Source organism: Undibacterium sp. JH2W (assembly GCF_049340425.1).
Lineage (GTDB): Bacteria > Pseudomonadota > Gammaproteobacteria > Burkholderiales > Burkholderiaceae_D > Undibacterium.
Map to the genome: position 1 here is coordinate 56422 of NZ_JBMPOT010000005.1, position 57671 is coordinate 114092.

Genomic DNA, 57671 nt, shown 5'->3' on the forward strand with positions numbered 1-57671 from the left:
GAAGTTTTCGGCATCAAGTTCCAGTATGCGCTGAAATTTGTCCGTCTCCGGTACACCCGCTTCTATTAATGCCGCATGCACAGCATTCAGGACTGTCTCCTTGAATAGCAGCGATTTGGGCTTGCAAACAGTGATGGTAACCAGGGGCATGATGTCTCCTTTCTACTCAAACTGCGACGTTCAAAAAGCATATCTCCATCTTAGCAAATTAATTAGTACTTTGAAAATTTATCTATCATTCGTGGCAATATCAGGACTGTTCTTTTATGTCTCCGCTCTTGCGCATATTCGCTTAACAAATCCTTACTTTAAGATGCTATGCAAGCCAAGCCTTGCAAAGGTATGATCCGGCCATTCTTTCCGCAAAAAAATTGCATGCAAGACAAGCCTCCTTCCCTTATCCAAAGCTGTAGCCGCATTGCGGTGCTTTTACTTTGCCTCTGCTGCACTGCAGTCGCTCACGCTAAAACTATCCTGCCATTGCTGCTGGCAGAAACTCGTGATGAAAATGGCGAGATTGCTCCAATACGTCCCGAAAATCAGAAAGTCATCGCGTATTTTGAACGCACCATGGATATACAGTTCGACATACGTCGCTACCCCTTGCCACGCGTAGTAGAAAACATAGGCAAGGGTGAAGGTTTGGGCTTTGGTCTGTCGAAAAGCAGTGAAAGGCTCAAGACCATGCGTTATTCCGAGCCAGTTTTCTCAGACTTTGTCTGGGTCGTAGTCAGGGATGACTCCAGGATGCGGTACTCAGGCATACAGGATTTGCAAGGAAAAGCCGTAGGCATCGTCAGGGGTATACGCTTTGGCGACGAAATAGACAAAATGCGTAATGTGCTGTTCAAGGTAGAAGAAGATCAGCCGCAAAGCAGTTCGCGACTGAAGAAACTCTTGTCAGGACGCATGGACGTCATGCTGGTTAATTCACGCCTGACAAATGCCAAAGACCTGGAAGCAGAACTGAACCACTACCTGGATGAAAAGAACTTGCGTAGCGAAACCCAGATGAATTTTGGTGTCAAGGTTTTTGCCAGGCCCCTGCTGGTCGACCCCATCCATTTCACCTCAGGCATCAATAGCAGGGCCGAGGTCATCAACAAGATCAATGCAGCCATCATCAAGGGCAGAAAGTCCGGGGATTTGCCTGCCCTGTGGAAAAGCTGAAATCAGCTTTCACTTAACAGGCTCAAGACATTACCCTGATCGGGGCGGGCAGCGCCACCCAACATATCTTCATACACCTGGCGTACCGCGTCCTCTCCATGGCCGTGGATGACGTGCATCCAGGGTTTTTCTGCCGCCATGACAGGTTGCATGAAAGCTTGCCAGGCTACAGCCAGGCGCGTTTGTACCCCATTTGGCCCCCAGTCTGCCATGCGCTTCTTGATTTGTGCTGGTGCAAAAAACAGGGTTGGCCGGGCTCCGGGCAGGTTTGATGCACTACTCAATTCCTCCCAATGGGTACCGCCGACGGCGCAACTGTATTTCATGTTGTCGTTAAAGTGATGATGCAGTTGGCTACGTAATTGCCCATTGCCCGCCATGTCTACATAGACAACACCCTGGTCAGCCGCCAAATCACTTACCTGTTCATAGCTGATGACCTCGTCGTAGAGCCCCATATTCCTGACGAATTCCAGATTAGCAGTTGAGGTCAGGCCTATTGTCTTGCAAGCCTTGTCCTTGCGCTGCGCCAGCATGAATGCCAGGCCATATGCAGTCTTGCTGGAAGCACTGGAGATCAGGACGGTCTGCGCACCAAAGAATTGATTGTCATCGAGAAAATCATCAATCATGAATGAAGTGATGAACAAGGGACGCAACAAGACCTGCGCATCTTCAGATTCTTTGCTGTAGCCAGGATCAGCACTGGTCCTGACATAGTGATTGTACAAACCATGCATGGCCTGTCTGTGCTCTGCACCATCAACAAAACCACCAGGGGACACCCGGGTCGCCTGCAGCCTCACATGGGTCGCCATGGGGAAGTAACCATAAAAACGCTCGCCGACCTCGACACCGTCGGCCTTCGATGCCAGCACATCACCAAAGCCCCAGACCGGAATATTGCCCCACCCCTCATCCGTAGGAAAAAAATTCCAGTAATGCATGGCCGTACCAAAGGCAGCATACGTGACGTTATTCGACGTAAAGGCAAAACGCTCCACCTGCAAAACCACTTGCCCCTCTTGTAACTCTGTTTCAGCAGGCACATGCAAGGGCTTGAATCTGGATTCCAACAAATTGCTTTTATTAACAATAAATTCTTTGGCTGGGGTTTTCATGGTCTCGTCGTTTTATTGGGGAATTTACAATTAAAGTCAAGTATTGCACGATTCGGGATTTTTTTCTCGGCTTGCCAATATTTCTATTTATGTAAAACCTCTGGCACAACAACCCCATCCATTCGCGCCATTTTTACTGCTGTTCACGGCAAACTTTCCTGTCTCGTCGCATCTGCATTGAGGCTAAGGCTGCCCATCTTTATTCTTCGTCCTGTCGCAAGAGCACATCACATTTAAACAAACAGGAGAACCACATGCGCGCATTTCATCTCAAGGGCGGTAAAAAATTTCTGTTGGCGAGCGGCCTGATGCTGGCATTCACTACTCAGGCCATGGCATTTTCTGAGCCAGAGTTTAAAACTGCCTTCCAGCAATTTACCCAATCTGGCAAAGGTAGTGAAGAAGCTGCCGCTAATGCCTTCAATGAATTGCTCAAGCAAGACCCCACCAGCCCCCTGGTCATGGCCTACGCTGGTGCCAGCACAGGCAGGCTGGCAGTGACCACCATGTTCCCCTGGAAGAAAATGTCGTATGCGGAAGATGGCATGGCCATGCTGGAAAAAGCCCTGCAACTAGCTGCCGCCAATGAAAATGCACAAGGCCATGGCAGCACACCAGTGATACTGGAAGTTAAATATGTCGCCGCCAGCACTTTCCTGGCTGTGCCAGCTTTCATGAACCGTGGCCCGCGTGGTGCCAAACTCCTCAATGAAGTGCTGGAACACAAGCAGTTTGACAAGGCCGAAGCCGGCTTTCGTGGTTCTGTATTGATGCGCGCCGCCAGTCTGGCAAATGAACAAAAACGCCCTGAAGATGCCAAGCATTACCTGAATGAAGTGGTCAGACAAAATGCGCCACAGGCAGAAGCAGCCAAGGCCATGTTGAAAGGTATCCCATCATGAGCCTGCCGCCTGCCATAGAACTGCACGCAGTTCATAAGGCTTATCAACTCGGCGCCCATGTCGTCAAGGCCTTGCAAGGCGTGGACTTGACACTGGAGCGTGGTGAATTGCTGGCCCTGACCGGTCCCTCCGGCAGCGGCAAAAGCACGATACTTAACCTGTGCGGCTTGATAGACCATGCAGACGCAGGCGACATCTTGCTGAACGGTGTCAACATCAAGCTATACAATGAAACGCAAAAAACCCTGCAAAGACGCGACACCATAGGTTTTATCTTCCAGAGCTTTAACCTGGTGCCTGTCATGACAGTGGCAGAGAATGTCGATTATCCGCTCTTCCTGACAGGTGTGCCAGCGGCAGAAAGACGCGAGCGGGTGGCAGCACAATTGAAAGCCGTTGGCCTGCATGAACATGCCCAGCATTTGCCAGATGCCTTGTCTGGTGGTCAGCGTCAAAGAGTTGCTATCGCCCGCGCACTTATCAAACGCCCCAGCCTGGTGATTGCCGATGAACCCACGGCCAGTCTGGATTCACATACCGCCGACCAGGTGCTGGACCTGATGCGTGAACGTGGTCATGCCGAAGGTGTGGCCTTCATCATCGCCAGCCATGATAACCGCCTGACTAGCCGCAGCGACCGCATCGTGTCTCTGCTGGATGGGAGATTGCAATGAAACTCAGTTGGCTCAAATTTGCCTTTTACAATACCCTGCGCAACCGCCGCCGTTCTGGCATTACCGTCGTCATCGCAGCTCTCGGCACAGCAGCTATCCTGCTGGCTGGTGGCTTTGCCTATTCCACCTATGAAGGTCTGGCGCAGATATCTGCACGCAGCACAGGCCACCTCATCATAGGTAAACCCCAGCACTTCACCAGCGACCAGGATGTGCCCCTGCAATATGGCCTGGAAAATGCCGCTGCACTGCAAAGCAAACTGCTGGCGGACCCAGCCGTGCGCTACGTCTTGCCGCGCATAGAATACAGCGGCCTGATCAGCAATGGCGACAAATCCACCATCATGATGGCAGTGGGTATAGACCCGGATGCTGAATTCTCGGTCAAGGGCCCTACCCTGGCATTGAAAGAAGGCGAACTCCTGCAAACCGAATCAGCAGAAGCTGAAATCGTCCTGGGTGACGCACTGGCACACAGCCTGAAGGCCAAACCCGGCAGCAGCCTGACACTGATGGCCAGCACTACCGACGGTGCTTTGAATGCGGTTGATGTCACCGTCAAGGGCCTGGTATCCACAGGTGTGCCTGATCTGGATAAACGCCTGGTGTATTCAAATATCAAGACCGCGCAAAAACTCTTGAATACCCAGCGCATTTCCAGCCTGGGTGTGTTCCTGAACTCCATGGATGCGACCTTGCCTGCACAAGCCAGACTTGCCAAAACATTCCCTGGACTGACGGTACAAAACTGGCTGGAGCAGGCTTTCTTTTATAAATCTGTACGTGATTTGTATAACCGCATATTTGGTGCCCTGGGTGCCATCATCAGCGTCATCGTGATATTCGTGGTTGCCAATGCCATGGCCATGGCCATCATAGAACGCACCCGTGAAGTCGGCACTTTGCGCGCCATGGGTACTCTACCCGGGCAACTGATACGCAGCTTTTCTTTTGAAGGAATGATACTGGGTGGTACAGGTGCCATAGTCGGCGCAGTTCTGGCTATTACGGTCGCCCTGCTGCTGACCATATTCCCGGTAGAAATGCCTCCACCACCTGGGCGCTCCAGTGGCTACCCTTTGCTAATCACGATAGACGCCGCCATGTATGCCATCACCGTGTTCATGATGATTGCCTTGTCCATGCTGTCGTCAACCTTCATCGCCCGCAAGACCCTGCGCCAACCCATTGTCGATGCGCTGGCACATAACTGAGATAGAGAGAATAAAAATGAAAACAACTATGCACATTGCCATCTTATTGCTGGTAGCAACTACAGGTTTCGCCCGCGCAGATGAAGTCAATGACTTGTTGAAAGCAGCTGATCAGTTTCGGGTAGGTACAGAAAACATGCAGGTGGAAACCGAGATCACTACCTTTGCCAAGGATGGCAGCAAGGAAAAAGAAAGAAACTATCTGGTATTTTCGCAAGCCAACCACCAGTCCCTGGTGTTGATGAAAAGCCCGGCAGAAAAAGGGCAAAAGGTCTTGATGCTGGGGGATGATTTCTGGATGCTCTTGCCCGGCAGTCAGCGCCCACTACGCATCACGCCCATGCAAAAGTTGCTGGGAGATGCCTCTATCGGTGACATTGCCACGATGAGCTGGTCGCAGGATTACACAGGCAAGATCGTTGCAGAAGAAAAATGTGATGACAAAGCCTGTGTGCATCTGAGTTTGAATGCCTTACGCAAATCAGTCGCCTACCAGCGCATAGAGCTGTGGCTGGGCAAGACCCGTCATGAACCCCTCAAGGCGGACTTGTATGTACAGTCAGAAAAACTCGCCAAGCAAGCCAGCTTCGTCTTCGACAAGCCACAGGCGCCGGCTACCGTGTCTGAAATGCTGTTACTGGATCAATTGAGCAGTCATAAGGAAACGCGCGTACGTTACCTCAGCCGTAAGCAAAAGACCGTGCCTGAACAATGGCTGAACCCCATGTTCCTGGCCAAAAATCCCAGCCTGGAGTAAGTATGTCTGCTATTAAAAATCCTGCATTAGGTGTGTTGCTAACTGCATTATTCTGCACGCCTGGCTTTGCCATCGCTGAGGATATAGATTTCAGTGGTCAGTTGCGTGGCCTGGTCAATAGCTATGCCAGTAATAGCGCCAGTCAGTTGGCAATCGCTAACCAACTAAGCCCAGGCATAGGTAACAAGGATACACAACTGGGAGTGATGGAAACCGAATTGCGTGCCAGTGGCAAAGGCATTACGGCAGTTGCCACTTTGCAGGGACAGATAAACGATAGTGGGCGCACACAAGCCACTGCCTGGCTGAATGAATTGTATGGCAACCTCGGTGACGGCGCATGGCAGTTCAGCGCTGGTAAAAAGACCATCGCCTGGGATGTAGGTTATGGTTTTCGCCCGAATGATGTGATAGCGCAGGAAAAGCGCCGCTCACTGATCAGCACTACTGTGATAGGCAAGCCTTTGGCCAGCCTTGATTATTTTAATGCGAGCACTTCGGCAACGATGGTCTGGGTTAATCCCGGCCATACAGCAACGACGGATATAACAGATGAACAGGCACTGGCAGCGCGGGTCTATCACCGTGCTGGCGGCGTCGATTTGCATGGCTTTGGCCGTTATGGACAAAAGAGTGGTGGCAGCCTGGGTGCAGCCGCGTCCTGGGTGGCGACAGATGAAATGGAAATCCACGGATCGATACGCTTCATGCAAAAAAATACAGGCTTGCGCATGAATACCGATACCACTCTGCTACAGCGTACCAGCCCTTGGCAAAGCAGCACGCAAAACAATGTCATGCAAGCCATGCTGGGTGCAAACTACACGACGGAATCGCAGCACAGTTTTTTCCTTGAAGCCTGGTGGGATGCTACAGCCTTGTCAGACCGGGAATGGCAAGACTGGAACAGGCGCAATCTGGCTTTGCAGGGCAGCGTTAATTATTTGCCACAGATGCGGCAAGTCATCGCTTATAACCTGGCCTGGCAAAACCAGGCGCTGTCTGCCTCTGGCAATATCCGCCGCAAGAATGTCTTTGCCCGCTGGAGCTGGCAAGAAAATACCTGGCAACCTTCGCTGGATATATTATGGACGCCAGAAGACCATGGCCGCATCATCACCGCAGCACTGGGCTGGCAGGGTGACCGCATCAGCATCAATGGTGGTTTGCGGGTTTATGGAGGCCCCAGTAAGGCGATACTGGCGCAACTGCCAGACAGCAAAACGGCCTACATTTCTGCTACCTGGGCATTTTGAATGCAGGGATGGGCAGTTTCAGCGAAAATTTAAGCGATAATATCGGCTTGCTCCAAATCGCTGAAAGCCGCCCCATGTCAAAATCCCATGTTGATGCCAATTACCGTTTCATCGCCGCCAACCAGGAAGTCAATACTCGCATAGCACAAAGACATCAGGCACTGGCCCTGTATGTGACCCTGGTGGTCAGCCTGCTGGCTGCGCTGGTGGCCTTGAAACCGGGTGAGCCCAGCAGCAAGCTGCCAGTCGAATGGCTGGTCATGGGTTTTCCCGTGGCATCGATTTGCCTGACATTCTTGAATTACAAAGCGGAACGCTCGATCACGAATTTGCGCCATTTCCTGGCCACACTGGAAAGACTGGAAGATGCCCACCTGCACCTGCCCAGCTATAACACTGACCCACGCTGGGCCAAAAGTGCCAACAAGGCCAGGCGCTTCCAGGATTATGCCTGTGCCGTACTGGTGGCGGCAGCAAATGCCATAGGCCTGGGTGCTGTCATCCATATCTATCCTGAGCGCATCGCGGCCAACCAGTTTGTCATCTGGATCAGTGTCATCACAGCACTGGCATCGCTATTTGTATTGCTGTTCATGCCAGCCTGGAGTTATCGCCCTGACAGTGAGCTGGAGAAGCAGATCATCGTAGAGGATGAAGGCACAGACACCGCAAGCAGTTCTGATCAGAAAAATTGAATTCAGGCCTTATCTTCCCGAGCCACGCGCACTGCATTACGCCCGGAAAGCTTAGCTGCATACAGCATGGCATCGGCACGCTGAAACCAGGCTTGCCCTTGTTCTTCGGCCAATTTCCTGGCGACGCCTATGGAAACCGTCACAGGATAATCGCGCAATAGTTCAGTCTTTTCGACCAGGGCACGCAATTCTTCGGCAAAACGGGCGGCGGTAAATTCATCCACCCCCATGGCAACGACCACGAACTCTTCTCCGCCATAGCGAAAGAAACTGTCCGCATTCCGTATGCGTGAGCGTAGCAAGGAACAAAACTGTATCAAGACCTGGTCGCCTACTGTGTGGCCGAATTGGTCATTAATTTTTTTAAAATGATCAAGATCCAGTATCAATAAGCAGGCATCTGTCTGAGGTTCGCCCTGTTTGCATAAACTTTGCAATTGACGATCAAAGGCACGACGATTACCCACACCCGTCAAAAAATCTTTTTCTGCCTGTTGATTCAATTCAAAATGCTGCAGACTGGTGCGGTCAGAAAAGATATAAGAAAACAGGTTGATCAATATCAGGGTCACGACCACGCTGGACAAGTCCAGCAAGGGCATGGCGTCATGCAAAATAGCTAACAGACACAGCAGAGATACGCTATTGATCATCAGGGCTTCTTTAGCCCTGAGTATGAAGAAAGCGGCGATCATGGTGGGATAAACCCAGAACACGATGGAAACGCCTTTGACATATACCGCGGCCAGCATGCCCAGCGAATAAAACACCGTGACCGCGATACCCGCAAAACGCACACGCCTAGTGCGCCAGACGAATACCATGATGCACAACATGCCAAGTACGATCAGCAAATCAACTGTGGCAAGTATGAGGTTGCCCTGAAACAAACGGACTATCCCAAAAGGAAGGATGCTAGGTATGCTGAGGCCGCAAAGCAGCAACAGTACCACCTCTTCTTTTGAGCGTTTTAACAACATGCGTTTTTCCTGGCTGTCACAAACAAATGGATTGCTGGGTATCTCAATATGCAACTACACATTCAAGCCCCCCCCCGGGCTGCACTGCCAGCCTAACTCAAGCCACAAGCATATGTCCAACACTACGCGCCAGGCTTTGCGTGAAAAAAACAGTATTACTCCTCCGATATCAAAATCTATTTATTTAGCGACAAGCTCAGGGTGTATCAGCGCATATATCCAGAAATTGCCAGGCTTGCCACGTACCATGCGAAAAGCCCGTAAATAACCTTCACGCTGAAAGCCCATACGCTCAAGTACCTTGCAGGAATTGCTATTGCTTTCCAATACCGTCGCCTGTATGCGATTGTATCCAGCCTCATGAAAACCCCATTCACACAGCGCAGTGGCGGCGAGCCGCATGATGCCCTTGCCCCAATATTCTGGCGCCATGTCATAAGCCAGTTCGGCACTGCGATTCAGGTCTGAGACGGTATGAAAACCTACTGTACCTATGAGCTGGTCATCGGCTTGCGTGACTATGGCAAGTCGTATGGAAGAGTTGGGTAGATCGCCTTCAAAACTACTCAGTTGGGGTAACAAATCATCAACGCTACTGAGGTTCCAGCTGGTATGCCTGATCACATCAGGATTCTTGAGGTAGGCATACCAAATTTCGGCATCGCTGCTACGTATATTGCGCAGGGTTAAACCGGGATAAGGAAGTTCCAGTGATTTGTCTATCTGCATCGTCAGGAAATAAAAAATAAATCAGGGTTGTTATTGTCTGGCAATTAACTTACGCACGACTTCATTGAACATTTCCACCATCTGTGGATCAAACTGGCTTTCAATATTGGCATTGATTTCGGAGATCGCGCTTAACACGCTGCGTTTGTAGCTACGATCCGAACGCTCATTAGTAATAGAGCAAAAGGTATCGACAATCGCCAGCATACGGGCACCGGCATGTATTTGCTGCCCCGTCAAACTGTTAGGATAGCCATAGCCATCAAAGCGCTCATGATGATCAAGGACTATGCGCGCAGCTTCATCCCAGCCACCAAACCGCAATAAAATCTGGCTACCCGTTACCACATGCTCCTGCACTATTTTCAACTCCTCGCGCGACAAGCCCCCTTCTTTGTTGAAAATATTATGCGGAATAAAACTCATTCCTACATCATGCATCAAGGAGGCTGCCTGTAATTGCCTGGCATCGACAGGAAAACCCAGGGCTTCGTTCAGGGACTCTGTCAATTGTGCCGACTGTTCACTGCGATTTTTTCTGTAGATGCTCAAATTGTCGATTTGCTGGGCAAATTTGTGCATCAGCAACATATCGTCCGGCAACTCCAGCACAACCCTGGGTGATTTACTGACAGGCTCTTTACTAGCTGTCTTGCCATCCAGCAAGGCAATCGCATCCTTGAATTGCTGGGATTGAAAACCCTGACTGCTGGTCTTTTGCAAAGTGTCACACAAGTCGTATAACTTCTTGCGTCTGACGTCGCTGGTGCTGCCATTGGCAATCAAGTCATTAAGCAAGTCTTCCACTTCATCAATGGCCAGCAGGAGAAACTCGCCCAACTCACGAAAATAAGGGTCTTGCTCAGCTCTGACTCTGGCGACTATCTCTTCAACCCGGTGCAATAATTCGACAAAGGGTGTCAATCCCACCATCTGGCAATTGCCTTTGAGTGAATGCATGGCGCGGAATAACCTGTGCACATAGGCCGCGCCACCGTCATTATTAAGTTCTTTGACGCAGGCTTCTGCCTCTTCGCAGGCTTCGCGAGTGCAATCGACAAAATCATCGATGATAGTGCGCTCCATTGCCAGAAATTCAGGACAAGTGAAACTGTCAACGCTATTGGCTGTATTCATTTCAAAATGTCCCTGGTTGTCGTAGGTCAATATTATTAAAAATTATAGTACCAACATCTACAGGATATGCAGATAAATACGCAGATGCATAGGTATCTGTCTATCTCTTTGCCGTCACCAGCCTGCCACTCAAATAATAGCGTGAGCCATCATGTGCATCTGAATCAGTGTTCGCATCATAATTGCCAGCCACAAAACTGCTGGCATCGGCAGCTTCCAGCAAGATCACTTTATTCAGGCTCGAATCTCTATAGTAAACCCGTTTATTATCTTTAAAATAAGACCGCTCCAACAACGTGAATGTAGCAGGATCGGCATCCTTGACGATTTGCAAAGGTTCAATCGCTCCAAAAAACACTGCATACAAGAATTGTCCATCCGTGGCATAAACAGCCAGATCCTGGTTTGACAGTAAACGAAACTGCGCAGTGGGCGCATTCAACTTGCATGCCTTGTCGAAAACAAATACCTGCTTGTTATCTTTGGCCATGTCAGGGCTAAGCAATTGAAAACTAACCATGTTCGCGCCCTGCAGGACTTGCCAGCCATAGTAGACCTGCTGACTATCACTAGCATAACGACCACCTAAATGCCGGAACTCTACAGGTTTAGCACCTGACAATACCCGCCCCTCCAGATAAACATGGGCCCGGTCTTTCCAAAACAAGGGGGAGCGCTCGTCACCAGCCTGATTTCTGGGATTGCTGACGCCCGTAAAGCTGGCGGCATCAGCCCCTTCTATCAAGCGGCCATCAAAATAAACATGCTTTTCATCCGCGGCATAGCGCGCATATTGTTCGCCTATGGTCTTGAAGGTGGATGCCTGCGCACCAGTCACAGGCTTGCCATCGTAATACACACTGTCTTCTTTCACAAAATAGCCGTTGCCCGATATACCAGCAACGACGTTCATGATGAAGCGCGGATAGCCAAATACCAGCGCCACCAGCACCGTCAGCACGACACTCGCTAGCAATGCCCGGTCCGCAGGAATGCGAAAATAAGTCATTCCAAACAGCTTGTAACAGGCAAAGATAATGACGGGATAAAAGATGATGAACAGCAGAAAAGCCAGATTGGATTTACTGTTCTCTGAACCAGGCGCATCAAACAACATGGGTGACATCATCATGAGCAAGGGCCATATCAGCAAGGCCAGGGTGCTCAAAATATCCAAGAATAATTTCATTTTCACTTTCAAAGCCTTAGGGCCGCTTATCAACTCAACATGCAATAAATTTATCATCAATTTCGGGAAATAGCAGAAAAACACGCCACTACCCAGCGTTTCAAAGACACATCAAGTTAAAAGCCCGGCGATCGCTAACGATAGCCGGGCTTTTAACTTAAGATTTTATGAGGACTTAATGCATTTATTTTTACTCGGCAAATACCTGTTGTACAGGCAAAATATTAATTGAACTTGCCTTGATGTTAAGCTTGCGCTGACCTATGACCCTGTCTTCCTCCAGCAATTCCTTAGGTTGAGCGACATCATACTTGATAGGCAAAGGCCGATCAGCCAACAAGTGCTCTTTCAAGTTTTCCGCATCCTTGGCGACCATAACGATAGACATGTTTTCCGCATTCAAATGTCGTTTGATCGCTGCATTCACGTCTTCCACTGTCAGCTTGCTCAATTGCGTGCGCATCATCTGGGTGAATTCAGGTGTCCCCAGCCATTGCGCATCCAGGGCATAAGCCAGTTGCTGATCCTGGCTCGCCATCATCATGAAAACATTCTTCATGAGGTAATCACGTATCATTTCAAATTGATCCTTACTGAGCCCTTGCTGTATCAGCTTGTCGAGTTCACTCAAGCTGATGCGCAATGCCATTTCTGCATTTTCAGGCAAGGTTGGACGTATCCAGATTTCAAATAACTGCGCTTGACGGGCACGATTGGCAATAGGCAAAAACTCGAACATTCCCCTGGGAAAGGCTTCAATATAAGCATAAGTGCCATAGTTCAGGCCACGTACTTCACGTATGCGTTTGGTCAAATATGCCAAACTGGAACGATGCTCGCCCAGCCAGGTCTTGACCAGCCAGAGTGCAGCAAAGTCAGGATGCGAGCGCGTTACTTCTATGGGCAAGCCCAGGGAAATGGCAGTAGATCGATTATCTTTTTGTATGATCTGCACTGCCAAACCCGCATGGCGCGGGATGACTGGCGCAGCAAGCCTGGTAAATCCCTGACCTTGCGGCAATTGATTCAAAGCCTGTTGCAGGCTGGCCAGCATGGATGTATTGACATCGCCAGCAATGCCCGCATGGACTGCGCCCTTAGTATAAGCTTGCCTCCAGAACTGCCTGACATCATCCAGCGTGATGGCATCCAGCCCCTTGATCGTGCCCAACACTGGATGAGCAAAAGCCGAGCCCGAAAAAGCCATGCTTTGCAAAACTTCTTTGGCCAACTCCTCGTCGTTATTATTCTTTAAATCTCTTAGCAAGGCATTCTTTTGCGCATCTTTGAGACGGAGAAAATCCTCCTCCCTGAAGCCAGGCGTCAGCAATTGTGGCATGGCCGTGCGCATCAGGGTTTCCCAATTATCCTTGTGTACGGTCCCAGTAAAACTCGTCATTTCCTTATCGGTCTGCACTGAAAAACTGGCCGCAAGAGGAGACAGCATCTGCCTGATTTCATCTACTTTGCGCTCTGTCGAATCAGCAGATGCAAGCATGGCGGCCGTCAACGCAGCCAGGCCTTCTTTACCCACGGGATCATGCACTGAACCAGCATTGAATATCAGTTTGAAACTGACCTGTGGCAGGCTGGAAGCTTGCACCAGGATATTGAATTTGCTGGCAGAACTGGTTTTATTAAAGCTGTTCAAACCTGGCAATTTCTCCACGCCTGCAGGCAAGGCAGCATCCGACATGGTCGTGACTACCATGCCTTCATCACGCAAATATTTTTTTGCCGCTGCCAGCAAGTCAGCCGGAGTCAATTCATCTATGATTTTCTGGAACTGATCGAAGGTAGCATAAGAACGCTGATAATGAATATAGAGCGCTAAAGTGCTCGCTATTTGTTCTGTGTTATCAAGGCTGCGTATCAGTTCATATTTGTGTTTAGTCTTGGCATCTGCCAATTCTTTTTCCGAAACAGGGTTTTGTACAATATCTGCCATCTTTTCCAGAATGGCATTGCGCACATAAATGACGTCTCCAGGCTTTTTAACGCGGGCAATTACAGTCACCAGACCAGGGTCCGCGTTCGACGTTGTACGGTCAAATAATTCATCCACTTTTTGCTCTTGCTGCAGCAAACGATTACGCAATTCTGAATCCTCCCCAAAGACCAGCGAGAACAAGACCTGCAGCGCAGCATGATCTTTATTTTCGACTGAAAAAGCGGGAGCATGAAAAGACACGGACACATAAGGCAGTGTGGCGCCCGACCAGATCACAGGTTTGTAGACTGGCGCAGTCGGTGCTGGCTCGACAGGAATTTTTACCCTCTCTTTGCCTTGCTGCCATTTACCCCAGTATTTTTCAACCAGAGCAATAGCCTTTTCCGGGTCCACATCACCTGCGATGACGATACTAGTATATTCGGGCCGGTACCAACGCTCAAAGAATACTTTGGAATAGGCATACAGATTAGGCATATCCTCTATATCCTTGAGAAAGCCGATAGGCACATGCCGATAGGGATGTTTTTGAAAAGCGGCTTCGCGCACATCCGCCACTAATCTGCGTATGGCATGATTGCTATTTTTATTGTATTCACCAAGTACAGCCTTGGCCTCGGTCCTGAAATCATTTTCGCTGAACGACAAATTCTGGAAGCGATCTGCCTCGATTTTCAGCATGGTTTCCAGGTCGTCCTTAAAAAAAGTCATATGAAAATTAGTCAGGTCGTCACTGGTGTAAGCGCTGGGCCGAACACCAGCGCGCGCCAAAATTTCTCCGTACTTATCCGGGGGAAATTCTTTCGTCCCACGAAACATCATGTGTTCAAAAAAATGTGAAAATCCAGACTTGCCTGCTTCAAACTCATTGCGAGCACCAGTTTGAACCGGAATTTGCAGCGATATCAAATTCGGCATACCAGTGGGTATGATGATTACTTTCAAGCCGTTCGGTAACAGTTTTTCCGTGGCCTTAAATGGCAAAAAGTCTCTTTTCTCTTGTGCAGGCAATAATTTTCCACCTGCCCCGCTATCAGCAGTCGCGCTGGCGAGCACGGGAAACATCGAGGAGATAAGCACAGCCAACAAACCCAGGCGCATCGAAATTTTCATATTTAAGCCATTAAATAGTGTTATTTAAAAGGAGTTAGAATTATATGACGGCAAAAACAGCGAATAAGTTTCAAAATACTTCAATTAAAAAATTGCAACTATTTACTGCCTGATCGTTAGGGTGATAAGAACGATGCCTACGACCTCGCTGAGACCACTCTGCATGCAAACAACACGCATTTGCGCCAGAAATTGATGCCCACAAAAACACGAAAACAAAATAAAACTAAAAAAACCCTGCAATCTCGACAGATAGCAGGGTTCTTCAGCATCACAAAAACTACCCGATCTTATTCAGCAAATACCTTGCTTGCAGGTGTGATAGTAACGGCCTCATCCTTGATATTGAGCTTGCGCTTGCCTATGACCTGATCTTCATCCAGCAATTCCTTGGGTTTATCAGAATTGTATTTGATCGGTGATTCAGCATCGGCCACCAGCTTTGCCTTCAGGTCGACAGCATCTTTGGCGATGATGACGACGGACAGGTTTTCTGCCGACAGATGCTTTTTGATGGCTGCATTGACATCTGCCAGACTCAACTTGCTCAGGTTATCACGCATCATCTTGGTGAATTCAGGCGTATGGTGCCATTGCGAATCCATGGCATAGCCTAGCTGCTGGTCCTGGGTGGCCGTCATCATGAAGACATTTTTCATCAAGTACGCACGCGTGATCTCGAACTCTTCCTTGCTCAGTCCCTTGTTGACCATTCTGTCGAACTCGGTAATAGCGACACGTATGGCCATCTGGGCATTTTCCGGCGCGACCGGGCGTATCCAGATTTCAAACAATTGCGACTGACGCGCCCTGTTGGCAGTCGGGAAGAACTGGAACATACCGCCAGGGAAGGCTTCAATATACGCATAGTCGCCATAATTCATGCCGCGCACTTCGCGTATACGCTGGTACAAATGGGATGAGCTGGCACGGTGTTCCCCCAGCCAGGTCTTGGCCAGCCACAGGGCGGCAAAGTCAGGATGCGCACGCGTCACCGTGATAGGCTGTCCCAAAGAGATAGCGGTTGCCCGCGTATTCTTTTCTATGATCTCCACTTCCAGCCCTTTGCTGACTTTGCCCACAGGTGCAGCAATGCGGGCAATACCTGCGCCTTCTGGCAATTTCGCCAGGGCTTGTTGCAAGGACGCCTGCATTGCTTCAGTCACGTCACCGGAAATACCGACCTTCAGCGCACCCTTGGTGTAAGCCTGTTTCCAGAACTGTTTAACATCATCCAGCGTAATCGCATCTATGCCCTTGATCGTACCCAGCACAGGGTGAGCATAGGGTGACGCTGCAAACACATTGGTTTGCAGGCGTTCTTTGGCGAGTTCTTCTTCGTTGTTGTCTTTCAAATCCAGCGCCAGGGCATTCTTTTGCGCATCCTTGAGACGGCGGAAATCTTCTTCACGGAAGCCAGGTTCCAGCAACTGCGGCAAGGCGATATTGATCAGATCATCCCATTTGTCTTTGTGGACGGAACCGCTGAAAGTCGTCATTTCCTTGTCGGGCTGGCCATTGAAGCTGGCCGCCAGCGGGAACAATGTCTTCTTGATTTCATCAATCTTGCGCTCTTTGGAGCCAGCCGCATCGACCATGGCTGCTGTCAGGGCTGCCAGACCTTCCTTGCCTGCCGGGTCATTGGCGGCACCGGCATTGAACACCAGCTTGAAGCGTATCTGTGGCAAGGCTGATTTTTGTACCAGCATGTCGAGTTTGCTGCCTGTGCTCTTGTCGGCAAAGCTGGCCAGCTTGGGCAACTGGCTGACCTCGGCAGGCAAGGCTGTATTCGACAATGTGGTGACGATCATGCTGTCATCGCTCAGGTATTTTTTTGCTGCGGCCTGCAAATCGGCAGGCGTCAGACTATCTATGAGCTGATAGAACTGATTCATGGTCGCGTAAGAACGCTTGTAATGGACAAAGCGCACCAGGGTAGAGGCGATTTGCTCGGTATTATCCAGTGAGCGTATGACACCGTATTTGAGTGCAGATTTGGCGTCGGCCAGTTCTTTGTCGGACAATGGCTTGGCGGTGATGCCAGCAACGGTTTTCAGGATGGCATCACGTACATACACCACGTCTTCCGGCTTCTTGACGCGTGCACCTATGGTCGCCAGGCCAGGGTCAACATTGTCTGGCGTAAAGTCAAACAACTGATCGACTTTTTGCTCGTCCTGCTGCAAGCGCTTGTTCAGGGCCGAAGTAGAACCGAAAGACAGGTTCAGCAGCAGACGCAGGGCCGCGTGTTCTTTATTCACTTCAGAAAAAGCTGGCGCATGGAAAGCCACTGTCACATACGGCAAGGTAGGACTAGGCCATGGCACATGCTTATAGATCGCACCTGTCGCTAGTGGTTCTGCCGGAACGGCAGGCTGCACCTTGCCACGCTGCCACTTACCCCAGTATTTCTCAACCAGGGCAATGGCTTTCTGCGGCTCTACATCACCGGCGATGATGACGGTGGTGCGCTCAGGGCGGTACCAGCGGTCAAAGAATACCTTGGAATAGGCATATTGATTGGGCATGTCCTCAATGTCCTTGAGAAAGCCCATGGTGGTGTGCTTGTAGGTATGTTTCTGGTAAGCCGCATCGCGCATGACTTCAAACAGCTTGCTGATGGGGTTGGCGCTGTTCTTGTTGTATTCACCCAGTACTGCGCGCGACTCTGTCTTGAAGTCTGCTTCGCTATAGGACAGGTTCTGGAAACGGTCTGCTTCTATCCTCAGCATGGTTTCCAGGTCCTCCTTGGAAAATGTCGTGTGATAGTTGGTCAGGTCGTCGCTGGTATACGCGTTTTGTCGTGCACCAGTGGCCGTCAATATATCTTTGTACTTGTCTGCCGGGATTTCCTTTGTGCCACGGAACATCATGTGCTCAAAGAAATGGGCGAAACCAGATTTACCCTCTTCTATCTCATTGCGTGAACCCGTCTGTACCGGAATGTGCAGCGAGATGATGTTTGGCAAACCAGTCGGCACGATGATGATTTTCAGGCCATTGGGCAAGAGTTTCTCTGTTGCGTGAAATGGCAGCAGGTCTGCCGTTTTTTGCCCTGGCTTGCTCGCCTTGATAGTAGTCGCTGGAGTTGCAGCGGCTTTATCCTGTGCATGAACAGAAATAGCCGGGAGAAATGCAGTTGCCAGCGCAAGGGCCAGCGTGCTGCGTACAAAGGTTTTCATGGTTGCACCACCTGTAATATTTTATTGTAAGGGAGCTTGATCAGATTTTATGGAGCTACTTTTGACCAACGCGCAAAGATAGCTCAAAAAGCAGCAATTTGACTATCGTTTGCAGAACAAGTTCATGGAACCACTGATTAAGCTACTGCGCGACGCGATTTTGAACCTGCTGTTCTTGCAAGTTCGTCGCCGTACCGAAGTATGACTGCGCTTCCGGGTTTTCAATGCGTCAAACTAGCGCCGCTCGCTACGCTTAGTCAGCGGTTCCTAAAAGACGGATACAAAAAAGCCCTGATGCTTTTTATGCATCAGGGCTATCTTTACAGCAAATTCACTTACTTTTTGCGTTGCGGTGGCAAGTCTGTACAGACGCCTTTGTACACTTCAGCCGCCATGCCTATAGACTCACCCAGGGTGGGATGTGGATGGATGGTCTTGCCGATATCAACTGCATCAGCACCCATCTCTATCGCCAGGGCGATCTCACCTATCATGTCACCGGCATGTGTGCCGACGATGCCGCCACCGACGATGCGTTTGGTTTCTGCATCGAACAGCAACTTGGTGAAGCCTTCGTCACGGCCATTTGCCACTGCACGGCCAGAAGCCGCCCATGGGAAGTGGCCTTTTTCAAGCTTGACGCCCTTGGCCTTGGCTTCATCTTCTGTCATACCTACCCATGCGACTTCAGGGTCGGTGTAGGCAACCGATGGGATCACGCTGGCATCGAAGTAGGCTTTTTCACCGGAAGCTGCTTCTGCTGCCACATGGGCTTCATGCACAGCCTTGTGTGCCAACATGGGTTGGCCAACCAGATCGCCAATCGCAAAGATATGCGGCACATTGGTGCGCATTTGTTTATCGACATTGATGAAGCCACGGTCAGTCACGGCAACGCCTGCCTTGTCAGCGGCAATTTTCTTGCCGTTGGGGCTGCGGCCTACTGCCACCAGTACCAAGTCATAGACTTGTGGCGCAGGTGCAGTTCCACCCGCCTCAGCGGCTTCGAATGTGACCTTGATGCCTTCAGGCAGGGCTTCAACAGCAACCGTTTTGGTTTTCAACATGATGTTGTCAAAACGTTTTTCATTGAATTTTTGCCAGACCTTGACCATGTCACGGTCTGCGCCCTGCATCAGGCCGTCCAGCATTTCAACGACATCAATGCGTGAACCCAGGGTGGAATAGACAGTCGCCATTTCCAGGCCTATGATGCCGCCACCGATGACCAGCATGCGCTTTGGTATCTGGCGCAATTCCAGCGCGCCTGTACTGTCAACAATGCGTGGGTCTGCCGGTACGAAAGGCAGGTTCACGACAGAAGAGCCAGCTGCAATAATCGCCTGTTTGAACTGTACGGTTTTCTTGCTGCCATCGGCCGCGGTGACTTCAATATTGTTAGGACTGAGGAACTGGCCTACGCCCTGCACTACATTGACCTTGCGGGCTTTCGCCATACCATTCAGGCCAGTCGTCATTTTCTTGATGACGCTTTCCTTGTAGCCGCGAAGTTTATCGATATCGATTTCTGGCTTGGCAAAGCTCACGCCGTGTGCAGCCATGGATGCAGTTTCATCAATCACCGCTGCCACGTGCAATAGTGCCTTAGATGGGATACAACCTACATTCAGACAGACACCGCCGAGTGTGGAATAACGCTCGACCAGCACTGTATTCATGCCCAGATCGGCAGAACGGAAGGCTGCAGAATAACCGCCAGGGCCAGCGCCCAATACCATCATGTCGCATTCAACATCGACCTTGCCGGTGTAACCGGAAGCGACTGGTGTGGGGACGGCAGGAGCTGTTGATGCGGCAGTTGCAGCAGCAGGAGCAGCGGCAGCAGGAGCAGATGCTGCCTGGCCTGCGGCTTCGACCAGCAACAGCAAGCTGCCTTCAGCAACCTTGTCACCAACCTTGACCTTGATTTCTTTTACCGTACCGGCATGGCTGGATGGAATTTCCATACTGGCCTTGTCGGATTCAACGGTAATCAGCGACTGATCTACCTTGATGCTGTCACCAACCTTGACCATGACTTCGATAACTTCAACTTCCTTGAAATCACCAATATCAGGGACTTTGACTTCGATGATGCCGACTAGTCCGGCAGGTGCTGCAACCACAGGAGCAGGCGCATCGGCAGCAGTAGCCGGTGTTGGGGCAGCCGCAACTGCGGGAGCTGCCTGAGCCGCAGGTGCTGCACTTGCCGCAGCACCCTCAGCTTCAATCACCAGCAACAAACTGCCTTCGGCAATCTTGTCACCGAGTTTGACTTTCAATTCCTTGATGACACCGGCATGGCTGGATGGGATTTCCATGCTGGCCTTGTCGGACTCTACTGTCACCAGTGATTGATCAACCTTGATGGTATCACCCACCTTGACCAGCAATTCTATGACTTCAACTTCCTTGAAATCACCGATATCGGGTACTTTGACTTCGATAGTGCTCATAGTCTGGTCTCCGTTCACAGCAAGGTTTTACGCAGATCAGCCAGAACATCAGCCAGATAAGCGGTGAACTTGGCAGCCATGGCACCATCAATGACGCGATGGTCATACGATAGCGACAAAGGCAGCATCAGGCGTGGCTGGAATTGCTTGCCATCCCACACGGGTTTGATACTGGATTTGGACAAGCCCAGGATCGCCACTTCAGGGGCATTGATGATAGGCGTGAATGCCGTGCCGCCGATACCGCCAAGTGAAGAGATCGTGAAGGTTGCGCCCTGCATGTCAGCAGGTTTCAGTTTGCCATCGCGTGCCTGGGCAGACAACTCGCCCATTTCGACAGCGATTTGCGACAGGGTTTTCTGGTCTGCGTTTTTAACGACAGGCACCACCAGGCCGTTAGGCGTATCTGCTGCAAAGCCGACGTTGTAATACTGCTTCAGGATCAGGTTTTCACCGGTCGCATCAAGCGAAGAATTAAATGCCGGGAATTTTTTGAGGGCAGCAACACTAGCCTTGATGACAAAAGCCAGCATCGTCAGTTTGACGCCGGACTTAACCAGCGCTTCGTTCGAGGATTTACGGAACTCTTCAAGATCGCTGATATCCGCTTCATCAAATTGCGTGACATGCGGGATCATTACCCAGTTGCGGTGCAAATTGGGGCCGCTGAGTTTTTTGATACGTGACAAAGGCGATGTCGTGGTCGTGCCAAACTTGCTGAAGTCCAGCGATGGCCATGGCAATACATCGAGGCCGACGCCACTGCCATTTTTTGCCGGAGCAGAAACCGCAGCAACGGCAGTGCTGCCCGCCATGATGCCCTTGACGAAGTTTTGTACGTCTTCTTGTGTGATACGGCCTTTTTGGCCGGAACCGGCAACGCGGCTCAGATCAACACCGAGTTCACGCGCAAACTTGCGTATCGATGGAGAGGCATGGGCCTTGCCTGCGCTGGCAGTTGCTACTGGTGCTGCTGTAGAAGCTACAGGAGCGGCAGCAGGTGCTGGAGCCGCTGGTGCAGGCGTTGCCGCTACTGGCGCGGGAACTGCTGCCGGAGCAGCCGCAGGTGCTGGTGCCGCCGCTGCACTTGCCGCAGCATCAACCACGACCAGCAAAGAACCTTCAGCAACCTTATCGCCGACCTTGACTTTAATTTCTGTAACTACACCAGCATGACTGGATGGAATCTCCATGCTGGCTTTATCTGATTCTACGGTGATCAGTGACTGATCCACCTTGATGGTGTCGCCGACTTTGACCATCAACTCAATGACTTCAACTTCCTTGAAATCACCAATATCCGGTACTTTGACTTCTACGCTACTCATAGTTTTCTCCATTGTCGCCCTGCGCTGTCACAGGGCGGTTGGGGTGAAGCCAGGTTTTGACTCTGTCTTCACGCTCATCGTGCCCCTCTCTAAAAATGAAAGAGGCAAGAAATGTTAGTGGGTGTCAGACGTAAAATTACACAGTAACCGGATTAGGTTTATCTGCATTGATACCGTATTTGGCAATTGCCTGCGCCACTACGGATGCAGACAGGGCACCTTCATCAGCCAGTGTCTTCAAGGCAGCGATGACGACGAAGTAACGGTTGACTTCAAAGAACTCACGCAATTTGGCGCGGGAATCAGAACGGCCAAAACCATCTGTACCCAAAACTTTGTAGCTGCGGTTTTTAGGTATGAAGGCACGTACCTGTTCAGCAAAGGTGCGCATATAGTCGGTTGCGACGACGATAGGGCCAGCAGTGTCTTTCAGGCACTGGGCGATGTAAGGCACGCGAGGTTCTGCAGTCGGGTGCAGCATGTTCCAGCGTTCTGCATCCTGGCCATCGCGGGCCAGCAAAGTGAAGGATGGTGCAGACCAGACATCAGCAGCAATACCCCAGTCGTTTTGCAGCAACTCAGCACCGGCGATCACTTCACGCAAGATGGTGCCTGAGCCCATCAGTTGCACGCGGTGCTTGGTGGTTTGCTCGGATTTTTGCAACTGGTACAGGCCCTTGATGATGCCCTCTTCCTGACCAGCTTTCAAACCTGGGTGGCTATAGTTTTCATTCATCAGGGTGATGTAGTAGAACACATCTTCCTGATCCGTCACCATGCGACGCAGGCCATCATGCATGATGACTGCCACTTCATGCGCAAAAGTCGGGTCGTAAGGAATACAGTTGGGGATGGTAGACGCCAGTACATGGCTGTGACCATCTTCATGCTGCAAGCCTTCACCATTCAGTGTCGTGCGACCAGCGGTACCGCCGAGCAGGAAGCCGCGTGCGCGCATGTCGCCAGCAGCCCAGGCCAGGTCGCCAATACGCTGCAGACCAAACATCGAGTAATACGTATAGAACGGGATCATGACGCGGTTATTGGTCGAATACGAAGTCGCCGCAGCGATCCATGAACTCATACCACCGGCTTCATTGATACCTTCTTGTAAAATCTGACCGGCTTTATCTTCGCGGTAGTACATGACCTGGTCTTTATCGACAGGCTCATACAACTGACCGACCTGGCTGAAAATACCGATCTGACGGAACAGGCCTTCCATACCAAAGGTACGCGATTCATCGACCATGATAGGTACCACGCGCTGACCCAGGCTGGCATCACGCAGCAAGGCGGTCAGGATACGTACATATGCTGCTGTCGTGGAAATCTCACGACCTTCAGCCGTTGGTTCCAGCATAGCCTGGAAGGCGGTCAGCTCTGGTACAACCAAAGCCTCGTCGGCTTTTTGACGGCGTTGTGGCAGGTAGCCACCGAGTTCTTTACGGCGCGCATGCAGGTATTGCATTTCTGGCGTGTCGTCAGCCGGTTTGAAGAATGGGATGGCTGGCAATTCAGAATCTGCAATCGGCAACTGGAAGCGGTCACGCATGGCCTTGATGGCTTCATCGTCAAGCTTCTTGGTATTGTGCGCAGTGTTGCGCGCTTCGCCGGATTTGCCAAAGCCAAAGCCCTTGATACTCTTCGCCAGGATAACAGTAGGCTGGCCCTTGTTTTCCTGGGCGACTTTGAATGCAGCATAAATCTTGTGTGGGTCATGACCGCCGCGGGTCAGGCGCCAGATGTCGTCATCCGACATTTTGCTGACCATCTCCAGCAATTTTGGATGCTTGCCAAAGAAGTTGGCGCGTACATAGGCACCATCCTTGGCTTTGTAGTTCTGGTATTCGCCATCAACGGTTTCCATCATGACTTTTTGCAGGATGCCGTCTTTGTCTTTCGCCAGCAACTCATCCCAGCCGCTACCCCAGATGACTTTGACGACATTCCAGCCAGCACCACGGAAATCAGATTCCAGTTCCTGGATGATCTTGCCATTGCCACGTACCGGGCCATCCAGACGTTGCAGGTTACAGTTGACAACGATGACCAGATTGTCCAGCTGTTCGCGGCCAGCCATGCCGATTGCGCCCATGGATTCTGGTTCATCCATCTCACCGTCACCACAGAATGCCCAGACCTTGCGTTTTTCAGTGTCAGCAATACCGCGCGCGTGCAGATACTTCAGGAAGCGTGCCTGGTAAATCGCCATCAATGGGCCAAGACCCATGGACACGGTAGGGAATTGCCAGAAGTCAGGCATCAGTTTTGGATGCGGATAAGAAGACAGACCCTTGCCATCAACTTCGCGGCGGAAATGCAGCAACTGGTCTTCAGTCAGGCGGCCTTCGAGGAAGGCGCGTGCATAGATGCCAGGAGAAGAATGGCCCTGGATGTACAGCAGATCGCCACCGTGATCTTCCGTCGGCGCATGCCAGAAATGGTTGAAGCCTATACCCAGCATGTTTGCCAATGAAGCAAAGCTGGACAGATGACCACCAAGGTCGCCATCAACGCGGTTAGCCTTGACCACCATGGCCATCGCATTCCAGCGCATATAAGAGCGCAGGCGCTCTTCAATTTCCAGGTTACCCGGGCAATGCTCGCCCTGGTCAGCCGGAATGGTATTCACATAGGCAGTATTGCTGGAAAACGGAATATGGGCACCACGGCGGCGCGCCAGGTCAACCATGCGCTCCATCAGATAATGTGCGCGTTCAGGGCCTTCGGCCTCTATGACGGATTCAAGCGCATCCAGCCACTCATTTGTTTCAACTACATCGGGATCATTTACGGCCTGGGCCAGCACCTGGTCTATCTGGGGTGACATAGAAGGGGTCTCCTGTTGGTGCGCGTTAGGGTGAAACGCGCGGGGCGAATCGACAAATTACGGCTAGTTTTTTGTTCTCGCAAGTATTTTAACAGGACTTTTTAATTTTTCAAATAGCGATAAATGATTTCACATTATGAAATTTACGCCGCAACGCAGCAATTACCTCAACAAACTTCCTTGACCTATCCATAAGACTTCTAGAACGGGCAGCTAAAAGCACTTACTGTGCGGTGCAAAATCGGCTTAAAAACGCACTGGCATGAATGTTGCTTATAAATACTGCTCCTTTACCAAGTTTTTCTACATGAAGATGAATAATTCTGTTTTTTTCAGCGAGCAAAAAAAAAGGGCGATGAATAAATCATCGCCCTCTCAATCGCCTTAATCAGCGTAACAACTTATTATTTGAATTGATATTTCAAACCAAGTTTGAAGTAACGGCCAACTGCGCCACTACCGTCCATAGGGTTGAAGCCCATAGAACCGTAAGTCAAAGGATCAAGTGGTGCAACTTTGTCAAACAAGTTGGCGATAGAACCAAAAATTTCCAGATTCTTCATTGCCTTGTAGCGGAAAGACACGTCCAGAGTAGTGAAGGAAGCCAGTGTGCAACCTGCTGGCGCTTCAGTGCCGTCAACAAACTTGTTGGCGCATGGCTGACCTTCTTCAGGAATGTTTTTCAGGGAACCACGGTAGCTGACGACGCCAGTTACGTTCCATGGGCCTTTATCCCAACCCAGCACAAAGTTGACTTTGTCTTTTGGTGTACCTACGCAATTGGATGTATCGCAGTTACCATGAGTACCAGCATATTGATGTTGAACTGCACCGTCAACACGCAACCAGGAAATCACGTGTGTCCAGTTCAAGTCAGCATTCAGCTTGCCGTATTCACCCAGGTTGAAACGCTGTTTCGCGTTGAAATCCACGCCCTTGACTTCCGTGTAGCTGGAGTTGGCATAAGGCGCTGCACCACCAATGATAGTACCTGTACCTGGCGTTACCACACCATTGATGGTCAGGTTATTATCCTGACGCAACACACCTGGCAAAGCAGCCGCTGTCTGGAACGGCATGGAATTGATTTCGTTGTTACGACGAATCAACCAGCCATCAACAGCCATGCTGGTATCTGGCAGCGGATCCCACACCAGCCCCAAAGTGTAGCCTTTGGATTTTTCAGGTTGCAGATTAGGATTGCCAACCTTGAAGCCGGTGAAAGATGTTGCGCAATCAGAAGCCTGGGCACCTGGTAATGCTGTACCGTTAGGGCAACGAACCGGATCGCGAACAGTAGCTGTACCTGCACTAAAGCTGTCTGTACCGGATTCTGGTGCACTAGGTGCACGGAAGCCTTCTGAGTAAGTACCACGCAGAGCAAAAGTCTTCACTGGTGTCCACTTGGCACCTACTTTAGGCGTTACAGAGGAGAAGTGAGAGTATTTGTCGTAACGCAGCGCACCCGACAATTCCACGGATTTAATCACCGGTGCCAGTAACTCGGCGTAAATAGCAGAAACTGTTTCATCACCTTTAGCTGCAACATAGCTGCTGTTAATGGAACCATCGATACTACCATCCAGGGATGGCATATTATATGACTCTCTGCGGTACTCAGCACCCACCGCCAGACCCATCATACCGCCAGGCAAGGCCGTCAATTCACGCGAAGCCTTGAAGTCGACGATGTCCATTTTGGTAGGAGCATCGATAGTTGCTGTCTTCACCATTGCTGCATACAGTGAAGCAGGATTCTTACCAGCCTGAGCACCTATATAGTATGGGAAGTACGGGCTCTTAGGATCGCCAAGGGCCGCCTTCAACACATTCATATTGATCATGTTGGTGTAGTCGAGATGCAACTTGGATTCAGAATGCAGGATTGCAGTATCAAAATCCCAACCTGCCATCGTACCTTTCAAACCGACTACAGCACGATAGAATGAGTTGTCGGCGATACGACGATTGGCACCGACGTCAAACATGGAATAACGGAGACGAATGTCTGCGCCATACGGATTTTGTGGATGCGACGCCGACATTAAAATAACGTTACCGTAATTGATGTTACCAGTCGGGTTAGCTGCGTTTGGCGGGAAGAATACGCTTGTAGACGTAGACGGTGGCGTTACAGTAAACGCTGCCTTGCGCTGCGAGTATCCAAATTCAGCGTACGCTTGTAAATCATCATTCAACTGCCAGGTACCGCGGGCAAACAAGTTCACGCCATCGATTTGCGGCAACATAGTACGGAACTGATCCGCATACCAGAGACAGCCGCCGCCTGGGTCCTGCACTTTTGTTGCAGACAATGATGAACAACCAGGCAAGGATACATAGTTCAGCGATTTTGGATCACGCAGGGAACCGGCAGGATTGGGTTGCGCACTATTATTACCGGCAATATAGCCGGAAGTGAAAGACGCAACAGTCGTCATGGGGTAACCCCAACGACGCCAGTCGCCAGTACCGATCCAGTCACGGTCATAGCGCTGGCTATTCATCAACTCATTGGACTTGTAAGCCTCAGCATTGACGATGATATTGTACTTGTCTTTTTCCAGGTTACCAAAACCTGCAGTAATCGAAGCTTTTGCCTGATTTGCGTCACGGGAACCAGATGTGCCGGCAGTAGCACTGACGGTCACGCCTTCATAATTCTTTTTCAGGATGATGTTGACAACACCAGCAATTGCATCTGCACCATAGATGGAGGAGGCACCATCTTTCAGGATTTCGATACGATCAACCACTTCCATAGGAATAGTGGAGATATCTGTAAATGCTTTTTGTCCATCATCTGCACGACCGAATTGCGCCATACGGCGGCCATTCAGCAAAACCAGAGTAGATGTAGCACCCAGGCCACGCAGGGAAATTGCGGTAGAACCAGCAGCAAAACCGTTACCAAAGCTGGTAGGCAAAGAACCAGCACCATCGGAGGTCAAAGTTTGCAGATATTCAGCAACAGTAGTCTTGCCCGCTTTGTCGATATCAGCGCGGCTGATGATTTGTATGGGGGATGCAGTTTCAGCTTCAGCACGTTTGATACTGGTACCTGTTACTTCCACCCTTTGGACTTTGGCTTCGTCCTGCGCGAATGCTGGCTGAGCCAACATACCCGCAGTCACCATCAAGCCCCCTGAAAACATGATGCGCAGGGATCTTGAAATTACTTTTTCCTTCAACATATATCTCTCTCCTTTGAATTATCTTTAGTATTGCTTTGCAGCATATGCGCCATTATGAAAAAGACTTTGAAAATTAATTTTCACAGCTGTTATGAAGCCATTCTTGAAATTTGAAGTCAATCACAAGTCATGGAATGCAGTCAGAAAACAACAAATGTCAGCAAACCCATAACCAAATGAGAGAAACAATTTACGCAACCGTAATATTAAAATCAACATACAATTGATTCAATGCAACATTTTTTAAAAGAAATCCTGCAAAAAGTGCTCCCTGTGTCGCAGTACATTAGCCCTGATGCCTGCATCATTTATAATCTTGGCTTACCTATCACTAACGAAGCCGAATATGACTGCCCAAATTATCAGCGGAACCCAACTCTCTCAACAAATACGCGCCGATGTCACTCAGCGCGCGGCTAAATTGACAGCTCAAGGCAAGCAACCTGGCCTGGCAGTCATTCTGGTTGGTGAAAATCCGGCCTCGCAGGTGTATGTGCGCAACAAGGTCAAGGCTTGTGAAGACTGTGGTTTTTATTCGGTTTTGGAAAAATATGATGCAAATTTGACCGAAGAAGCATTACTTGAGCATATCGCCCGGCTGAACAATGATGCAAAAATCAACGGCATTCTGGTGCAACTGCCCTTGCCAGCTCATATCAATGCCAACAAAGTTATAGAAGCCATCGCTGCTGAAAAAGATGTAGACGGTTTCCATATCAGCAATGCAGGTCTTTTGATGACAGGCCAGCCACTATTTCGCCCCTGTACCCCTTATGGCGTCATGAAAATGCTGGAGTCGATAGATTATCCAGTGCGCGGTGCCAATGCCGTCGTGGTAGGTGCCTCCAATATCGTCGGCAAGCCTCAGGCCATGTTGCTCTTGCAGGCGGGCGCTACTGTCACCATTTGTAATTCCAAGACCCGTGATCTGGCAGCACATACGCGCAATGCAGACATTCTGGTAGTGGCTACCGGCAAGCGTAATATCGTCACGGCAGACATGATCAAACCTGGCGCAGTGGTCATCGACGTGGGCATGAATCGCGATGACGAAGGTAAGCTCTGCGGTGACGTTGATTATCTGCCAAGTAAGGAAGTTGCGGGTTATATTACGCCAGTACCTGGCGGTGTCGGTCCTATGACCATCACCATGTTACTGGTCAACACCATAGAAGCTGCAGAAAGAATTTAATATGACCACAGACAATCCTTTGCTCGACTTTAGCGATTTACCGCGTTTTTCAGATATACAGCCCATGCACGTCAGCCCGGCCATTACTGCCTTGCTGGAAGAAAACCGGGCAGTAATAGCTGCATTAGAAAAAAACACAGGCCCAGTCACCTGGGATCAGTTTGTAGAGCCGTTGGAAAATGCCACAGAAAAATTGGGGCGGGCATGGAGCATAGTCGGTCACCTCAACGCAGTAGTTGATACACCAGAGATGCGTGCTGCCTACAATGAAAACCAGCCAGCCATCACGGAGTTCTGGACAGAGCTGGGACAAAACCTCACCTTATTTGCAGGCTATAAAGCCTTGCAACAGGCACCTGAATTTGCCAGCCTGCCACAAGCCAGGAAAACCATTATCCAGAATGCCATCCGCGATTTCCGTCTCAGTGGCGCCGAACTGGCTGAAGACAAGAAATTGCGCTATGCCGACATCCAGGAAAAACAGGCAGCCTTGTCGACCAAATTTTCTGAAAACCTGCTGGACGCCACCAATGACTATGGCCTGCTCATAGAAGATGCGGCTGAGCTAAAAGGTTTGCCTGAAGACGTATTGCAGGCCGCTAAATCCGCAGCAGAAGCTGACGACAAAACGGGCTATAAATTTACCCTGCACTTCCCTTCCTATTTCCCGCTGCTGCAATACGCAGAAAACCGTCGGATCCGCGAAACGATTTACCGCGCGAATGCGACTAAAGCTTCTGAACTGGGGGCAAAAACCGAATGGGATAACAGCGACATCATGGCGGAGCTTTTGCGTCTGCGCAAAGAGGAAGCGTGCTTGTTGGGTTATCAGAATTTCGCAGAAGTATCTCTGGTCAGCAAGATGGCGGAGTCTCCAGCTCAAGTCAACCAATTCCTGGAAGACCTGGCAATGCGCGCTCGCCCATATGCAGAAAAAGACCTGGCAGAATTGCGCGCTTTTGCTGCCGATGAACTGGGCATCAGCGACATGCAAGCCTGGGATACTACCTATGCATCCGAAAAATTGCGCCAGCAACGCTATGCTTTTTCTGAGCAGGAAGTGAAAGAATATTTCCCTGAGCACAAGGTCATTGATGGTTTATTCCGCGTCATCCAGACCCTGTTTGCCGTCGACATCAAACCTGACCAGGCCACAGCCTGGCACAAGGATGTGAAATTTTACCGGCTTGAAAAAAATGGCGCGCTGATCGGCCAGTTTTACCTTGACCTGTATGCCCGTAATGGCAAGCGTGGCGGTGCCTGGATGGATGATGCCCGTGGCCGCAGATTGACCACGCATGGCGTACAAACCCCGGTTGCCTATCTGACTTGTAATTTCAGTGCTCCTGTGACCATGAATGGCGTGGCAAAACCTGCCCTGTTCAGCCATGATGAAGTGATTACCCTGTTCCATGAATTTGGTCATGGCCTGCACCATTTACTGACCAAGGTAGATGATCTGTCGGTATCCGGCATTTCTGGTGTTGAATGGGATGCGGTTGAGCTGCCTTCGCAATTCATGGAAAATTTTTGCTGGGAATGGGATGTGTTGCAGCACATGACTGCTCATGTTGATACTGGTGCAGCACTGCCAAGAGCACTGTATGACAAGATGATTGCAGCTAAAAATTTCCAGTCTGGTTTGCAAACCCTGCGCCAGGTTGAGTTCTCCTTGTTTGACATGCGTCTGCATGATGCCTTTGAACCGAATGGTACGCAAAGCGTGCAAGACATAGTCAAGGAAGTGCGTGCACGGGTGGCAGTCATGCAGCCACCAGTATTCAATCGCTTCCAGCATTCTTTCAGCCATATCTTTTCTGGTGGCTATGCAGCAGGTTATTATAGTTACAAGTGGGCCGAAGTTTTATCTGCCGATGCCTATGCGGCCTTTGAAGAGCATGCGTCTGTATCGGGTAGCACCTTGTCGCGCGCAGTAGGCGAGAGGTTTCAGACCGAAGTCCTGGAAGCTGGCGGTTCCCGCCCTGCACTGGCTTCGTTCAAGGCTTTCCGTGGTCGTGAGCCGAACATTGATGCCTTGTTGCGTCACAATGGCATGAGTGCCTGAGTATTGAGGAGAAAATCATGAAATTCAATAAAAAAATCCTGGCCTGCAGCCTATTCTCCGCCGCCTTCATGGCGGTGACAGCACAGGCACAATTATATAAATCGGTGGGGCCGGACGGTAAAGTCACCTACAGCGACCAACCGCCGAGCAACCAAAAACAAGTGGAAAAGAAAAAATTGCCCAGCATTGCGGAGAACAATAATTTCCCTCCGGAACTTGCTTTGGTAGTCGCCAAAAATCCTGTGACCCTATATACCGCAACTGGATGCACTCCATGCAATGACGGACGCAATTTATTGAAAACTGCCGGTATCCCGTTTTCAGAAAAAACCGTGAATACAGCAGCGGACCAGGAAAAACTCAAGCAAGTCAGTGGCGATATACAAATGCCTTTGCTGGTCATTGCCAACGTCAAGTTCCGTGGTTACAGCTCAGATCAGTGGAAAGATGCGCTGGATAAAGCAGGCTACCCATCTACCAATAAACTGCCCAAGGATTATCGCTATCCAGCAGCAGAACCAGCTTCGCCACCGCCGCCACCAAAAGAGGCCGAACCAGCCACACCGGCTCCAGAAGCGCCAAAGAAACCTGACAATGGTTTTAAATTTTAAGCCAGCATGACACGCATCGATTTTCATAGCAATGTGGCGGACAAGTTCAACTACACTTGCCGCCTTATACGCAAAGCCCATGCGGCCAATTGCAAGATGGTGGTGTATCACCAGGATCGCGCCTACTTGCAGCAACTCAATGAAGCCTTGTGGACACTCGCCGAAGCTGACTTCCTGCCACATGTCATGCTGAGCGATCCCTTGTCTGCCATCACGCCCATCATTCTCACACATGATGAGCGTGCCGCCTGTCCGCATTATGAATTATTGATCAATCTGACTGCCGCAATGCCAGCCAATTTCGCGCAATTTCAGCGCATGATAGAAGTCATTTCTGCGGATGAGGCTGACAAACTGGCCGGGCGTGAACGTTATCGTCTTTATCAGCAACAAGGCTATACCCTTACCCACTCTGTGGCGAAATAAAATGAATAATCAAATCGATGCCAGTATTCCCGTCTTGACAGAAGTCATTAAACCGGAAGAACTGCTTACTCCCGCCAGCACACCGGCAGCCATACCAAAACCACCTATCCCACTTGACGCTACGCCGCTGGAGAATGATGGCCTCAGCATCAATTACCCCGGTAAGCTGGAAGAAGACTGGCAGGCGCTGGAGCAAAGCCTGAGAGAAAACGTATTGCGCCAGGTGTTGACGCGCATAGACTTCGTGCTAGAACACAGAATCAGGGACAACCTGGCAGATGTCTTGCAAATCGCCGTCGCAAATTTATCAACCGAAATACGCTCGGGCTTGCACAAAACCCTGGAAGAAGTCATCACTCGTGCAGTAAGCCAGGAAATCACTAAGGCAAAGACGTCGAAATAATCAAAATAATTAAAAATATTTTTATTTTTAAACACAAAAAATATAATTTCGTTTAAAAATAAAAATATAAAAGGCATTTCTGATTACCTGAGAAAGCAAAGTATTTCTACAATCTCCCTCATCACATACAAGATGAAAAACAGGAGATTTACCCCATGAAAGTCATCGTTCTCGGTTCAGGCATAGTCGGCACTTCCTCCGCATGGTTTTTAAAAAAACAGGGACATGAGGTCATCGTCATTGATCGCCAGCCTGGTGCTGCACAAGAAACCAGTTTTGCCAATGGCGGCCAGATTTCTGTCTCTCACGCCGAACCCTGGGCAAATCCATCCGCACCGATGAAGGTCTTGAAATGGCTGGGCAGAGAAGATGCACCACTATTGTTTCGTCCACGTGCAGAATGGCTGCAATGGTTGTGGGGCTTGAATTTCCTGCGTGAATGCACGCCGGGCCGTACTGCAGAAAATATCCGTCAGATCGTTGCCATTTCAGAATACAGCCGCCTGACCTTGCGCAGCCTGCGCGAAGAAACTGGCATACAGTATGACAACCTGAGCAAAGGCATACTGCATTTTTATACCGACCAAAAAGAGTTCGATATTTCTCTGCCTGCTGCAAAACTCATGCGTGACCTGGGTTGTCCACGCGACTCCATCGACGCTGACGAAGTGGTGCGCAGAGAACCTGCTTTGGCTGGCATACGCGATAAAATCGTCGGTGGTGACTATACCGAAACCGATGAATCCGGCGATGTCTATCAATTCACTACGGGCCTGGCCGACAAAGCTGCTGCAGCCGGCGTGCAATTCCAGTTCAACACCACAGTCACCAGACTCCTGACTGAAGGTGCAGGTGCCAGCGCCAAAATTACCGGCGTGGAAATTATTGATGCTGCAGGCCGCCACAAGACCTTGCACGCCGATGCCTTTGTGGTGGCGATGGGCAGCCATTCACAGAGCTTATTGAAACCTTTGGGTATTTCGCTGATGATTTATCCTGGCAAGGGCTATTCGGCAACTTATCAAATTGCCAACCCAGACCAGGCGCCCATCATTTCCTTGACTGACGATGGCTATAAACTCGTGGTATCACGCCTGGGCAACCGACTGCGAGTAGCTGGCACTTGTGAAATCAATGGCTATGGCCGCGAGCTCAATACTGCGCGTTGTGAAGCGATCACCAGACGCACACGCGAACTGTTCCCGCATGCCTGTGATTACGACAATCCAGTGTATTGGACCGGTTTGCGTCCATTGACACCGTCTAATGTTCCTTATATAGGCAAATCCCGCATCAGTAATCTCTACTTGAATACCGGACACGGCACCCTGGGCTGGACCATGGGCGCAGGCTCTGGCCGTGCCATTGCAGACATCGTTTCGGGTTTGCAGCCAGATGTCGATTTTGCGTTTACTGGCATGGAAAGAAAATTGGACAAAAATATCCTGTTGCCAGCCTGAAGCAAAGGCACACTCTCCCCAACAAGCAGGTACAGTCAGGACCTGCAAGTCCAGGCACTCCTGCCGGAAGTGCCTGTCCACCAGTTTCCCCTCACGCAAGTTGCCAGATAGTATTTCTATCTGCAACAACTTGCGTTCTTTTTGTCATCCATTCTTTCTGGCAAGGCGTTTACTGGGTAAAACGGCTCAGTTCATTTGCCTCTGGTGCGTACAGGTAACTCTTCTGCCTTTTCATCAAACGCAATCCGTGTCGTAAATTTGGCACGCTTCATAGGAAAACGCGAATGAAAATGCCTTACATTGCCAGAGCCGGAAATGGCGCGCCGCACAAACTGGTAATAGGCATCCATATCTATGATATGGACAACCAGGAAATAATCATACTCCCCAGATACAAAATAGCATTGCATGACCTCGGCTTCCTTGTTCATACGTGCCTCAAATTCACGCATGAATTCGTCGGATTGATTGATCAGCGATACTTCCAGAAAGGCCAGCATGCCATAGCCAAGAGCAAAGCTGTCGACCATGGCCACTTCAGCGCTGATGACACCTGCTTCGCGCAGTTCACGTATGCGGCGCAGGCAGGTAGGTTGAGAGATATGCAGCTTGTCGGCCAGTACCCGGGTCGGGGTCTGGTTATCTTTTTGCAGGAGGTTCAAAAGCTTGCGATCGAGCTTGTCAAGGGTGCGATATTGGGGCATATAAAAAACGTCTGTTTTAAGAAAAAACCACACAAAATAGCTTTGCGAAATATTTTTTCTGTTGTACCTTCTTGCTGTTCAGTTATCTGAATAAGTCAGAGATGCAGTACTGTTATCCTACTTTTTAATCCTTAGGAGTATGTTCATGTCGTTCAAAACTAAAATGATTCCACTGGCTGGCGCAATTGCTTTCGCTTTCGCTGGTGCTGCGGCAGCTCAAGATCTGGTAGTAAAAATCGGTCACGTTGGCCCTATCTCAGGCGCAATCGCCCACTTGGGTAAAGACAATGAAAACGGCGCCAAAATGGCGATCGAAGAACTGAACGCCAAAGGCGTGATGATCGGCGGCAAAAAAGCCAAATTCGAATTGCTGGCTGAAGATGACGGTGCCGATCCAAAACAAGGCACAACCGTAGCACAAAAACTGGTAGACGCGAAAGTAAACGGCGTTATCGGTCACTTGAACTCTGGTACAACCATCCCAGCTTCCAGCATCTACAATGCTGCTGGCATCGTTCAAATTTCCCCATCTGCAACCAACCCTAAGTACACACAACAAGGCTTCAAAGGCGCGTTCCGTGTAGTGGCCAATGATGGTCAACTGGGCGGTACACTGGGCCGTTTCGCTGTGCAAATCAATAAAGCGAAAAAAGTCGCTGTTATTGATGACAAAACAGCCTACGGTGAAGGTGTAGCTGCTGAGTTTATCAAAGGTGCCAAAGGCAAAGGCGCAGAAGTTGTTGTGCAAGAACATACAACAGACAAATCTACAGATTTCAGCGCCATCCTGACCACTATCAAAGCTAAAAACCCTGATGTGATCTTCTTCGGCGGCATGGATGCTGTTGCTGGTCCTATGCTGCGCCAAATGAAAGCACTCGGCATTACAGCCAAATTCATGGGCGGTGACGGTATCTGTACAGCCGACTTGGTTAAACTGGCTGACACAGGCATAGGCGAAGGCCAGGTTGTTTGTGCTGAAGCAGGCGGTGTTCTGGATGCACAGAAAAAAATCAATGATGACTGGAAAGCTGCATTCAAGAAAAAATTTGGTGTAGAAGTCCAGATTTATGCACCATATGTCTATGATTCCGTCATGGTCATGGTAGAAGCAATGAAAAAAGCTGGCTCTGCTGAACCAGCGAAATATTTGCCAGAACTGAAGAAAATCCATTACAAAGGCGTAACAGGCGATATCGCATTTGATGACAAGGGCGACATCAAAGACGGCACGCTGACTTTGTACACCTACAAAGGTGGTAAACGCGAACTGCTGCAAGTTGTTAAGTAATAGTTGAAGCATGAAAGGATGGCCAGTATCAAGGCTATCCTTTCAAAACAACTTGTTTGGATAAAAAAACCTGGCAATTGCCAGGTTTTTTTATTGATTGCCATCCATCAATACATCAGGAATGCAGAGTTTATTTCAAACTCAAAATCCATTTCACCAAAGTCTTGGCCTCTGCTTCACTAACCTGAGCGTTGGCCGGCATGGGAATCGTACCCCAGACGCCCGTGCCACCCTTAATCACTTTTTGCACCAGCTTGGCTTCCGCTGTTTTATCAGTGGCATACTTCTTCGCTACGTCTTTATAAGCAGGTCCCACGACCTTGCTATCAACAGCATGACAACCCATGCAGTTTTTGGCTTTTGCCAAATCCGCATTCGCCATTGCAGAGCCTGAAACCATGATTGCCAACGTAGCACCTACCAACAAAGAATATTTCATTGCTTCCTCCAGGTTAAAAACTATACGCATTTTACTGCCTTTTGAAGATTTTAACGTTTATCCACATGCAAGGGTTGACCTGCAGTAAAATTAGTAAAAATGATTAAAATGGGTGAGGGTCTGCCTTAAGCTATGAGTAGATGATGGAAAAATGCTTTAGCGCATATTCTCTACATCTTGCTGACAAAAATATATGCTTACGAGATGGCTTGATGCGTGCCTGGCTAGCAAGCTTTTTTACATATCTCCCAGAAGTTTTTCTTAGGTTTTTTGTCCTGGCACGACATCCTTGGCAAACTAATTTGCAATCACGCCTATAATCGAATAAATAAAGACTTAACCCGAACAGAAAGCATTTATGTTTATCATCGTACCTTTATTCATCGCGCTAGTCTTGAAAGTCGCAGATATCTGGATATTTGCATCAATTTCATGGTGGTGGATAGTCGGCGCGGCCTGCGCAGCCTTTGTCTGGTTTGAAATTCTTGAGCGCATGCTTGGCCTGGACAAACGCAAAGACCATGCACACTTTGAAAAAATTCAAAAAGCCAGGGTAAAGCGTGCTTTTGAAAAGAAAAATAATCGCCGCTAGATTCAGGGTTACGACCGAATCCCCTGATTGATGTGCTGCGACTGGTAAGCAGTACTGGCAACAAACCTCCGGTTAACACTGCACAATGTCATTACCAGAACTAAGAAACCTAGAATTGCGACAGTTGCGCTATTTTCTCGCAGTAGCCGAAGAAATGCATTTTGGCAAAGCAGCAACGCGCCTGCATATGACCCAGCCTCCCCTGTCGCAAGCGATACAAGCGCTGGAAGCTATCCTGGGTGCAGAACTTTTTATACGTAACACACGCAATATCTCGCTATCATCCGCAGGTCAGGCACTGCTACCCGAAGTCAGGCGCTTGCTGCTGCAAGCACAAGCCCTGCCCAAGCTGGCGCAAAGAGCTGCCAATGGTAGTTGTGGTCATTTGTCATTGGCCTTTGTTTCGATTGCCGATTACAGTATCCTGCCGCCTGCATTGAGGGAGTTTCGCCGTCATCATGCCGATGTACACATAGAGCTGCGGGAAGCCACCACCGACGTCCAGCTGCTGGCCTTGGAAAATGCCGAGATTGATGCTGGCTTCCTGATACCACCAGTTCCAGAAAAACTACAAGGCTTGCTCAATTATAGAAAAGTCTTGTCTGAGCCGCTGATGCTGGCCGTACCCGAGAGCCAGGTCAAAGGACGCAAGCAATTAGGACTCAGCGACTGCGCAGACTTACCGCTGATCCTGTTTCCCCGCAAAATAGCGCCAGCCTTGCATGACGCCATCCTCGGCTGCTTTCATGCGGCGGGGTTGACGCCAGTGATAGGCCAGGAAGCCATACAGATGCAAACCATCGTCGGCCTGGTCTCTGCCGGCATGGGCATCGCACTTGTGCCACAATCCGTGTCAAATTTACAGCGCCCAGGCGTGCAATATTTTGATTTACCCGAAGCAAGTGCCACCGTCGAAATAGGCCTGGTATGGCGTCAGGATAATCATTCTGCCGTGCTGGCCGCATTTGCCCATCTGTTTAACCAAACATTTCATTCATGCTGACCCATCCCAATCCTGATCCCGTCGCTTTTCATCTAGGCCCCATCTCCGTACATTGGTATGGCATCATGTACCTGCTGGCCTTCGCCCAGTTTATTGCACTTGGCCGTATCAGGATCAGGCAGCCGCATATAGCCGCGCAGGGATGGACGCGCGAACACATAGACGACATGCTGTTTTTTGGCGTGCTCGGCGTCATACTCGGCGGTCGACTGGGCGAAGTTTTTTTCTATGGCTTCTCTTACTACATGGAACACCCTCTGGAGATTTTTGCCGTATGGAAAGGTGGCATGTCCTTCCATGGCGGCTTTATCGGCGTGTTGATTGCCATGTTCCTATGGGCGCGCAAGGCCAAATTCCACCTGGCAGATGTGTATGACTTTATCGCTCCTCTGGTTCCGCTGGGGTACGCGGCTGGCCGCTTGGGTAATTTCATCAACCATGAGTTGCCGGGTCGCATAGCATCACCCGATCTTCCCTGGGCCATGATCTGGCCCGGCATCAATTATCCAGTCCATCCTTCACCGATATACCAGGCTTTGGTGGATGGGCTATTAGTCTTTGTCATACTATGGATCTATGCAGCTAAAGCCAGACCACGGCTGGCTGTGGGTGCCTTGTATGTCACCTTGTATGGCTGCACCCGCTTCTTTACCGAATATTTCCGCACTCCAGACTATGAAGTAAACGTCCTGGGGATGACAATTTCTGCTGGGCAAATGCTGTCATTCCCGATGATTATTGCAGGTATTTTTTTATTGACGCTTTCTTATAAATTTAATAAAAAATAATCTCCGTCAAAATCGGCTGGTTCCTCTTGCAAATTCATATAAACTTCAGGCAGGCTGGGGTAAGGAAATGGGTATAAGCGTGTTCAAAGCACTCGCTCCTTTTTAGACATTCTTTATCCCAGTTAATCTTTCTGTGTTCAAATGAAAAGCAAAACTTGGACTATGCATAAAATCTGCTTAGCACTTCTATTATTGTTTTGCCTGTGCTGGCGAAATTCTGATGCTGCCGAAATGATCAAGGTCTATAGCTATCACCTGAAACCGCCATTGATATTGGATCAGGCGACTGGCAGAGGCTTATATAACGATATGCTGAGTTACCTGAATAAGGAAAACACCGCTTATCGTTTCGAACTCATCTATTTGCCACGACGCCGTCTGGACTTGCTGGTCAACTCAGGCCAGCTAGACGGTCTGGTCATCGGGGTTAATCCTGTCTGGTTTAACGATAAAGACGAGCAGAAATTTCTTTGGACCCTGCCAGTCATGAACGATATTGATGATGTAGTTTCATCAAAAATTCACCCTTTCGAATATAACGGAGCAAAATCCATGTCTGGCATGCGCATAGGCCTGGTGCTGGGTTATTACTATTTTGGTGTGAATGAACTCATCGCCGAAGGGAAAATTCTGCGTGACGATGCCAGCAGCGAAGAACATAGCTTTCGTAAATTGATGGCGGGCCGTATAGATGCGGCCATCATCAGCCGCTCCAATTACGATTATGCAATGAAGAATCACCCCGAATTGCAGGGTCTGTTTTACATCTCAAAAAAACCGCATGACCAATATGACAGGCAAATTTTAATCCCCTTGCATATGCCCAAGGTCCAGCAGCAAATCAATATCATTTTGAGGAGTGCTGCAAACGATCCTATCTGGCAAAAACTGATCAATTCATATCGCTGAATCTTGCACAATGTTAATCAAGCAAAAATTTCGCTTGACGGATGCAGGCAATTTCTCTTACAGTCTTCATATGAACTACTTTTTGACATCGACATCTGCAAGAAAAACTGCTGACAGCGCCAAGCTGCAAGCAGCGCCGGTGTCTGCGTCTGCCTCTCTAGTTCTACTACCATCTCTAACAAGCTCGCTACTATAAGTTGCGTCTTGTCCAGTTTTAAGCGGCATACCTGCCAGCCTGAAACACCAGTATCAAAAATTACCTTTATACCCCATTAGTACCCAGCACAGGCTTCCTGACATCAGGAAAAACAGCATGACACCATCAGGCACATCAGCAAAGAATTCAGCAGACGCAATCAGCGTCATGTCTGGCTTTGCCCGCCCACAGTCTGCGCTGTCACTTGCTCACAACCTGCTTAATCACATGCTGCTAGCGCTACGACTACTGATCGGTTAACCGGCCTCGCGTATCTCTGTGGCAGCCGGTTAGCTTAACGCCGCCACATCAGCATCCATTCAACAAATTGAAAAATATCAGCGCCTTGCTGAGGCACTGCGCCAGCCCAAGGAAAAACATCATGATGAGTAATCCAGCTAAAAAATATCAGGCCTTCCCTACTATCGCTTTGCAGGACAGGCAATGGCCCAGTCGCAGCATCAGCAAAGCCCCCATCTGGATGAGCACGGATTTGCGTGATGGTAACCAGGCGTTGATAGAACCTATGGATGCGAAGAAAAAACTCAGGTTCTTTGAAATGCTGGTCAAGATAGGTCTTAAAGAAATTGAAGTCGCCTTCCCTTCTGCATCAGAAACTGATTTTGCTTTTGTCCGCAAACTCATAGAAGAACAACGTATCCCGGATGATGTGACGATAGAAGTATTGACGCAATCCCGCGAAGACCTGATACGCCGCACCATCGATTCCGTGCGCGGCGCCAAGCGCGCGATCGTGCATTTGTATAACCCGATCGCCCCAGCATTCCGCCGCATCGTATTTGGCAAGTCACGTGAAGAAGTCAAACAAATTGCTACTGACGGCACTCGCCTCATCAAGCAACTGACCGATGCCATGCCTGAGACAGAATGGGTATTTGAATATTCACCAGAAACCTTCAGTATGGCCGAACTGGATTTCTCCAAGGAAGTGTGTGACGCGGTTGCCGCCATCTGGCAACCTAGTGTTGAGCGCAAGATGATCATCAACTTGCCGACCACCGTCGAATGCGCCACGCCAAATGTGTATGCCGACCAGATAGAATGGATGGACAGGAACCTGGATCAACGTAATGCCATTATCCTCAGCGTGCATCCTCATAATGACAGGGGCACGGCAGTCGCCGCCGCAGAACTTGCGGTCATGGCTGGTGCCGACAGGGTTGAGGGCTGTTTGTTTGGCAATGGTGAACGCACCGGCAATGTCGACCTCGTCACGCTTGCATTGAATTTATATACCCAGGGTGTTGACCCTGGGCTGGATTTCTCTGAAATCGATAGCGTCAGGCAGTGCGTGGAAGAATGCAATCAATTACCTGTGCATCCACGTCACCCTTATGTCGGTGATCTGGTCTTTACGGCATTTTCTGGCTCACATCAGGATGCCATTAAAAAGGGTTTTGCCCAGCAACAAAAAAACGCGATATGGGAAGTACCTTATTTGCCGATAGACCCAGCTGACCTTGGCCGCAGTTATGACGCCGTGATACGCGTCAACAGCCAGTCCGGCAAAGGCGGCATGGCATTTTTGCTGGAGCAGGAATATGGCATCAGCATGCCAAGGCGCATGCAAATTGAATTCAGCCGCGTCGTGCAAACGGCAGCCGACGACAGCGGCAAGGAAATGACAGCACAACAGATACGCCAGATTTTCAGCGACAGCTATCTGGCGCCAGTAACACCCATCAGTTATCAAGCTCATCATGCAAACCCAGTCCTGCATCACAGGACATCACCATCCGATCCGGCACAAGTATCCTTGCATGTCGATCTGCTGCATCACGGACAGCCACAAGCTATCCAGGGTACAGGTCATGGTATTGTTGAAGCACAGATCAATGCCTGTCAGGTACTTGGCTATCAAGTCAGGATCATCGACAAGCAAGAACAGCAAGTGACGCAACATGGCCTTTCACAGTACATCAGCATCATAGAAGCACGCGTCAATGATGGCAGCAGCCAGCATGGTGCGGGCATAGCTGACGATGCGGCAACGGCCAGCATGCGCGCCATCATCAGTGTCATTAACCGCCATGCAAACGCAGGCAAGGCAATGCGGATGATTGCTGCCTGATCGCTAATGAGCAGCTTTGAAGAGCGTAGCCAGCTTGCTGACGCTGCGCTCTATCTCAGTACAAGTCAAGGAAGCAAAACCCAGTAACAGGCCGCCAGGACTTTCTGCCGGTCTGTTTGTTTTCCCAGGCACATCGGCATAGTGACCGAGGCCACGCAATTCCAGCCCGATTTTTTGTCCTGCTTCTATGATCTGCTCTTCATCATAAGCCTGTTTGAAATACACAGCCAGATCAAGCCCGCCATCTTGCGCGCCACAGACCAATTCACCTCCCAATTCCTTTTGCAGACAAGCCACCAGACTAGCCTGGCGTTCGGCATAGACTTTTCTGGTGCGCTTGATATGCCTGCCGAAATGGCCTTCTGCAATAAAATCGGTCAGTGTCATTTGCGGCATGATGCTGGTATGTTTATCGATGACAGCCTTGGCTTGCATCATCGGTTCCAGCAATTTTTCCGGCAAGACCAGGTAGCCTAACCGCAGGCCAGGGAATAACACCTTGGACAAGGTGCCTACATAGATCACACTCTGATGTGTATCCAGACTCTGCAGGGATGCCAGTGGTGAACTGCCAAAACGGTATTCGCTGTCATAATCATCTTCGACTATCCACACTGCATTTGCCTGCGCCCACTCCAACAAGGCCATGCGCCTTTGCAGGCTCATGGTCATACCCAGGGGCATCTGGTGCGAAGGTGTAACGACGGCGACTTTCGCATCGGGATAATGCATCGCTGCATGTGCAACATCCATGCCTTCATCATCAACTGGTACAGCGCAGATGTCGGCTTGCACCGCATGCAAAGCCGCTGTCGTGCCGCGATAGCAAGGATATTCCACCACGGCTCTATCACCAGGATCAAGCAACATGGTGCTCAGCAAATATAAAGCCTGTTGCGAGCCCGATGTAATCAGGATTTGTTCCGGTGCGCAGTTCACACCACGTGCGGCCTTCAGATACACCGCCAGCAATTCACGTAAAGCCAGATGACCGGCAGGATCGCCATAGCCTAGTTGCCCTTTGGGGTGACGGCAATGACGCGCTTCTAATCTAGCCCAGATGTCAAACGGGAATAAATCCAGGTCAGGCATGCTGACCCTGAATGCTCGCGCGTTACCCTGATGAAAGCGCGTGCTGCCGCGTGGGTCTATATGCTGTAGTCCACGTTTTGAAATTCTGTCCAGCAGCTTTGTCGCTGGTATATCGCTGACCCTTGCTTTGCCACGGTCCGCAATTGCAGGCAAATCTTCATTCACAAAAGTTCCCTGCCCGACTGAGCCACGCAAATACCCTTCTGCCAGCAATTGATCGTAGGCATTCAAGACAGTTTGCCGGGAAATTTGCAAGGCCTGACAAAACTCTCGACTGGGTGGCAACTGCATGCCTGGCAGCATCTGGCCTGCCAATATGCTTTTTCGAATTTCGGCGTACAACTGCCTGTACAAGGGCTGGCTATCTTGTCTGTCCAGGACAATCCCGGCAATCATTTGAGAGATATGCATGTTTACATTAAATTGGTATTTTTATTTTTTATAAAATTGGCACTTTCAAATAGCCAATACCAGGAATAAGATTAACGCATATTCATGACGGTGGAGTAAATAAATGCATCAATACCAGGCAAAAATCTTATGGGAGCGTGGTGAACAAGCTTTTAGCGACAATCGCTACAGCCGTGCGCATGCATGGGAGTTTGATGGTGGCCTGGTGGTGCCGGCATCTTCATCCCCTCTGTCTGTCCCCGTACCGATGTCGGAAGAAAAGAACGTCGATCCTGAGGAAGCACTGGTTGCTGCCCTGGCATCTTGCCACATGCTATTCTATTTATCTTTTGTCGCCAAACGCGGCTATGTGCTGGATCAATACCGTGACCTGGCGGTGGGCATCATGGATAAAGATGCCAAGGGAAAACAGGCCATTACCCGCATCCATCTGCGTCCGCAGGAAAATTACAGTGGTGACAAGCAACCAGATTTACAGGAACGCGAAGAGCTGCATCACAAGGCGCATGAACACTGTTATATCGCCAATTCCATCCATGCCGAAGTCATTATAGAAATCGAGTAGCCCATGTACATGCCCAGTCATTTTGCTGAAGAACGTATTGAAGTCTTGCACACCCTGATACAGGCGCACCCGCTGGCTGCGCTAGTCAGCTTGCAAGATGGCGAGCTGGAAGCAAATCACATTCCCTTCATCATCTCGCCACCAACGGCAGATGCACCGTATGGAGTATTACGGGGCCATGTCGCCCGCAATAATCTGGCGTGGCAAAGCGCTGGTAAGGGCCAGGACGCCTTGCTGATTTTTCAAGGGCCACAAGCCTATATCAGCCCACGCTGGTATGAGGAAAAAAAACGCAGTGGCGAAGTGGTGCCTACCTATAACTATGCCGTGGTACATGCGCACGGCCCCATGCGCGTCGTCGATGACAGGCAGGAATTCCTGCAATTGCTCAGCGACCTCAGTGACAACTTTGAACATCGATTCGACAGTCCCTGGAAAGTCGGCGATGCACCAGCCGAATTCATAGACAGGATAATGGATCTGATCGTCGGCATAGAAATCCCCATACGCCGTATCAGCGGTAAGTGGAAAACCAGCCAGAACAAAAGCACACAGGACAGAGTCAACATGGTGGATGGCCTGCGCGAAAAAAATGACTCCAGCTCCCAGGCTCTGGCAAATCTCATGGAACAGCAGTTATTTGAAACCGATAAGGAAAATAAATGAGTACAGTCGTCGTACGCGCCATCACCAAAGAAGATTTTTCTCAATGGTCAGTCTTGTGGGAGGGCTACAACCATTTCTATGAGCGTAGCGGCCCCAGTGCTTTACCAGAAGCAGTCACACTCAGCACCTGGGACAGGTTTTTTGCTGCTGATGAACCAGTACATGCTCTGGTTGCAGAGCAAGATGGACGCCTGGTCGGGCTGGCGCATTATCTCTACCACAAGACCACCAGCCGCATAGAAGCCAGTTGCTACCTGAATGACTTGTTCACCAACCCTGATAAGCGTGGTCAGGGTGTGGGACGTGCCTTGATCGAGGCCGTGTATGAACAGGCAAAACTGGCTGGTTCCAGCGTTGTCTACTGGGGAACCCATGAAACCAATGAGACCGCACAAAAACTATATCGTCAGGTAGCAGACCGGTCAGGATTTATTCTCTACAAAAAAATCCTGGCGTCATAAATAAAAGAAATCCATTTATATACAAGAGCAGTGCAAGTGGGCAATATGCAAGTGATTGATACTCGCCCTGCTCTTTCAATGAAACTGCTTTTATTACTCTTCTGGGTACTTGGTCTGACTTATGGCACAAGCTTATTGCAAGTAGCCTTGTGGCCTAAAGTGCAAGTACGTGTCCTGAGGACCAGACAAGAGATCACTGGCTACGATGATGGCAGTGCTACTGGCTGGCTACATGCAAAGCTTGAGTACTGGCATCAATCACAAAAATACCAGGTTCAATGGCGTATTGACCTGATGCAGCACAGGCATTTACCGGATGCCTTGTGGATGGCTATCGCGCCGTCCATGCCAGAGCGACTTCATCTTCCCATTTCTATCATCAAGCCACTTGCGGTATTGACTGTCAGCATGATCTGCCTGGCTATTCCATTAACCAGTCTATTTTGATATTGATTTCAAGCTCAAATTGCCGTTATGCAGCATAAGTTTCTCTAAATTCTCTGAACTTTAGGGAAATTGAAGCATCTACCACTCTTTCCTCACAACCAGCTTCCTAGTCAGGACATACCATGTCACGTACTCTTATCTCTCTCGCTCTTGCCAGCCTGTTTACCAATATGGTGGCAACACCGGCTTTTGCACAAAATGCAAGCGCTGGCACGAACAGCACCACCACAAGCCACCAACTGCAATCTGGTATAGATTTGCAATGGATGGATAAAACCGTCAGGCCGCAAGACGACTTTTACCAATACATGTCAGGCAAATGGTTGGCAACAGCAGAAATACCGGCTGACCGCGGCCGCTTTGGTTCATTTGATCAGTTGCGTGACCTGTCCGAGCAAAGGTCTTATGACATCATCCAGACCCTGGCTGCGAATAAACAGCTTGCCGCAGGTTCAAACCAGAAAAAAATTGCAGATCTGTTCAACAGCTTCATGGATGAAGCACGCGCCAATGCACTTGATATCAAACCATTGCAAAGCCAGTTTGCCCGCATCGATGCAATTGCCGACAAGTCAAAACTGCCAGCCTTGATGGCAGAACTCAGCAAGCTGGGTGTCAATACACCTGTTGCGTCTGGCATTAACCAGGATGCGCGTGATTCCAGCCGCTATGCGGTGTATCTGAGCCAGAATGGCCTGACCATGCCAGACCGCGATTATTATCTGAAGCAGGATGACACGAAGTTACAGGGTTTCCGCGAAGCCTATCTCAAGCATCTGGAAAAAATGCTGGGCATGAGTGGCCAGGCCAAATCTGCACAAGGTGCCGCCGCCATCATGGCACTGGAAACCGAGATCGCCAAGATACAGTGGACCAAGGTGGAAAACCGCAACCCTGTCAAAACCTATAACAAGACAGAGTTGAAGCAACTCGAACAATTGTTGCCAGGCTTTGACTGGACTGCCTATTTCAGCACTCTCGGCATGGCTGGCAAAATGGATTTCGTCATTGTGCGTCAACCAGAATTCTTTAGCGGTTTGGCCAAACTCATTGATGCGACACCACTGGAAACCTGGAAAACTTATCTGAAATGGCAAACCCTGAATGCCTATGCGCCCTTCCTCAGCCAGCGTTTCATCGATCAGGATTTTGAATTTTCCAGCAAGACCTTGCGCAGCGTGCCCGCCAACCAGGTACGCTGGAAGCGCGGTGTAGGCCGGGTAGAAGAAGCCATGTCAGAAGCACTGGGACAATTGTATGTGGAAAAATACTTCCCACCGGAAAACAAGACGCGCATGCAAGCCATGGTCAACAACTTGCTGCTGGCCTATAAGCAAAGTATAGAAACCCTGAGCTGGATGAGCCCTGAAACCAAGAAAGAGGCGTTGGCCAAACTGGCGAAATTCAATCCCAAGATAGGCTACCCTGATCAATGGCGTGACTATAGCAAACTGGAAATTTCCAAGGATGATCTGGTCGGCAACGTCATACGTGGACGTGAGCATGAATACCAGCGTCAACTGGCTAAACTGGGCAAACCAGTCAGTCGCACTGACTGGGGCATGAGCCCGCAAACCGTGAATGCTTACTACAATTCACGCCAGAATGAAATCGTCTTCCCGGCAGCAATACTGCAAGCACCATTCTTTAATGCAGCTGCCGATGATGCCGTCAACTATGGCGGTATAGGTGCAGTCATAGGACATGAAATCAGCCATGGCTTTGATGATTCTGGCAGCCAGTCTGATGGCGACGGCAATTTGCGTGACTGGTGGACCAAGGAAGACAAGGCCAATTTTGGCAAACTGACGGCTGCCATGATAGCCCAGTACAGTGCTTATAGCCCTTTACCTGGTTACAAGGTCAACGGTGCCCTGACCCTGGGTGAAAATATTGCTGACAATTCCGGATTGTCCATCGCCTACAAGGCCTATCAGATTTCCCTGGGTGGCAAGCCCGCACCTGTGATAGATGGTTTTACGGGCAGCCAGCGCGTCTTCATGGGTTGGGCACAAGTCTGGCGTGGCAAGTCACGCGACGGTGAAACCATACTCAGGGTGAATACTGATCCACATTCTCCATCCATGTTCCGCGGTAATGGCCCCCTGACCAATCTGCCAGAGTTTTATTCTGCTTTTGGCGTCAAGGAAGGTGACAAAATGTATGTCGCACCAGAAAAACGTATCACGATCTGGTAAACGGTAATCCTGCATTGAATAAAATAAGGGTATTGATGGGAGCCCCATCAATACCCTTATTTTTTGCACTATAGTGCCAACAATGCGTAATCAAACGATATTTCGCTTGATTTGTGTCATGCATCCAAAAATTGGAGTGAGGAAAAATCGACAGGCTTTAATGGCCGAGTACCCAGATAAGCCATTAACTCATTAAACTGTAGCAATGATGAAGGGCCAAGCAAGGTGCAATTTTCAGGCCTGCTCTGGAGTAAGTAAATTAAGGCCAGGGCATGCGCGGGAATATTTGTTTCTGCGCTCAAACTAGCGATGGATTTCAAGATTATTTGCGTCGATGGTTTACTCAGTATCGCAAGTTTTTGCGTTTTCTCTCTACCAGAGTCTATCCTGCCTCCCGGTTTGCTGACATCATTTTTTGTATACCAATCACTCAGCAATCCACTCGCCAGTGGTCCCCAGGTGATCGTTCCCATACCAGCGGTTTTCAATAAATCAAATACGGAATTCTGCTGCTGGCAATTCAATAAATTATATTCAAACTGATTCGTCAATGGGATAAGCTCCTGGCTCCCGTTTGCATAAGACAAAATAGTTTCCATATCCTCGACTGCATAATTACAGACACCGAAATACTTGATTTTCCCTTGTTTCTGTAAAAGAACCATGGCTTCCAGCATTTCATGACAGGCAAACTCTTTAGTGGGCGCATGAAGCTGCAATAAATCTATGTTATCCACGCCCAATTGCGTCAAGGCCAGCTCACATTGACGAACAATATTACTCCTGGAGTAACCTCTATGACTAGGCGGGTCATTATCATTCGATATCCCACCCACTTTTGTCGCGATAAAGAACTGGTTTTGCAACTGCAAATTTCGCAAAGCGCCACCAATTATTTGATGGCATTCGCCTCTGGAGTAGCTAATTGAAGTATCGATGAAAGAGATGCCCTGCTCATGCGCAGACGCGATGATTTTCTCTGATTCAGATGGATTTAGTCGCCAACCCATCATCATGGTGCCCAAGCCCAGGCTGCTTACAAAAGGCCCGCCCTTACCCAATTGAACTTCATTCATTTTACGTTTTTCAGATAGTCTCGCGTAATCCCTTCACTATAAGGAGAGGTTTCAAATTCAGCCGTATTATTTTCTCTCATATCCGGGCCATTGTATTTCGTAAAATGAGGGCTGGAATCAATCTCTTCATTTCTCTCGCTTGCATAGTAAAAGGCAGAGAAAACCTTGCGATGAATTCCATCCGGTGTCGTAATTTTCCCTGGTTGTCCATGATAGCTTTTCGAAGTCGTATTAAAAACAACCAGCCTGTTGAAAACAGGTGGCACTTCTTTTACTTTATGACTACCGTCCTGCGACCATAACTCCAGGTTTCCACCGTATTCTTCTTTCCAATCGGGCGTCAAATAAAACAGGGCATTGCATCTTCGCCATGCCTGCAGTTTTTGATGCCAGTTAAAATCGACGTGGACATTCAAGAATCCGCCATTCCCAGTCATCATTGCGCCACCTCCCATGAAATAAGGATCAGGTATCAGTGACTTTGTTCCTGTCAGGGTTTCAAGGAACAGCAAGAAAGACCGCGAACTGATTGCGGAAGAAAACAGCTTGAAATTCTGTGAAAAACTTCTGGTATCTTCCAAAAAATGACGGCTGGCATTTTGATGATGATGAAATTTGAAGTTAATATCCTGCTCATCCAATTTGGGGTACTCATTGGCCAATTGTTCAGCAACAGAATCCGGTAAAAAATTATCGAAAACGATGTGTGGGAATGGATCGTTTTTTTGAAATACGTCTTTATTGTCAAATGCCAGTTGAGCATAATGCGGATCGTCAAACACATCCAATATCCGGGATGCAAATTGACCTGCACTTTGCTCACTTTTTTTGGTATCCATAAACTGCTCCGTTTTACTCATTTATTAAAGGTGTCATCTTAGTTGCGGCAAGCACGGATGATGCATGGCAATAGCTACTGCCTATGCTGATAAGTTCCGCTTGAAAAATTCTCCGCTACGCACGTAATATCAAGCGCCACATGGTCGAAATTCAACCGGAATTTGCCTGAAACCAGCACAACAATATGTTTGAGAAATTATCATAAAAAATTTACGTGTCTATCAAAATCAGGCGAACTATTGATCATAAACAATAGTCTATAGCACTAGCTTGCTTGGGTATATGCGACATATTAGCAGTGCGCTGCTGAAACAAGACGTGGCCACACCCTGATTTTGATATCCGGGAAGGTAACAAGATGTAAGCAGCGCAGAAGCACAATGCCATCCCTGGACAATGATGCACTTCAAAAGTGATAGTACTCACATCCGCTTATGCAGGGCAAAAAAACTTATCATTTAAGTAAAATTAAAGTGACATGATGGTATTATTTGCAATGAATATGCATAAAGTGCTAAGGCTTTGCAAACTAAGATTGTTAAACACAGATATTTTTTAAAAACCTGGGCCCAAGCTTATCAGTGTCACAATGACGATACAGTCAGGCTGTGGCAAAATAGCTGGGATTAAATTCCATCGCTGAAAGCCAATTTATGAGTTTTGTACGTCGCATCCAACAAGATAAGTATGATGTTTATGATAAAGAGGACGTGCATGCTCGCTTACATTTCTTCAAGAATCTGCAAACCATTACAAATGCCATCCATTCAACCAGTAATATCGAGCAAATCATGCTTGATTTATCACAAAGCATTTGTGAGCTGTTTGATTGCGAACGTCTGACCCTGTACTCGGTCAATTACAGAAAAAATGCCATAGAATCCAAAGTCAAGACTGGCCTGACTTCATTCAAGGATTTCGCCCTGCCGATATCCGAGAAAAGTGTCGCCGGTTTTGTGGCTATGTCCAAGCAAACCGTCAATATCGTCAATGTCTACGATGAAGCAGAACTCAGGAAGCATTCTCCCAAGCTGGAATTCTTGCGCAGAGTTGATCAGCGTACTGGTTTTCGCACCAAGCATATGCTGGTCGGCCCCCTGATCCATGAACAAAGCAATGAGCTGCTGGGTGTACTGCAGCTCATCAATAACCGCAATGACTGTCAGTTCCCGCCTTTGCTGGAAGAAGGTTTCAAATACCTGCGTAATACCCTGGCAGTGGCATTTGCCCAGCGCCTGATGTCGCCACAGGTCATCCATACCAAATTTGATTCACTGATCAAGTCATCCATACTATCGATCCCTGAACTGGGCCTGGCGGCACGTGCTGCGCGTCGCAAAGGTGTTGATGTAGAAGAAATCCTGATAGATGAATTTGAAGTTAGCCCAGCAGATATAGGCAACTCTCTGGCAAGCTTTTTTGAATGTGAATACCAACCCTACAAGGCCGACAGGCCACGCCCGGAAGCACTGAAGAACTTCAAACGTGCTTATGTCGAAGACCACCACTGGCTCATCCTGGAAGAAAGCGCTGACACACTGCTTGTCATGACGACAGACCCTGAGCGTGTCATGGCTTCACGTATTGTGCATAGTCTCTTCCCTATCGCCAAAATTCAATATTGCGTGACCACGCAAAAAGAGTTCAGGCGGACCGTAGATCAATTCTTTGGTGATGCTGAAAGTATAGCTACTGCCGCTGAACAAAATGCGCAGGATGCGATTGATACCGTGTCTGCGGCCGAAAAAGCCTTGCTGGCGCAAGTCAGGGAAACCATACAACAAGCTTTTGCCAAGAGCCACCCCGAATTCCAGATCGATGTGCGCTCACGCGAAGACAAGACTGTCAGTCGCATGCATAAGGATGGCTCAGTACAACGCATCGCTGGTCAGGTGATAGTAGACTTCCATGTGGATTTCCTGGATACCGGGATGAATACCGCAGCATAAGAAAAAACGCCACTTTTTGTGGCGTTTTTTCTTGCTTGCTCATCTTGCTTGCTCATCTTGCTTGCTCATCTTGCTTGCTCAAGGAGCGACTTCCGACATTTTTTGCAAGTCTGGTCGCTGCCTGGCGATCAATTGCCAGACTTGCCTGGCCTCGGTAAAGGCGCGTTTACTTTGCAGCATAGCCGCATACATGACCCATTCTTCCATTGCGGCCGACTCTTGTGGCTTAAGCTCATTCAAGCTTGCGGCTTCTGCCTTGCTGGCCAGCTTGAATTCTGCCTTGGCCATATTGCTCTTGCCATCTTTGGCCGAGACATAGCTGACTTGCCAGCGGAAAGTGGCCCCCTCCTCCAATTTCACTTTTTCGGGTAATTGCCAGGTATTCTCTTTGATTTTTTCGCTGAGAATAAGCTTTTCATCCATGTCATGGATACTGATGTCAAATTCAGCCGCCTCTGCAGAAATCCAGTTGAATGCCGGGCGGGTGCCCAGCAATAGAGAATTGTTTTCTGGCGTGACGACTAGTATACGCGGTGGCAGCTGGCGCATGCGGACAGCACCGGCAATCACGTTACTGGTTTCTGCGGCACGTACCAATTTTTCTGCCATTGGTTTGATTACGGCTTTTTGTCCCTGCAAATTGATGACCCCATCTTTTTCTACGACAACAGTAGCAGGTCCGGTCAATTGATATACCGCACGTGTTGCATACAGAGACAGCGAAGCCCTGGCACCCGCTTCCAGGGTGATTTGCATTTTAGGTTGCAGGTAAGCCAGTAATTGCAATTTTGAACTGGTGCCATTGACTTCCATCTTGCCATTACCCTGTACATCCAGCACCATGCCCAAAGCAGCATCAGCATGTGCCTGAGCACTTAAGAGTGCAAATGTAGCCGCGCATATCGCCAACAAACTACGCATTATCATCTTCATATCACTACCTTCCAAAATATTAAGACTACAAGGGCTGCCAGCCATAGACAGCAATGGCTGAGCGGCCCTTGAGATTTTTATCACCCAGCGCAATCAGCGTCCCGGCTTCTGCCAGATTGGCATGCACCGTCGCCGAACAAACTATCGGATAACCCACATCCTTGCACAAGCCTTCTATTCTCGCCGCCGTGTTGACGGTGTCACCGATTGCCGTGTACTCATGCCGCTCGGCCGAGCCAACCTGGCCAATAACAGCATCACCTGCATGCAAGCCTACACCTATTTGCAAAGTCTGCTTACCTTCTGCCTGCAATTCTTGATTGAGTATGGCAAGTGCAGAGAGCATTTCACGTGCTGCATTGAAGGCATTTTGGGCGGGATTATCAAGTTGTTGTGGTGCTCCGAAAAAGGCCATCAAACCATCACCAATAAACTTGTCTATGGTACCACCATGATCGTGGACGATTTTACTCATGGGTGCAAAATAGCGATTCAAGAGACTCACCACATCGCTTGCCTGTGCATGTTCGCACAGGGTGGTGAAGCCGCGTATATCAGAAAACAAAACACAAACGGGTAAGCGGCGGCTTTGTGAAATCTGGTCTATGCGGCCTTCGACGATTTCCTGCATGACTGCCGGGCTGACACGACCAGAGAAAGCCTTGCTCAATCGTTGCTTGTCGATAAAATGCTGCCAGGCTTGCCAGCTACTGCTGCTGCCCAGAGCCAGCAAACCCGTCAAGAAGACTGCCGTCGGCGGCAACCAGACGTCATACTGCATGGCAAGGCCACTGGCGATGAGCAAACCCAGTGTCGCCAGGAAGAATACAAACAATTTGTTACGTATGCTGCGCCCCAGCCAAAACAAGGCAAACAAGGCTGACAAGGCGAACAGACTGAGATTGCTGGCTGGCTGCAACAGGCGCTGGTTCAGGATGCTGCGCAATAACTGTGCATGGGCCAGCACCCCAGGATTCGGATCGTTCGCCGGCAACCATGCAGCCAGTGATACGGGCAAATCAACCAGATCAGTGGCGTCCATGGTTGCACCCAGCAAGACAATTTTTCCAGCAAAGCGCTGCTGCAACTCTGCTGTTTTTCCTTGCTGCGCCAGCTTTAAGATATCCTGCAATGGAACATAGGTAAAACGCGTACCCAGGCGGTAATTGATAAGGCCGGACCAGTCCTGGCGCACGCCAGCCGCAGCGGCAATCTCGGTTGCCAGGCCACGGCCTATGCGGTCTGGCTGGCAATCAGCGCCAGGAAAGCGGCGTATGCGCTGGTCACTATCGCGACAAAATTCAGCCGAAGCAACGGCCTGGAATTGCTCACCCTGCATCCCCAATACTGCGGCATAGTCTACTTGTATATCGCGATAATGCGCATGTTTCAAATCCCAGACTTTGGCAACCACGACAGGCAAGCTTTGTATATTTTCCAGCAAACCTGCGAGTAGTGCTTTATGAAAGTCTATGGCTTCTTTACGAGTCGAGATCAGGGTGTCGAAGCGTTTTTCTGGCAAACTCAGATCCATACCTACCACCTTGGCTCCAGCTTGATTCATGACTTTCAAAAAATTGGCCAAATGCAGGTGATTCAGGCTCAGCGGTTCATCTATCTCATCCAGAAAAGCTTCATCCATGCCAACCACGATGGGGTCTATACTGATCTTTTGTGGCGTATATTCACGCGAAAGTTTGAATTGCAGGTCAAGGATTTTATTATCTATCACCGTCACGACTGGCAAATGCGACATAAGCGCAGCAAAGACCAGCAAGAGCAACAAACCTAGCGCCTGCAGCAAGCGCGGCGTGAAGAATTGCTGCAGGCGGCTGGTTTTATTCATATAGGCTGGCTGTGTAGACAATCAGAATAATAATCAAGGTTTCAACAAACCCGTGGCGCTGGGCAATACACCCCCACGTCCCACGCTACTTAAAGAACTGCCGTTGCCTATCCGGCACAAATCCGTCAGCAAATCACCCAGGTCATTTGGCTGCGCAGTCAAGTTCAAGAGGCTGGCAGAAAAATCAACTTGCGGGCTACTCAGCCTGATGACACCGTTGACGCCATCAGGCGCAGCAGCCTGTATCAGGTTCTTGCCGCTGCCATCAAATTTTTGTGGCGATCCACCTAGTACCAGTTGGTTGCCACTGGCTATCGTTGCATCAACTTGTATATTCACATTGCCACCACTGGCGGCCATGGCTGCAGTATTTGCCTGCACAAAACCACTACGCAATACCAGCGCCGGCGCAGTTATACGGATATCACCGCCATTTCCAGCCTGCACACCTGTCACCGAGGTAGTGATTTGCGAGCGGTCAAGCACCAGTGGGCCACTGCCCTTGATCACGATGGCCCCGCCATTGCCATCCAATGCGCTGGTGTTGATGCTACTACCTCTTGCCTGCAAACGATTGGCATAGCTGATCTGTATATCACTGGCCGCCACGTTGCCACTGGCAGAAGCTGTGATCTGTGCCTGCTGTAACTTGATCTCAGGTGCATCAACAGTCAGCAAGGTTTTAGCTGGCAGTTTATCAGTACTGAGCCGGGCTGCATTGCTTATGGACAGCAAGCCTTGCTCCATGCTCAGGCTCTCGCTGGCCTTGATATTGATATTGCCAGTATAGCCGCTGGATGCAGCACCAGCTTCGGAACTGATGACGGCATTGCTGGCGATGCTGATCTTTGCTGCACTGACATACACTTCACCAGCCTTGCCTTTGGCATAGGCTGAGGATGAAATTTGTGCCGCATTACTCATTTGCAGTTGATTTGCAGTGACATTCACCATGCCAGCATTACCCACCGAGCTGCTGGTGTATTCATCGCCCGCATTGGCACTGCTGAATATACCGGTATTCAATGCCTTGACATTGCCATCCTCATCCTTGACTGGATTGCTAAGCTTGCCATCAAGCGTGATGCTGGCTGCATTCACTTTCACAGCGCCAGCTGAGCCCGTAGTCGAACTGATGGTGGAAGTCGATATCTGCCCACCATCCTTGAGCAGCAGACTGGAAATCACATTCACATCGACGTTGCCGGCATTGCCCAAGGCCTGCGTACCTGCGTCACTATAGATGCCTGTTGCCATGCCCTTGCCATCAATAGTCAGGCTGGCAGTGTCGATATTGACGCTACCGGCATTGCCTGAAAAGCGCGTGGCTGAAGAAATTCTTGCGCCGCTTTGCATTTGCAAAGCAAAATTGGCTTTGACTGCAATATTACCTGCATTACCTGCACCCACAGTTTCAGCCAGGATACCGCTGTGCTCACCGTCCATGGCCAGGGTATTGGTAACGACGGCGATAGCACCGCTATTGCCGCGCGTATAAGTCGTCGATGAGATACGGCCACCATCTATCATGGATAATTTGTCGGCGATGCTGACATCAATATCACCGCCATTTCCACCGCGAAAATTGGCAGACGTACGAAAATCCCCGGCATCGCTATAAATACCCGCTTCCAATCCCTTGCCGTCTATATTCAGGCTATTACCGACAAACTTGATCTTGCCAGCCTGCCCTGTGCCGAATGCCGACGTGGCAATGCCGCCTTCAGAAAAAATATTGGTGGCACCACTGACAGTCACGTTGAGGTTGCCAGCATTGCCTGAACTACTGGCTATGCTATTAATGCCAGTAGACACTGCATTGCCATCAATCAGCAATTCTGCCGCATTGACTTTCACTTCCCCACCCTGCCCTGCTGCATAGGTGGCAGTCGATATCTGCGCGCTATTCAAAATACTCAATTTACCCCTGGCATAGACTTCGATATTGCCTGCATTGCCAGTACCGTTATTGGTCGTGCTCAGCAGGCCAGTAGATGGACCATTCGCATCAGCACCATCCAGTAAAACTTCGTTGGCACTGACACGCACATTACCGCCGTTTCCCGAGGTATAGGTCGACGATGACACGAGAGCACCATTCAAGACGGCCAATTTCCCCGCCACATTGATGTCAATATTACCTGCATTACCTGTGGCTTGATTGGCCTGGCTATAGATGCCGCTGACATTGCCCTGTCCATCCATGATGACAACACCGGCATCCAGCTTGATGGAACCGGCATTGCCAGCACTGTAAGTTGAAGTGGAAATGCGGCCACCATTTTGTATGCTGAGTTGCTGACTGGCAGCGATCAAAATATCGCCAGACTTGGCACTCCCCTCTTTGGCATTGCTGAAAATGCCAGTATCCTGGCGGCTATCCTGTTTATCGATCAATATCTGCCCTGCCTGCACCCGCACTTGATTACCATCGACATTGCCACTGACAGAAGCATTGATACTGCCACCGTTCAGTATACTCAAGCTGCCATCGGCTTTAGGCAAATCGCCATTAAAGCCAACTTCGAGTTTGTTCTTGCCAGTGGCGATCAGGCGCACAGTCGCACCAGGGGCAAGCACCGTGGCATCATTGATAGCGATATCACCTGCGGAAAGTGTCAATGCCTGCTGGGCACGCAGACTCAGATTTGCACCATCCCTGATTTCCAGCGAGGCTGAATTATTTCCTAAAAAACCAAAAGCTTCAGGAGCTGCAGCGGACAAAGTGCTAGCCTTTGCGGTGTCGACATAAAAATTACCATCGGCGAATTTCACATAATCTGCCGTGCTGATATGTAAACCAGCAGGCACATCGACAGCTGCGCCCGCACCAAAAATCACGCCTGCAGGATTGATAAAATAAAAATGCGGCTGACTCCCAGGAGCAGCACTTAACTTCAACAGGCCATTGATAGTCGATGCGCTGCCGCCAGTGACACGGGCAATCACATTTTGCAGGGAGGTAGTCGTTGTAAAATTAGCCGACTCACCACTCTCTATACTGAAGTTCTTGAAACTATGGAATAAATTGCCGCCTTTGGTCGTACCCAGGCTTTGCGGAATTACAAAATTACCACTCAGATTTTGCACGGCACCGACCGTGCCATCGGTACTGGCACCTGCCCAGGCGAGTGC

At 49.6% G+C, this 57671-nt stretch carries 45 protein-coding genes (2 of these 45 only partly in view); 25 read left to right on the forward strand and 20 right to left on the reverse strand.

What is annotated here, in order from left to right; genetic code table 11:
- On the reverse strand, window positions 1-150 hold the 5' portion of the coding sequence (locus tag ACO0LC_RS08390; RefSeq protein WP_423002200.1) for a tautomerase family protein. The gene continues 231 nt to the left of window position 1, outside the view; 150 of the gene's 381 nt are visible here — the first part of the coding sequence; its start codon is at window positions 148-150; its stop codon lies off the left edge, out of view.
- 225 nt (window positions 151-375) lie between these two features.
- Here ACO0LC_RS08390 and ACO0LC_RS08395 point away from each other — a divergent pair, with 225 nt between their 5' ends.
- Window positions 376-1170, forward strand: coding sequence for a substrate-binding periplasmic protein (locus tag ACO0LC_RS08395; RefSeq protein ID WP_423002201.1), 795 nt, complete (start codon window positions 376-378; stop codon window positions 1168-1170).
- A 2-nt stretch (window positions 1171-1172) separates the two neighbouring features.
- Here the strand turns inward: ACO0LC_RS08395 and ACO0LC_RS08400 are convergent, their stop codons facing one another.
- Window positions 1173-2291 (reverse strand): DUF2855 family protein, encoded by a 1119-nt coding sequence (locus tag ACO0LC_RS08400; RefSeq protein ID WP_423002202.1) that lies wholly within the window; start codon window positions 2289-2291, stop codon window positions 1173-1175.
- Window positions 2292-2545: 254 nt separating this feature from the next.
- Here ACO0LC_RS08400 and ACO0LC_RS08405 point away from each other — a divergent pair, with 254 nt between their 5' ends.
- From ACO0LC_RS08405 to ACO0LC_RS08430, 6 genes are all read left to right on the forward strand, one after another.
- Window positions 2546-3193 carry a hypothetical protein gene (locus tag ACO0LC_RS08405; protein WP_423002203.1) on the forward strand — a complete coding sequence of 216 codons (648 nt, stop codon included), beginning with the start codon at window positions 2546-2548 and terminating at the stop codon, window positions 3191-3193.
- Window positions 3190-3867 (forward strand): ABC transporter ATP-binding protein, encoded by a 678-nt coding sequence (locus ACO0LC_RS08410; protein WP_423002204.1) that lies wholly within the window; start codon window positions 3190-3192, stop codon window positions 3865-3867. The genes ACO0LC_RS08405 and ACO0LC_RS08410 overlap by 4 nt, the downstream gene beginning before the upstream one ends.
- Window positions 3864-5081 (forward strand): ABC transporter permease, encoded by a 1218-nt coding sequence (locus ACO0LC_RS08415; RefSeq protein WP_423002205.1) that lies wholly within the window; start codon window positions 3864-3866, stop codon window positions 5079-5081. Before ACO0LC_RS08410 ends, ACO0LC_RS08415 begins: the two co-directional genes overlap by 4 nt.
- A gap of 16 nt (window positions 5082-5097) precedes the next feature.
- Window positions 5098-5838, forward strand: a complete 741-nt coding sequence (locus ACO0LC_RS08420; RefSeq protein WP_423002206.1) for an outer membrane lipoprotein-sorting protein — start codon at window positions 5098-5100, stop codon at window positions 5836-5838.
- Between the two features lie 2 nt (window positions 5839-5840).
- Complete coding sequence (locus ACO0LC_RS08425) at window positions 5841-7094, forward strand: hypothetical protein (RefSeq protein ID WP_423002207.1); 1254 nt, start codon at window positions 5841-5843, stop codon at window positions 7092-7094.
- Between the two features lie 74 nt (window positions 7095-7168).
- A complete protein-coding gene (locus ACO0LC_RS08430; protein ID WP_423002208.1) occupies window positions 7169-7789 on the forward strand; it encodes a hypothetical protein in 621 nt (206 codons plus the stop codon).
- 2 nt (window positions 7790-7791) lie between these two features.
- Here ACO0LC_RS08430 and ACO0LC_RS08435 read toward each other — a convergent pair whose 3' ends face one another.
- From ACO0LC_RS08435 to ACO0LC_RS08480, 10 genes are all read right to left on the reverse strand, one after another.
- The gene (locus ACO0LC_RS08435; protein WP_423002209.1) at window positions 7792-8769 is read right to left on the reverse strand and encodes a GGDEF domain-containing protein; all 978 of its coding nucleotides are present in this window, start codon (window positions 8767-8769) and stop codon (window positions 7792-7794) included.
- A 180-nt stretch (window positions 8770-8949) separates the two neighbouring features.
- The gene (locus ACO0LC_RS08440; RefSeq protein WP_423002210.1) at window positions 8950-9498 is read right to left on the reverse strand and encodes a GNAT family N-acetyltransferase; all 549 of its coding nucleotides are present in this window, start codon (window positions 9496-9498) and stop codon (window positions 8950-8952) included.
- 30 nt (window positions 9499-9528) lie between these two features.
- Window positions 9529-10635 (reverse strand): HD-GYP domain-containing protein, encoded by a 1107-nt coding sequence (locus tag ACO0LC_RS08445; protein ID WP_423002211.1) that lies wholly within the window; start codon window positions 10633-10635, stop codon window positions 9529-9531.
- A gap of 100 nt (window positions 10636-10735) precedes the next feature.
- On the reverse strand, window positions 10736-11824 hold the full coding sequence (locus ACO0LC_RS08450) for a DKNYY domain-containing protein (RefSeq protein WP_423002212.1): 1089 nt from the start codon (window positions 11822-11824) through the stop codon (window positions 10736-10738).
- Window positions 11825-12014: 190 nt separating this feature from the next.
- A complete protein-coding gene (locus ACO0LC_RS08455) occupies window positions 12015-14888 on the reverse strand; it encodes a M16 family metallopeptidase (RefSeq protein WP_423002213.1) in 2874 nt (957 codons plus the stop codon).
- Window positions 14889-15178: 290 nt separating this feature from the next.
- Window positions 15179-18070, reverse strand: a complete 2892-nt coding sequence (locus ACO0LC_RS08460) for a M16 family metallopeptidase (protein ID WP_423002214.1) — start codon at window positions 18068-18070, stop codon at window positions 15179-15181.
- 335 nt (window positions 18071-18405) lie between these two features.
- Window positions 18406-20526 (reverse strand): dihydrolipoyl dehydrogenase, encoded by a 2121-nt coding sequence (lpdA, locus tag ACO0LC_RS08465; protein ID WP_423002215.1) that lies wholly within the window; start codon window positions 20524-20526, stop codon window positions 18406-18408.
- Between the two features lie 14 nt (window positions 20527-20540).
- The gene (gene aceF, locus ACO0LC_RS08470) at window positions 20541-21866 is read right to left on the reverse strand and encodes a dihydrolipoyllysine-residue acetyltransferase (protein ID WP_423002216.1); all 1326 of its coding nucleotides are present in this window, start codon (window positions 21864-21866) and stop codon (window positions 20541-20543) included.
- Window positions 21867-21990: 124 nt separating this feature from the next.
- The gene (gene aceE / locus ACO0LC_RS08475) at window positions 21991-24687 is read right to left on the reverse strand and encodes a pyruvate dehydrogenase (acetyl-transferring), homodimeric type (RefSeq protein ID WP_423002217.1); all 2697 of its coding nucleotides are present in this window, start codon (window positions 24685-24687) and stop codon (window positions 21991-21993) included.
- A gap of 404 nt (window positions 24688-25091) precedes the next feature.
- The gene (locus ACO0LC_RS08480) at window positions 25092-27881 is read right to left on the reverse strand and encodes a TonB-dependent receptor (protein ID WP_423002218.1); all 2790 of its coding nucleotides are present in this window, start codon (window positions 27879-27881) and stop codon (window positions 25092-25094) included.
- A gap of 346 nt (window positions 27882-28227) precedes the next feature.
- Between ACO0LC_RS08480 and folD the strand changes: the two genes are divergently transcribed.
- From folD to ACO0LC_RS08510, 6 genes are all read left to right on the forward strand, one after another.
- Window positions 28228-29073: a bifunctional methylenetetrahydrofolate dehydrogenase/methenyltetrahydrofolate cyclohydrolase FolD gene (gene folD, locus ACO0LC_RS08485; RefSeq protein WP_423002219.1), complete on the forward strand. Its 846-nt coding sequence runs from the start codon at window positions 28228-28230 to the stop codon at window positions 29071-29073.
- 1 nt (window position 29074) lies between these two features.
- Window positions 29075-31138, forward strand: coding sequence for a M3 family metallopeptidase (locus ACO0LC_RS08490; RefSeq protein WP_423002220.1), 2064 nt, complete (start codon window positions 29075-29077; stop codon window positions 31136-31138).
- 17 nt (window positions 31139-31155) lie between these two features.
- Window positions 31156-31749, forward strand: a complete 594-nt coding sequence (locus tag ACO0LC_RS08495) for a DUF4124 domain-containing protein (protein ID WP_423002221.1) — start codon at window positions 31156-31158, stop codon at window positions 31747-31749.
- A gap of 6 nt (window positions 31750-31755) precedes the next feature.
- Complete coding sequence (locus ACO0LC_RS08500; RefSeq protein WP_423002222.1) at window positions 31756-32175, forward strand: DNA polymerase III subunit chi; 420 nt, start codon at window positions 31756-31758, stop codon at window positions 32173-32175.
- A 1-nt stretch (window position 32176) separates the two neighbouring features.
- On the forward strand, window positions 32177-32578 hold the full coding sequence (locus ACO0LC_RS08505; RefSeq protein WP_423002223.1) for a hypothetical protein: 402 nt from the start codon (window positions 32177-32179) through the stop codon (window positions 32576-32578).
- 155 nt (window positions 32579-32733) lie between these two features.
- Window positions 32734-34038: a D-amino acid dehydrogenase gene (locus ACO0LC_RS08510; RefSeq protein ID WP_423002224.1), complete on the forward strand. Its 1305-nt coding sequence runs from the start codon at window positions 32734-32736 to the stop codon at window positions 34036-34038.
- A 191-nt stretch (window positions 34039-34229) separates the two neighbouring features.
- On the opposite strand, the gene ACO0LC_RS08515 is transcribed toward ACO0LC_RS08510, so the two are convergent.
- Window positions 34230-34742, reverse strand: a complete 513-nt coding sequence (locus tag ACO0LC_RS08515; RefSeq protein WP_423002225.1) for an Lrp/AsnC family transcriptional regulator — start codon at window positions 34740-34742, stop codon at window positions 34230-34232.
- A 145-nt stretch (window positions 34743-34887) separates the two neighbouring features.
- Between ACO0LC_RS08515 and ACO0LC_RS08520 the strand changes: the two genes are divergently transcribed.
- Complete coding sequence (locus ACO0LC_RS08520) at window positions 34888-36033, forward strand: branched-chain amino acid ABC transporter substrate-binding protein (RefSeq protein WP_423002226.1); 1146 nt, start codon at window positions 34888-34890, stop codon at window positions 36031-36033.
- Between the two features lie 130 nt (window positions 36034-36163).
- On the opposite strand, the gene ACO0LC_RS08525 is transcribed toward ACO0LC_RS08520, so the two are convergent.
- Window positions 36164-36472: a c-type cytochrome gene (locus ACO0LC_RS08525; protein WP_423002227.1), complete on the reverse strand. Its 309-nt coding sequence runs from the start codon at window positions 36470-36472 to the stop codon at window positions 36164-36166.
- Window positions 36473-36830: 358 nt separating this feature from the next.
- On the opposite strand from ACO0LC_RS08525, the gene ACO0LC_RS08530 reads away from it, so the two are divergent.
- From ACO0LC_RS08530 to leuA, 5 genes are all read left to right on the forward strand, one after another.
- Window positions 36831-37064, forward strand: a complete 234-nt coding sequence (locus ACO0LC_RS08530; RefSeq protein ID WP_423002228.1) for a TIGR04438 family Trp-rich protein — start codon at window positions 36831-36833, stop codon at window positions 37062-37064.
- Window positions 37065-37149: 85 nt separating this feature from the next.
- Window positions 37150-38067 (forward strand): LysR family transcriptional regulator, encoded by a 918-nt coding sequence (locus tag ACO0LC_RS08535; protein WP_423002229.1) that lies wholly within the window; start codon window positions 37150-37152, stop codon window positions 38065-38067.
- Window positions 38061-38855, forward strand: a complete 795-nt coding sequence (gene lgt, locus ACO0LC_RS08540; RefSeq protein WP_423002230.1) for a prolipoprotein diacylglyceryl transferase — start codon at window positions 38061-38063, stop codon at window positions 38853-38855. Before ACO0LC_RS08535 ends, lgt begins: the two co-directional genes overlap by 7 nt.
- A gap of 231 nt (window positions 38856-39086) precedes the next feature.
- Window positions 39087-39764, forward strand: a complete 678-nt coding sequence (locus ACO0LC_RS08545) for a substrate-binding periplasmic protein (protein WP_423002231.1) — start codon at window positions 39087-39089, stop codon at window positions 39762-39764.
- A gap of 575 nt (window positions 39765-40339) precedes the next feature.
- Window positions 40340-42052 carry a 2-isopropylmalate synthase gene (gene leuA, locus ACO0LC_RS08550; RefSeq protein ID WP_423002442.1) on the forward strand — a complete coding sequence of 571 codons (1713 nt, stop codon included), beginning with the start codon at window positions 40340-40342 and terminating at the stop codon, window positions 42050-42052.
- Window positions 42053-42055: 3 nt separating this feature from the next.
- On the opposite strand, the gene ACO0LC_RS08555 is transcribed toward leuA, so the two are convergent.
- On the reverse strand, window positions 42056-43555 hold the full coding sequence (locus tag ACO0LC_RS08555; RefSeq protein ID WP_423002232.1) for a PLP-dependent aminotransferase family protein: 1500 nt from the start codon (window positions 43553-43555) through the stop codon (window positions 42056-42058).
- 103 nt (window positions 43556-43658) lie between these two features.
- On the opposite strand from ACO0LC_RS08555, the gene ACO0LC_RS08560 reads away from it, so the two are divergent.
- The 5 genes from ACO0LC_RS08560 (at window position 43659) to ACO0LC_RS08580 (ending at window position 47892) form a co-directional block, all read left to right on the forward strand.
- A complete protein-coding gene (locus ACO0LC_RS08560) occupies window positions 43659-44120 on the forward strand; it encodes an OsmC family protein (RefSeq protein WP_423002233.1) in 462 nt (153 codons plus the stop codon).
- 3 nt (window positions 44121-44123) lie between these two features.
- Window positions 44124-44786: an FMN-binding negative transcriptional regulator gene (locus tag ACO0LC_RS08565; RefSeq protein ID WP_423002234.1), complete on the forward strand. Its 663-nt coding sequence runs from the start codon at window positions 44124-44126 to the stop codon at window positions 44784-44786.
- Window positions 44783-45247, forward strand: a complete 465-nt coding sequence (locus tag ACO0LC_RS08570) for a GNAT family N-acetyltransferase (RefSeq protein ID WP_423002235.1) — start codon at window positions 44783-44785, stop codon at window positions 45245-45247. Before ACO0LC_RS08565 ends, ACO0LC_RS08570 begins: the two co-directional genes overlap by 4 nt.
- Before the next feature lie 78 nt (window positions 45248-45325).
- Complete coding sequence (locus tag ACO0LC_RS08575; RefSeq protein ID WP_423002236.1) at window positions 45326-45694, forward strand: hypothetical protein; 369 nt, start codon at window positions 45326-45328, stop codon at window positions 45692-45694.
- Window positions 45695-45816: 122 nt separating this feature from the next.
- Window positions 45817-47892 (forward strand): M13 family metallopeptidase, encoded by a 2076-nt coding sequence (locus ACO0LC_RS08580; RefSeq protein WP_423002237.1) that lies wholly within the window; start codon window positions 45817-45819, stop codon window positions 47890-47892.
- Window positions 47893-48008: 116 nt separating this feature from the next.
- On the opposite strand, the gene ACO0LC_RS08585 is transcribed toward ACO0LC_RS08580, so the two are convergent.
- Window positions 48009-48968: an aldo/keto reductase gene (locus tag ACO0LC_RS08585; RefSeq protein WP_423002238.1), complete on the reverse strand. Its 960-nt coding sequence runs from the start codon at window positions 48966-48968 to the stop codon at window positions 48009-48011.
- Window positions 48965-49807, reverse strand: a complete 843-nt coding sequence (locus ACO0LC_RS08590; RefSeq protein ID WP_423002239.1) for a 2OG-Fe(II) oxygenase — start codon at window positions 49805-49807, stop codon at window positions 48965-48967. The genes ACO0LC_RS08585 and ACO0LC_RS08590 overlap by 4 nt, the downstream gene beginning before the upstream one ends.
- 792 nt (window positions 49808-50599) lie before the next feature.
- Between ACO0LC_RS08590 and ACO0LC_RS08595 the strand changes: the two genes are divergently transcribed.
- The gene (locus ACO0LC_RS08595; protein ID WP_423002240.1) at window positions 50600-51757 is read left to right on the forward strand and encodes a hypothetical protein; all 1158 of its coding nucleotides are present in this window, start codon (window positions 50600-50602) and stop codon (window positions 51755-51757) included.
- A 78-nt stretch (window positions 51758-51835) separates the two neighbouring features.
- Here ACO0LC_RS08595 and ACO0LC_RS08600 read toward each other — a convergent pair whose 3' ends face one another.
- The 3 genes in view from ACO0LC_RS08600 to ACO0LC_RS08610 are tightly spaced (at most 33 nt apart) and all read right to left on the reverse strand, a layout consistent with a single transcriptional unit that may run on beyond the window.
- The gene (locus ACO0LC_RS08600; protein WP_423002241.1) at window positions 51836-52690 is read right to left on the reverse strand and encodes a hypothetical protein; all 855 of its coding nucleotides are present in this window, start codon (window positions 52688-52690) and stop codon (window positions 51836-51838) included.
- Between the two features lie 25 nt (window positions 52691-52715).
- On the reverse strand, window positions 52716-54536 hold the full coding sequence (locus tag ACO0LC_RS08605) for a CHASE2 domain-containing protein (RefSeq protein ID WP_423002242.1): 1821 nt from the start codon (window positions 54534-54536) through the stop codon (window positions 52716-52718).
- Window positions 54537-54569: 33 nt separating this feature from the next.
- Window positions 54570-57671, reverse strand: the 3' portion of a protein-coding gene (locus tag ACO0LC_RS08610; protein WP_423002243.1) for a filamentous hemagglutinin N-terminal domain-containing protein. It continues 72 nt past the right edge of the window; the window shows 3102 of its 3174 coding nt (coding positions 73-3174); its start codon lies beyond the right edge, outside the window — the gene reads right to left on this strand; its stop codon occupies window positions 54570-54572.

Coding starts and splice junctions, on each gene's coding strand:
- lpdA (WP_423002215.1), bottom strand. CDS start 20,526: ATGAGCACTATCGAAGTCAAAGTACCCGATATCGGTGATTTCAAGGAA.
- ACO0LC_RS08495 (WP_423002221.1), top strand. CDS start 31,156: ATGAAATTCAATAAAAAAATCCTGGCCTGCAGCCTATTCTCCGCCGCC.
- ACO0LC_RS08575 (WP_423002236.1), top strand. CDS start 45,326: ATGAAACTGCTTTTATTACTCTTCTGGGTACTTGGTCTGACTTATGGC.
- ACO0LC_RS08430 (WP_423002208.1), top strand. CDS start 7,169: ATGTCAAAATCCCATGTTGATGCCAATTACCGTTTCATCGCCGCCAAC.
- ACO0LC_RS08490 (WP_423002220.1), top strand. CDS start 29,075: ATGACCACAGACAATCCTTTGCTCGACTTTAGCGATTTACCGCGTTTT.
- ACO0LC_RS08460 (WP_423002214.1), bottom strand. CDS start 18,070: ATGAAAACCTTTGTACGCAGCACGCTGGCCCTTGCGCTGGCAACTGCA.
- ACO0LC_RS08445 (WP_423002211.1), bottom strand. CDS start 10,635: ATGAATACAGCCAATAGCGTTGACAGTTTCACTTGTCCTGAATTTCTG.
- ACO0LC_RS08565 (WP_423002234.1), top strand. CDS start 44,124: ATGTACATGCCCAGTCATTTTGCTGAAGAACGTATTGAAGTCTTGCAC.
- ACO0LC_RS08405 (WP_423002203.1), top strand. CDS start 2,546: ATGCGCGCATTTCATCTCAAGGGCGGTAAAAAATTTCTGTTGGCGAGC.
- ACO0LC_RS08595 (WP_423002240.1), top strand. CDS start 50,600: ATGCTTGATTTATCACAAAGCATTTGTGAGCTGTTTGATTGCGAACGT.
- ACO0LC_RS08585 (WP_423002238.1), bottom strand. CDS start 48,968: ATGAATGAAGTTCAATTGGGTAAGGGCGGGCCTTTTGTAAGCAGCCTG.
- ACO0LC_RS08535 (WP_423002229.1), top strand. CDS start 37,150: ATGTCATTACCAGAACTAAGAAACCTAGAATTGCGACAGTTGCGCTAT.
- ACO0LC_RS08525 (WP_423002227.1), bottom strand. CDS start 36,472: ATGAAATATTCTTTGTTGGTAGGTGCTACGTTGGCAATCATGGTTTCA.
- ACO0LC_RS08520 (WP_423002226.1), top strand. CDS start 34,888: ATGTCGTTCAAAACTAAAATGATTCCACTGGCTGGCGCAATTGCTTTC.
- ACO0LC_RS08420 (WP_423002206.1), top strand. CDS start 5,098: ATGAAAACAACTATGCACATTGCCATCTTATTGCTGGTAGCAACTACA.
- ACO0LC_RS08395 (WP_423002201.1), top strand. CDS start 376: ATGCAAGACAAGCCTCCTTCCCTTATCCAAAGCTGTAGCCGCATTGCG.
- ACO0LC_RS08555 (WP_423002232.1), bottom strand. CDS start 43,555: ATGCATATCTCTCAAATGATTGCCGGGATTGTCCTGGACAGACAAGAT.
- ACO0LC_RS08600 (WP_423002241.1), bottom strand. CDS start 52,690: ATGAAGATGATAATGCGTAGTTTGTTGGCGATATGCGCGGCTACATTT.
- aceE (WP_423002217.1), bottom strand. CDS start 24,687: ATGTCACCCCAGATAGACCAGGTGCTGGCCCAGGCCGTAAATGATCCC.
- aceF (WP_423002216.1), bottom strand. CDS start 21,866: ATGGAGAAAACTATGAGTAGCGTAGAAGTCAAAGTACCGGATATTGGT.
- ACO0LC_RS08480 (WP_423002218.1), bottom strand. CDS start 27,881: ATGTTGAAGGAAAAAGTAATTTCAAGATCCCTGCGCATCATGTTTTCA.
- ACO0LC_RS08510 (WP_423002224.1), top strand. CDS start 32,734: ATGAAAGTCATCGTTCTCGGTTCAGGCATAGTCGGCACTTCCTCCGCA.
- ACO0LC_RS08530 (WP_423002228.1), top strand. CDS start 36,831: ATGTTTATCATCGTACCTTTATTCATCGCGCTAGTCTTGAAAGTCGCA.
- ACO0LC_RS08545 (WP_423002231.1), top strand. CDS start 39,087: ATGATCAAGGTCTATAGCTATCACCTGAAACCGCCATTGATATTGGAT.
- ACO0LC_RS08500 (WP_423002222.1), top strand. CDS start 31,756: ATGACACGCATCGATTTTCATAGCAATGTGGCGGACAAGTTCAACTAC.
- ACO0LC_RS08450 (WP_423002212.1), bottom strand. CDS start 11,824: ATGAAATTATTCTTGGATATTTTGAGCACCCTGGCCTTGCTGATATGG.
- ACO0LC_RS08440 (WP_423002210.1), bottom strand. CDS start 9,498: ATGCAGATAGACAAATCACTGGAACTTCCTTATCCCGGTTTAACCCTG.
- ACO0LC_RS08605 (WP_423002242.1), bottom strand. CDS start 54,536: ATGAATAAAACCAGCCGCCTGCAGCAATTCTTCACGCCGCGCTTGCTG.
- lgt (WP_423002230.1), top strand. CDS start 38,061: ATGCTGACCCATCCCAATCCTGATCCCGTCGCTTTTCATCTAGGCCCC.
- ACO0LC_RS08410 (WP_423002204.1), top strand. CDS start 3,190: ATGAGCCTGCCGCCTGCCATAGAACTGCACGCAGTTCATAAGGCTTAT.
- ACO0LC_RS08505 (WP_423002223.1), top strand. CDS start 32,177: ATGAATAATCAAATCGATGCCAGTATTCCCGTCTTGACAGAAGTCATT.
- ACO0LC_RS08570 (WP_423002235.1), top strand. CDS start 44,783: ATGAGTACAGTCGTCGTACGCGCCATCACCAAAGAAGATTTTTCTCAA.
- ACO0LC_RS08515 (WP_423002225.1), bottom strand. CDS start 34,742: ATGCCCCAATATCGCACCCTTGACAAGCTCGATCGCAAGCTTTTGAAC.
- ACO0LC_RS08590 (WP_423002239.1), bottom strand. CDS start 49,807: ATGGATACCAAAAAAAGTGAGCAAAGTGCAGGTCAATTTGCATCCCGG.
- ACO0LC_RS08560 (WP_423002233.1), top strand. CDS start 43,659: ATGCATCAATACCAGGCAAAAATCTTATGGGAGCGTGGTGAACAAGCT.
- ACO0LC_RS08400 (WP_423002202.1), bottom strand. CDS start 2,291: ATGAAAACCCCAGCCAAAGAATTTATTGTTAATAAAAGCAATTTGTTG.
- ACO0LC_RS08455 (WP_423002213.1), bottom strand. CDS start 14,888: ATGAAAATTTCGATGCGCCTGGGTTTGTTGGCTGTGCTTATCTCCTCG.
- ACO0LC_RS08580 (WP_423002237.1), top strand. CDS start 45,817: ATGTCACGTACTCTTATCTCTCTCGCTCTTGCCAGCCTGTTTACCAAT.
- folD (WP_423002219.1), top strand. CDS start 28,228: ATGACTGCCCAAATTATCAGCGGAACCCAACTCTCTCAACAAATACGC.
- ACO0LC_RS08415 (WP_423002205.1), top strand. CDS start 3,864: ATGAAACTCAGTTGGCTCAAATTTGCCTTTTACAATACCCTGCGCAAC.
- ACO0LC_RS08425 (WP_423002207.1), top strand. CDS start 5,841: ATGTCTGCTATTAAAAATCCTGCATTAGGTGTGTTGCTAACTGCATTA.
- ACO0LC_RS08435 (WP_423002209.1), bottom strand. CDS start 8,769: ATGTTGTTAAAACGCTCAAAAGAAGAGGTGGTACTGTTGCTGCTTTGC.